This window comes from Streptomyces sp. NPDC048353 (assembly GCF_055587165.1).
Genome location: NZ_JBVJGU010000014.1, coordinates 1 through 57671, shown reverse-complemented (window position 1 = coordinate 57671; position 57671 = coordinate 1). Strand labels below are relative to the sequence as shown.

Here is a 57671-nt window from a genome sequence, read left to right as displayed (position 1 = left end):
GACAATGCGCGCGGGGAGACGTCGGGGCCGCGGCGTCACAAGCCCCCCGCGTCCAGGGGTGCGGCCCTGCCTCGGGTCCGGCGCGGCAGGCCTAGACTCCCCGGTGTGACTGCTCCCGCCCCCGTGATCCGCCCGGCGGTCCCGGCCGACCTGGACGCCGTGGCCGGGATCTACACGCACTACGTCCGCCACACGGTAATCACCTTCGAGGAGATCCCGCCGCCGGTGACCGCCTGGCGCGGGCGGCTGGACGATCTGGCCGAGCGGGGACTGCCGTTCCTGGTCGCCGAACTGTCCGGCGACATCGTGGGCTACGCGTACGCGGCCCCGTGGCGCCCCAAGCCCGCCTACCGGCACACGGTCGAGAACTCGATCTACCTCGCCCCCGGCCGCACCGGCCAAGGCCTGGGCGCGGCCCTCCTGGACGCGTTGCTCGCCGCCGTGGCGGGGACGGATGTACGGCAGATGATCGCCGTCATCGCCGACGCCGGCACCGATGCCTCGATCGCCCTGCACCACCGCTGCGGCTTCACGCGGGCGGGACGGCTGACGGCCGTCGGCTACAAGCACGGCCGCTGGATCGACACCGTACTGCTGCAACGCCCGCTCGGCCCGGCCCCGGCACAGGGCTGAACGGACGGACGACAACGTGCGCCTCGTGGTGTGGTTCGACGACTGAGTGTTGTCCCGTAGGCGATCTCGGCCTCAGGCGCGTCGGGGGTAGTCAGGGTGATCGGCGTAAGGTGACGCGAGGTCGAGCAGGTCGTCGCATGGCCAAGTCTCGCCGTCATACTGGCAGTCGTCGCGGTTGTCCCACGGCAGTTCGGGGTCGCCCGTGGCAGGACTGATCACATGGCGCGAGAGTGCGCGTCGCTTGGCCTCGACCTCCCGCAGGACGCGAGCCGGGTCGTGCAGCGCGACATGCAGGGCGATCGCGGGATGGAAGCCGGAGAGCTCTCCTTGGCAGAAGTCGACTGTGCGCCCGTGAGCGGTCCACTCGCCGCAGCCGTCACCGTCACAGCGTCGGGCCAGGTCAGCCTCCTCGTCCAGCCGTGCGTGGAGGAACATCACAAGGTCATGGCTCATGGGGTCATCCTGGACGATGCGCCAGGCCCAGGCGCCTGATTTCCATGCTGCGGGGCAGAACCCGGCCGGCAGGCCGACAAGGAATGCCTCAGGCGGCAGGCCCCCGGCCTTCGATGAGGGGTGTCAGGCCGTCGAGGAGCGCGGAGAGGCCGAAGTCGAAGAGCGCGTCGAGACGCAGGTCGTAGCCGTCCTCGAAGGCTCCGACGACCTTCGCGAAGGTCGGGAAGCGGCCGGATTCAGCCAGTTCGCGGAGGGCGGGGGCGCGGCTGTCCATCCACTGGTCGTCCGACTGGCCCGTGGCGGCTTCGGCGTGCGCTTCCCTCTCCAGGTGCACCGCCAGGCCCTGGACGTGGCTGTAGATCAGGACGTGGATGTCGAACAGGGTCGTGGGGTCGAGGCCGTGGCCGTCGAGGGCTCCCAGCATCCACTCGCCGTGGACCATCAGCCGGGGGACGAGCAACGGGCGCGAGAGGGAGCCGAGCTGGGCCAGCCACGGGTGCTTCCGGTACAGGCTCCACAGCGTCCGGGCGCCCAGCTCGACGCGGGTACGCCAGTGGTCGGGGACGTCCGCGGGGTAGGACTCCTCGCCGAACGCGGCGTCGGCCATGTGCAGGACGAGGTCGTCCTTGCTCGGGACGTACCGGTAGGTCGACATCGCCGCCACGCCGAGCCGCGCGGCGACGCCGCGCATGGAGAGCGCCGAGAGCCCTTCGGCATCGGCGATCCCGATCGCGGTACGGACGATCCGGTCGAGGCTCAGCTCTTGCTCGGGGGCTTGGGCGGACGACGCGCCTCCGCGACCCGGGGCGGCCGGCGCGGCGAGGGCGGTCTTGGCGACGACCGTGCCGATCCGGGGCCGGGCCTCGACGAGGCCCTCCAGGCGCAGGGTGGTCAGCGCCTTGGTGGCGGTGGCCAGCGCGACGCCCCATTCCGCGGCGATCCGCCGGGTCGAGGGGACCCGGTCCCCGGGGGCGAGTTCCCCGTCCGCGACGCGCCGCCTGATCGCGGCGACGATCTGCAGATAGGGCGGATCACCGGCTGCTCCTGTGGTCTGCGTCACGCGCCTCCGCCTTCCTGTCCTGTACTAGTGCAGAGGCTAGCAGCGCGAAGGCTCGACTCCGGGTGACTGGCCTAGTACAGGCACTGGTTCAAGGCGGTTGAAGCGCCTGCGCGTACGCCGTACGTTCAGTGCGCGTACACCGTAAGAACCTGTGGAGGAGCGTCCTATGCGCACCGTACTCATCTCCGGCGGCGGCATCGCCGGTCCCGTCCTCGCCTACTGGCTCCGCCGTCACGGCTTCGCGCCCACCGTCGTCGAACGGGCTCCGGGCCGGCGCCCCGGGGGTCAGGCCGTCGACATTCGCGGCGTCGCGCTCGACGTCATGGAGCGGATGGGCCTGCTGGACGAGGCGAGCCGCCTACGCACCCGGATGCGCGGCATGTCGATCCTCGACCCCGACGGCCACGAGGTCGACCGCACCACCGAGGCGACCTTCAGCAGCGGCCGGCTCGACAGTGAAGACATCGAGATCCTGCGCGAGGACCTGGTGCGGCTGGTGCACGACCACACCCGCACGGGCATCGAGTACCTCTTCGGCGACAGCATCACCGCGCTCGCGGAGGACGAGACCGGCGTGCACGTCGACTTCGCGCACGGGCCATCCGGCACCTACGACCTCGTGGTCGGGGCCGACGGCCTCCACTCCACCGTACGGCGCCTCGCCTTCGGCCCGGAGGAGCGGTACGCCCACCACCTGGGCAGCTACCTCTCGGTGTTCGGCGCGGACAACTTCCTCGGCCTGGACCACTGGCAGATGTGGCTGCGCGACGGCGACGCCGGCTTCGGCATCATGCCCGTGCGCGACAACACCGAACTCCGGATCGCCTTCGGCTTCGAGTCCGCCCCCCTCGCCCACGACCTCCGCGACACCGCCACCCTCCGGCGGCTCGTCGTCGACAAGCTCGCGTCGATGCGCTGGGAAGGCCCCCGCCTGTCCGAAGCCGCGCGCACGGCGCCCGATTTCTACTGCGACGCCATGGCCCAGATCCGTATGGAGCAGTGGTCCCGTGGTCGCGTCACCCTGCTCGGCGACGCCGGCTACTGCCCTTCCCCGCTCTCGGGCCAGGGCACCAGCCTCGCCCTCGTGGGCGCCCACGTCCTGGCCGACTCCCTCGCCCGGGCCGACGGCGACCACCGATCGGCATACGACCGCTACGAGCGTCGTATGCGCCCCTTCGTCACCCTCAACCAGGCGTTGGCCACCGAGAACCCCGGCGGCCCGGCCTCGGAGGAATCCGTCGCCCGCGCCAAGAACGCGCTCTCCCTGGACGGGTGACCCGTCGGGCCGTGGCGGGACGGGCTCAGCGCGGGGCGGGGTTGCCCTGGTGGGTGAAGGCCGCCCAGAGGTGGATCTCGGGCAGGTCGGGGCGGGAGGCCTCGCGGAGCAGGGGGCCCTCCAGACCGGGCGGAGGGCGGCGGGACGGGTCGAGCATCCACAGCTGGGCGGCGCGGAGCGCGTCGGCGGGGGCGAGGCCCTCGTGGGTGAGGAAGTGGTGGAAGACCGTCATCATCAGCGCGGTCGCACTGTCGTCGACGGCCCAGCGGGAGCCGACCACGTCGGCCGCGCCCCGGGCGACCAGGGCCGTGGAGAGAGTCAGGGCCTCGTCGTGATCGCCGGTGCTCACGTCCGTCTCGCAGGCGCTGAGCACGACCAGCGGGCCGTCCGGGCCGGGCGCCGCGGCGGCGGAGTGGTCGAGGATCCGGGCGACGGTCAGGTCGCCGTCGGCCAGCGACAGTGCCGAGCGCGTGGGACTCGGCCCGGCCACGCCATGACAGGACACGTGCACGACCGCCGCCGCCTGATCGCCGCCCGGCAGCGCGGCCAGCAGGTCCGCGCAGTCGCCCGGCGCGTCCGGAACGCCCTCCGCCGCCACGAACTCGCCGTAGCGCCGCGCATCCGGATAACAGGCCGTCCGCAGCGCCTCCGTCTCGATCTCGGCCCACACCAGGTCGAGCCGCGGGTCGCTGACCAGCACCTGGCGGCCGCTCGGGGGCAGCCGGTCACGGGTGGCGGCCCGGACGAACTGGGCTCCGGACGGGGCGTAGCTGAACACCGCGCCCTGGCAGGCGTAGAGGGGACCCCCCAACGGGATGTGCCTGCGCGCGGCATGCCAGGGAACGACACCCAGCGGACCGCAGGGGACCAGCACGATTCGCGGTCGCCGGCCGTAGGCTCCCAGCGTGTCGAGGACCGGCCCGATGGCGGCTGCCCAGGCCCAGTCGCAGAGCTCGCCGAGCGCCGCCCGCCATTCCGCCTCGGCTGCGTCCCGTGCCGTACGCCCCGCAGGCGTCGTACCCCGATCGGCTATCGCGCGGGTACGGGCGGCGGCCGCGGCGAGGTAGCGCTGCAACTGGTGGCTGCCGGGGGAGAGCAGCAACGGCAAGGGGAGCACGCCCGGTTCGGTGTCCCCGGGCCGCAGGATGAGCGCGTGTCCCGGGACGTGCGGGCGGAAGCCCTCGCCGGGAACCAGATAGACCAGCGCGTCGGCCCCCGAGGCGGCCAGCGCCGCGGACAGGCCGGCGACGTCCGGAGTGCCGAGCAACTCCCGCGCCCCGGCGCCGTCTCCCGCCCCCAGGGCGGCGAGCGCCGTGCGCCGCAGGCTGCTCGGCAGCTCGGCGCCGGGGACCGTCGGCGCCTCCGCGACCGGGTCCGTGGACCGGAGGGCGTCCCGCTCGCTCGCCTCCCCGCCGGCCGCGGGTCGCTCCGTCGCACGCCCGTCGGACGGACCTGCCTCCTTGCCCCCGCCGACGGCGTCGCCACCGCCACGCCCGGCGGACGGGCCCGCCTCCTTTCCCTCGCCGACGGCGTCGCCACCGCCACGCCCGTCCTCCTCACCGACCGGGAAGGGGTGCCGCGGTGTCTGCGCCCGCCACCGTGCGGCGAGATCCCCGTGCCCCCGGTCCGCCAGCAGCCGCGGCACGCCGTGCGCGGCCGCGGCGGTCTGCAGCACCAGGGACCGGCCCAGCTCCAACGCCTCCACGGCCTCGGCGCCGCGGCCGCCCTCGGCACACCGCTGGGCCAGCCACAGCGCGTGGCCCGTCGCCGACCGAGCCGCCGACAGCGCGTGATCGGCGCCGAGTTGCAGCAGGACGTCGGCGGCCGTCAGCTCCAGGGCCTCGCGGCGTGTCTCCCGGCTCGCCTCGGCGTCCTCGCTCCCGCGCGGGCCACCGGTCACCGCGCTCGTCCAGTAGGCCGTGGACAGTGCGGTCAACACCTCGACGTTCAGCGGCGGGGCGTAGCCCGCGGCGGCCATGGCGCGGACCCGGCTCAACTCCTCGATGCACGGGTCGAGCAGCCTGAGGTCGCTGCGGTGCGTGGTCGCACGGAGCATGAGACGGCCGAGGGCGAGCCGTAACCGGGCCTCCTCCCAGTGCGGCATGCGGGCTTCCCCGAGCACCCGACGGGCTTCCACGACGGCTCGGTCGACCACCTCCGGGCGGGGGTCGACCGTGGCCAGCTCGATCATCAAGTGGGCGCGCCCGGCCGGGACGTACGGCACGAACAGCGGAGGCATCGTGTCCGGATCGACCTCGACCGCCTCCCGCAGGTACCGGACCGCCGCCAGCTGGTCGGACCGGTCCCCGGTGCGGGCGGCCCGTCCGGCGTGGACCAGGCCCAGCGTGCCGGTGACGAAGAAGCGGGTGCTCGCGTCGGGTGACGGGTCGGCGTACCGCTCGGTCAGTGTCCCGATCAGTTCCTGCGCCGCACGGGCCACGGCTGCCGGGTCCCGGCTGCGGCCGGCCGTCTGGGCGGCGGTGACGAGGCCGAACAGCGCCACCACGTCTTCGCCTTCGCCGGCAGGGGACACCGCCTGGGCCATGGCCAGAGCGGTGACACCGTCCTGGAGGCTGCCGCCCAGCGTCCCGGCGGTGGCGACGCGGTGGGCCAGGAGGCCGGTGAGGTGCCGGCGGGTGGCCGCAGCCCGCGCTCCTTCCGCCGGAAGGGCGTCGATGGACTGCCGGAGCCAGGCCACGCTCCGCTCCAGGCGGGCGAGTTCGCCGTTCGACACCCACAGGTTGTCGATGGTCGTCGACAGGATCGTCTCCAGACCCAGCTCCCGCCGCCAGGCCGCATGCACCGCAGGGTCGGGGTCGGGAAGCGATACCGCCGCGTCCACCTCGTCGAAGTCCAGCGTCCCGGGCACCCGGAGACGCTCCGCCAGCAACAGGGCCGCGTGGAACTTGGCGACACGGATCCGCTCGGGCGCGTCCACGGGCAGAGGAAGGAACACCTCCCTGACCGCCCGCGCGACACCGTGGACGCGTGCGGCGAGCGACCGGGGGCTCCGCACCTCCGACCGCAGCGCCACGAGCAGCTCGCGCAGCGACGCCCGCTCCGGACGGTCCAGGCCCAGATCCGCCAGCTCCCGGTCGGCGTCCACCGGAGAGATCGGGGGGTCGGCCACCGTGACGCACAGCCACTCCAACAGGCGCCCGAAACCGACCGGGTCACGCCGCGCCCAGTCCAGCACCCCCCGTACGCTGTCGGCGGGAGCCTCCGCATCGGGCCCCTCGGGCAGCTCGGGCCCCTCGGGGCTCGCCGCACCGGACGGCCCCGGAACTTCCGCGGCGGCGCCGCCCTCCGGGGATGCGGAAGGCGCGTCTTCTTCGGGCGGGGCGGGGAGCGACGACAGCAGCGTCGCGACGCGCTCCATGACGGGCAACACCGCCTCCCGCGTCCGCAGGTCGCCGACGACGACGCGGGCGAGCACCTCCATCGCTTCGGTCAACCGCTCCCGTAGGGCCTCGACCAGGTCCGGTGGGGCGGAGCCCTCGCGTACCTCCGGTGGAAGATCCGGGGGGATGAGCAGGGTGGCCAGACACTGCCGGGCCGCAATGGCGAGCCCGTCCTCCAGCGGCCTGGCCCGGTCGGTCCACCGGAGGTGGCCCAGAGCGGCCGCCCGTTCCCGCGCGTCGGCGTCCGGCCGGCCCCTGAGCCGTAGCTGCATCAGCAAGCCGAGCCAGGGCACCACGGTCGCCCGGGCCGGGTCCCGCTCCGGCAACAGCCGCTCGATCGTGACCAGATGCTCGAACACCAGCCGGACGGCGGCCGACCCGGGGTCTTCGCGCGCCTGCTGCAACGTCGCGTGCGCTTGGCGTACGGTCACGGCGGCCCAGGCCCGGAGCCCGTTGACGTCTTCCTTGCCGTGGTTCCCTCGCTCCGCGTCGGCCATGCGTCCTCCCCGCGACCCCGAGCAGTGGCCCGCGACCGCGAGCCGTGGCGGGCTGGACCCCCGGTCGGCCGCCCGTCCCCTGTTCCGCCCGTCCCCTGTTCCGCCCGACTGCGGGACGAAGTCCCGCCGATCCAGGACAGGTTAGTGCGCCAGGGGCCGGGCTACGGGCGGAAGGCGGCGTCAGGTCGCGGTGAGGGCGAGCGCGGCCTGGTCGTCGTCTATGTCGTGGGGGCCCGTGAAGGAGCGGACCGCCCGGGTGAGCGCTTCGATGATGTCCGGTGCCGTGTGCTCGGCGCCGAGGGCGCCGCTCAGGGCATCGGCGAGCCGTTCCTCGCCGAACTGCTGGTTCTCGTCGTTGCGCGCTTCGGTGATGCCGTCGGTGTAGAGCAGCAGGCTCTGTGCCGGCTTGAGGCGCAGGTGCTGGTGGGTCAGGTGCGGATCGGGGGTCACGCCGAGGAGGGAGCCCTGGAGGTCGACCGTCCGTACGGCGCCGTGGCTCTCGATGAGCAGGGGGAGCGTGTGGCCCGCGCGGACGAGGGTGATGTCGAGGCCGCCGCCGTCGGCCGGGGCGAGATGGCCGTAGACGAGGGTGACGAAGCCGGTGCCGTGGCTGTCCGGGCGGTCGAGCAGGGCCTTGTTGACGGCATGGACGACCGCGTCGGGTCCGGGCAGCAGCGGTGCCACGGCGCGGGCGGTGTGCCGGACCAGCGCGGTGGTCGTGGCCGCGAGGGCGCCACGGCCGCACACGTCGCCGAGCATGAACGCCCACCGGCCGTCGGACAGTGGGAAGAGGTCGTAGAAGTCGCCGCCGATCTCGAGCCCTTCACCGGCGGGGTGGTAGTAGACCGCCGCCTCGGCTCCCGGCAGCGTCGGCACCTGCGGCAGCAGGAGACCGGCCTGAAGGTCGCGGGCGAGGGTGACGCGCTGGGTGTACTGGCGGGCGTTGAGGGCCGCCGACGCGGCCCGTCGGGCCAGCTCCTCGGCGAGGGCGACGGTGTGGCCGTCGAACGCGTCCTCGCCGGTGGACAGGAGCGTCACGGTCCCGAAGGCCCGGCCGCGGTCCAGCAGGGGGACGCACACATAGCCGGTGACCCCCAGGTCGTGCCACGGGCCGGGCCCGGTGGGGACACGGCGGGCGACCTCGCTCAGGCCGGAGGCGAGGACCCGGGCGACGGCGTCGTCGTCGGCGTCGTACACGGGGATGTGGGAGGCGAGGAGGGCTTCGTCGGCCTCGCGGGCGGCGGCGGTGGCGATGCGCCGGACCCGGCCCGCGTCCACGACGTCGACCGCGCAGAGCGGAGCCAGGATCGGCACGCAGGTGCCGGCCAGCCGCTGCAGGGTCTGGGCGTGGTCCAGTTCGGAGGTGAGCAGGGTGCTGGCCTTCAGGAGGAAGGCGAGGTCCCGGCGGGCCGCCTTCTCCTTCGCCTCGGCGGCCAGGCGGGCCTGCTCGGCCTGGTGGCGCTCGATCGCCAGCGCGGCGGTACCGGCGAAGACCCGGGCCAGGGCCAGGTCGGAGTCCTGGGGCGCGCGCGGAGTCCGGTGGTACATCGCGAAGGTGCCCAGCAGCGAACCGTTCCGCGCCAGGATCGGCGTGGACCAGCAGGCCGCCACCCCCGCGGCGTCGGCGAGGTCGCGGAAGTCGTCCCAGAACGGGTCCCGCGCGATGTCGCAGACGACGACCGTACGGCGCCGGTGGGCGGCGGTGCCGCAGGAGCCGACGCCCTCGCCGGTCGCGATGCCGTCGATGGCCTCGTTGTAGAAGTCGGGCAGGCTCGGCGCGGCGCCGTGGCGCAGGTGCCGGCCGTCGGGGTCGGCGAGCAGCACCGAGACCAGCACCTCCTCCGGCGCGAGCTCCTCGATGGTGCGGGCCATGCCCTCCAGGACCTGCTCCAGGGAGGTGTCGCGGGCGATCTGCTCCAGCAGGGCGCGGTGTTCGGCGGTGAGCCGCTGCGCCTGCTTGACCTGCGTGGTCTCCACACCGAGGATCCGCACCCCGGTGACATTGCCGCCCGCGTCCAGCCGGGGCTCGTAGGTGAAGTCGAAGAACGCCTCCCGCGCGGCGGGCCCGGTGCCCAGGACCACCCGCGTATCGCGCCCCGTGTGCGGCCGGCCGCTGCGGTAGACCTGATCGAGCAGCGTCAGGAAGCCCTGGTCGGCGAGCTCCGGCATCAGCTGGGCGATCGGCACGCCCGTGCGGACGCGGTCCCCGCCGCCGATGGCGGCGAAGAAGGCGGCATTGGCGGTCTCCACCATGTGGGCGGGGCCCGCGAGGGACGCGAAGACGGCGGTCGACCGGCCGAACAGGTCCCGGAGGTCCTGATCCTTCGCCGCCTCCGCCGCCGGACCACCGCCCGGGGCGGCGCCCCGGGAGGGCTGTGCTTCTGATACGCGGGGCATGCCCGTGCTACCTCTCACTTGCTGCCCGAACCGACACCGGTGCACCCTCGCCCGAAGACGCCCGCGCACCGTCGCCGGCGGCGAGGGCATCCGCCACTGTGGCGCATACGGCGATGGCCTGGTCCAGACCGGTCAGCTTGAAGACTCGCGCCACCGAGCCGGGAACCGCGGCCAGCCGTAGCAGACCCCCGTACCCCGCAAGACGCTGGTAAATCCTCACCAGCACGCCGATGCCGGAAGAGTCACAGAAGTGCAGCGCCGTGCAGTCCAGCACGAGCAGCCTCGGCCGGTCGACGAGCACGTCGTCGGCCGCCTCCTGCAACTGGACGGCGCTGTCGTAGTCCAGCTCGCCGCGCAGGATGAGGACACCACCCCGCGGATCCAGCCCGACGTCCACCGCGAACACCCTCAGCCGCCTCCACCTCGTCACGAATCGGCACCGATCCGATGATAGAGACGGGCCGCCGGACCCACCGAGGCGGTCCGGCCCCTCGCGCCGCGAAGCGCCGGGCGCGAGGGCTGGGTGTGAGGCCGGGGCGTCCGGCAGGCGGCGGCCGCAACGGGAAGCCGCGTCCGGCGAGGGGCCAGCCCCGGCTGCCCGGGCAGGCGGCGGCCGCCACGGGAAGCCGCGTCCGGCGAGGGGCCAGCCCCGGCTGCCCGGCCTACACCGCCGCGTTCCCTCCGCTTCCGCTTCCGCTTCCGATTCCGCTTCCGCTTCCGCTTCCGATTCTGCTCCCGCTCCCGCTTCCGCTACCGCCCCCGCCGCTCGCCCGGCCGGAGCGTCCGTGCTCCAGCGCCCAGCGGTGCAGCCGCTCGCCGTCCCGCGTCAGCCACGTGCCGTCGCCCAGCACGGTGATGTCCTGGCCCACCGGCAGCGGGTAGTCCAGCCGGCCGAGCGGGCGCAGCGTGTCCGCGTCCAGCACCCAGTGCCGGGTCTCCGCGGGCCCGCCCTCCGGGTGGACACGGCCCGGGAGCAGGACGTGGCGTCCGTCGAGGACCTCGGCGGAGGAGAACTCGTCGTTCTCCGGATCGACGGCCAGCTCCGCCAGGTCGAGCAGCGCCGTCTGCTCCCCGGAGTCGAGGTCGTACGTCGCCAGCTCGTCACGGTCGTCGTCGAGGAACAGGTACTCGGCGTACCGCTGGGTCAGCACCCGGGAGCCCGGCAGGAAGCCCGTCAGGGCGCGCATCCACGTGCCGCCGAGGATGCGCAGACCGTCGTCGCCCGCGTCGGCCCACCAGGTCGACCAGCTGTGCCAGGCCGTCCAGCAGGACACCACCACGGCGCCGCCGTCCGGACGCCAGGCCTGCACCGCGCCCGACGCCAGCGAGCGGATCTGTCTCCGGCCGAGCACCTCGCCGGTCGCCGCGTCGAGAAGGACCAGTTCGTCCCAGGTGTAGTTGCGCTCCGGCTCCAGGTCGTACACCAGGGCCGCCTTCGCCCGGTCGGGCTCCAGCGTCGGTACGACCACACTCACGCGCCGTCCGTCGGGGCTGACGGCGGGGGTGGAGTGCGCCCGGTCGGCACCGTGCCAGGGAGCGTGCGCGAATTCCCACCGGACGGCGCCGCCGGGTCCCAGCGCCCGTACCGACGCGACGCCGGCCACGACGAACCCTCCGTCGGGCGCGGGCGTCGCGCGTTCCTCCTCCCGCGTCCGCAGCGAGGCGGTCGCGCCCTCCGTCCTGCCCGCGAGGAAGTCCTCCCGGTCATGCACCTCCACCAGCCCGGCCGCCCGGACCAGGAGCCGACCTCCGGCGACCGCCTCCACCGAGCCCGGCGCGTGCGTCGTGCCGAGCGGCACCACGGCGACGCGTTCTTCCCCCGTCGTGATCATGCCCGCATGCTCGCAAGCCCCCGGTGCTCCCCGCCAGCCTTTTCCGGGGCGGGGCGACCGCCGGGCGCCGCCGATCCCGATGCCGTCGGCCACCGGCGGCCTGAGCACCGCCCGGCCGCGTAGGCGCAACCGAGCCCTGACCTCGAGAGATCGCAGGCCAGCGCATTGCGGAGTGTGAAGGTTTGATGGATGATTCTCCGCCGTGACGATCTTCCTCGCCGTCGTGGTCGGCGTGCTCCTTCTCGTACTCTGCAGGATTTTTCTCGCGCCAGGCCGGGCTGACCGGTGGGTGCGGGAGGAGTTCGTGGCCGCCCACTACGGGCTCGTACCCCGAGACGTGCTCGACGCGCGACGAGCCGGACCGCCGCCGGCGCGGCACCGGCAGGAGGAGATGCAGGCCGTTGCCGACGCCGCGTGGGAAGGGCAGTGGCAGGCGGCCAAGGCGTACGTCGAAGCGGCCGGCGACGACTGGGACGAACGCTGGTCGCGGACCGAGTTGCTGCAGCAGGTGGCCGCGGAGGACGACGGCTGGCTGGACGCGTGGCGGGCGGCCGAGCCCGGCAACTGCGACGCGGCGACCCTCCACGCGAGCCTGATGGTGCACCGCGCCTGGAAGATCCGCGGTTCCGGGTACGCGAACGAGGTCCCGACCGAGCGGATGAACCAGTTCCGCGCCATGCTCCCGGCCGCGATCGAGCAGGCCCGGCAGGCCGCCGAGCTGGACCCCGTAAACCCCGGCCCTTGGGTCGTCATGGTCACCGCGGCCCGCGGAGCGGGGTACAGGCCCCACCGGTTCCGTCCGCTCTGGCAAGGCCTCGTGTCCCGCGCCCCCCACCACTACACGGGCCACTGGCAGGGCTTGCAGTACTGGTGCGCCAAGTGGTTCGGGAGCGACCGGCGGATGATGTCGTTCGCCACGCGGGCGGTCCGCAAGGCCCCGCCCGGAAGTCCGCTCACCGGAATGTATCTGCACGCTCTGCACGAACGGGAGAAGCGCTCCGACCCCACGGCGCTGGGCGGTACATGGGCCTCCCGGAGACGCCTCCGACAGGTCGCCGCATCGCTCTCGGAGGTCGCGGACGACAACGAGCACGTGCCCGCGCTGCGGCATCTGCTGGCGCACTTCATGGTGCGGTCGAGGATGAACGCCGCCGCGGTGGAACAGTTCCGGCTGCTCGGTTCGTGGTGTGGCGCCGAGCCGTGGCTGCAGCACGGCGACCCCGTCTGGGCCTTCGAACTCGCTCGTGGCACGGCGGTGAAGCGTTCCCGGGCCACCCCCGTGGCGAGCCCCCAGCGGATGTAGCGGAGCCCGGGCCGCGCCCGGCCCGGTCCGCTTGGAGCGGACCGGGGGCTTACCGCCCACCGGCGCCTGGCCCGGGACTCCCTTGCACCGGCCCACCGGATGATCCCCGGCAGGCCGGAACGTTCAGCTCCCAGACCAACCTTGTCTATCCGGTAAGCCAACCCTGCACCTGCGGGCAGCCCCTCGGCACCAGCTCCCGCGCTCCCCGCATTCGACAACTGACCTGATCCTGCAAGAGTTTCCAGAGTTTCCGAGACCGCAAACGAGGTCTCAGGCGTTCTGTTGCCCGCTCGTGCCTGAGCGGCGTCCCCCGTACGAGGCAGTCAGGGCGTCGGCAACGGCGGTTGCATCCGCGTCGGCTACGTCTGCCGGGTATTCCGGCAGGAGGTCGTCCCAGACGGGCAGCCACGACCCGTACAGCTGGGTCTGGCCCTCGGGCCGGGCGAAGAACCACACGTGCAGGTGTGCGGACCCGTCCCCGATCCGGTAGACGTGGGCCCGCGAGATGTGGGGCAGTGCCTGCACGTGGCGGACGATGTGAGTGGTGAGCACGCCCAGCTCGCCCGCCAGCTCGTCGGGCAGATCGGCCATGTCGTAGTGGTCGCGTGGGTACAGCATCAGGACCAGTGGCACACCGACGCCCGGTATCCGAGCCAGCCGCCACTTGTCGTCGAACCAGATGCCGTCGTCGCGCGAGCGGCACTCATCGCAGTCCGCCGGGTCTTCGCCGTGCCGTCGCGGCTCGGGCAGAACGGGCGGGCGGAGCGCGGACACGCGTAGTCCGTCAGCCTCGAAGGGGCTGATGTCCCATCCGGTCATGCGCGCCAGCGGAAGTCGGACCTCGTCATCCGCGGCCGCACGTGCGCGTTCGTAGAACTCTTCAGGTCGCAAAGCCATGATCGCCAGAGTAGCTGTGCCCCGCAGACGCGACTAAGCGGTCGCCGCGAAGTGCTCGTTGAGTTCGGGGAAAGCGATACCGTCGCGGACCGCGTCACAGCGACCGGTGTCGTACAGCTCTTCCGCGGCTCGCCGGACCACCGCGTATGCGGCTTGGGCGACACCGGAACCCAGACTGACCCGTGCTGCGCCGAGTGTGCCGAGCTCGTGTACGGAGGCTCCCGGGGCGGCCATCACATTGAGCGGTACGGGGATGGCCGCGGCCAGCTCCGCGATGGTGGCCGGCTCGGTGACACCGGGGACGAAGATGCCGTCCGCGCCGGCGTCCACGTACCTGCGAGCCCGCGTCAGCGTGTCCTGCAGCCGTGTGGCGGGGTCTCCGAGGCCGAACAGGAAGGTGTCGATGCGGGCGTTGAGGAAGAGTGGAACCCCCGCTCGATGCGCCGCCGCACGTGCCGCTGTCAGGCGTGCGGCGAGTTCGGCCGGATCGCGGGTCCCGTCCTCGATGTTCACACCGACCGCTCCGGCGTCGATCACCCGGGTGATCGTCTCGGCGACGGCGGCCGGGCCGTCGCCGTACCCGCCCTCGATGTCCGCGGTCACCGGCACCCCGACGGCCGCCGTGATGCGGGCGATCACGGCCAGGGCCTGATCCCGGGACAGCTCGTCACCGTCTGCCACGCCGAGGGACCATGCCACCCCCGCACTGGTGGTGGCGACCGCGGTCGAGCCCGCGGCCTCGGTGATACGCGCGCTCGCCACATCCCAGACGTTGGCCAGCGCGAGCGGCCGATGACGTGTGTGGAGCGCGCGGAAGAGTTCGGCTTTAGCGCGTCGTGCATTCTGCATGAACTCAGCGAACCACAGCGGAAATAGGGCGGCTGGCAGGAATCCGACATGAACGTCGATAGCCCTTGGCGCCGGACGCCGGGAATGTCCATGCGTAGGTGATGATCTATTTCTCTGGGGGGGGGAAGAGAAAACGCATGGGCCCGCGAAGAGCTTGTCCTTACTCCCTCCATCGATAGGGTCTTCGCATGATGACGCATATCGCTTCGGCGACTCTCTACGTGAGCGACCAGGACGAGGCCCTGGCGTTCTACCGGGACCTTCTCGGATTCGAGCTCGTGACGGATGTCGACATGGGACAAGGCGCCCGGTGGCTCGAGGTCAGGCCGAGCGGGGCCCAGACATCGATCGTCCTGTCGGATGCCGCGGCGTTCGGTAAGTCACCGGGCGAAGGCGCGTATCTGATCTTCGCCGCCGACGATGTGGCGGCCACGGTGCAGCAGCTCCGCGAGCGCGGTGCTCAGGTCTCGGATCCCAAGGTCGAGCCCTGGGGCACCTATGCGCTCGTCGACGCTCCGGACGGCCACAAACTGCACTTCAACCAGCGCGCGGCACGATGACCGACCGACCTCGGCTCACCCCGACGGGAGCGCGGCCGGTGCGGCCCATGGCCGCTCGATGACCCCCGACGCGCCCCACGTATCATCCGCGCATGACGCACCCTGCACTCACTCCCTGGTGGCGCGCTCGGCGCTCGGCGCCCGAGGGGCGTGCCGTCGAGGGGTCCACCGATGCGACTCGCATCCTCGACCTGCACCACGCCTCCGTGCGCGAACTGCTTGCCGATGCCCGGGCCGCGGCCCCGGACGCGAGTGAGGACCGGAGCCGGCTGCTGGCGGCACACGGGTTGATCCGCGACCGGGTGCGGCCGGTGTACGCCATGAACGACGCACAGCCGGTCTCGCGCACGCTGGCGAAGGGCCGGGGTTCGTGCAGCCAACGGCTCGCGGTGCTGGAAGCCGTGGCCCGAGCGGACGGCATATCCACCCGGGTCCGCGGTCTCCTCATCGACGGAGCCTTCTGGTACCCGCGCTTCCCGCGGCTACGAGCGATCGTCCCCGCGACGGTCCTTCTGGCCTGGCCGGAGTTCCGCCTGGGCACGGACTGGGTGGGCGCGTCCGAGCTGTACGCGCCCATCGACGTGCTGCGCGAACGCGGACCGGAGGGGTTCACGAACCGGGGCGGCCAGACATTGTTCGAAGCGCTCTCGGTGACGGCCGTCGACTGGGACGGCGAGCAACCGGCGCCGTGCACCGTGCCGGGCGCAGGCGACACGGGGTGCGGAGCGGGGGACCTGTCGGCGATGGTGCGGCGGGACCTGGGCCGGTTCGACTCCCGCGACGAGCTCTTCGCGACTCATGGACAGACCTTGTGCCCGGTCGCCCGAGTCGCCGGCGACACCGTCCTGAGCAGGCGCTCGGCCGCCTAAGGCCGTGCCGCAGAGAGGTCGGTGGCCGGGGTACCCGCAACCGGTAGCCAGGGGCCGCCCGCACCACGCTTCCGGCGGGTCCGCCCCCAGCTGAGGGGGGGGAGATCAGCCAGATCGCGGTTGCCGGCCAGGCCCGAGGACACGCCGGCGGCCCCGGCGGGGGCAGTCCCTCGGGGATTGCCGACGTCGGAGCGGTGCGCCGTGGCAGAGTGACGGCATGTGCGGCCGTTATGTCTCCACCCGCGGACCCGAGGACCTGACCCGGCTCTTCGACGTCGCCGAATGGCGGCCCGAGGAGACCCTGGAGCCGAGTTGGAACGTGGCCCCGACGGATCCCGTCTACGCCGTCCTCGGCCGCCCACCGCGCGAGGGCGAAGGCGCGGCGGTACGGCGGGAGCTGCGGGTGATGCGCTGGGGGCTGGTGCCGTCGTGGGCGAAGGATCCGAAGGTCGGCTCCCGCATGATCAACGCCCGGGTCGAGACCGTGCACGAGAAGCCCGCGTACCGCCGCGCCTTCGCCAAGCGCCGCTGCCTGCTGCCGGCCGACGGCTTCTACGAATGGGACCCGGTGCGGGACGCCGAGACCGGCAGGACGCGGAAACAGCCGTACTTCATCCACCCCGCCGACGGGGAGGTGATGGCCCTGGCCGGCCTGTACGAGTACTGGCGCGACCCGGAGGTCCAGGACAAGGACGACCCGGACGCCTGGCTGACGACGTGCACCATCATCACGACCGAAGCCACCGACGCGGCCGGCCGCGTCCACCCCCGGATGCCCCTCGCCCTCACCCCCGACCACTACGACACCTGGCTCGACCCCCATCACCAGGACACCGACGACCTCCGCGCGCTCCTCGGTCAGCCGGCGGACGGACGGCTCGACGCCCGGGCCGTGTCCACGGCCGTCAGCAACGTACGCAACAACGGGCCGCGGCTGCTGGACGCCGCCACCTGACGGCGCACCGGGCGGAGCGACCGGTCGGCACCGCCCGTGGAGCTGTTTGCGGTGGCCGAATGCGGACAGACGCGGTGAGCGCCCGAAAGCGCACGTCAGCCGACCTGCCGAGCCGCTCACCGTACGCGTTCCGGCCCGCATGAAAGGTGATCATGACCGCACATACCTTCGCCGCCGCGCCCGCTCTCGCCTCGGCCGGATCCAACGGCGTGCTCTTCGCCGTCCTCATCGGAGCGGTCGTCGTGATCCTGCTCCTCGCCGCGTTCTGGTGGGGCAGCCGTCGTGCCGCTCGGCGACGCCGCCCCGTCGGAGACCCCACCCAGTCGCAGGCCGGGGCGGGCCGCGACTCGTGGACGACACCCGAGGCGGACGACGACCTCGGCGACTCCCGCCGCTGACGCCGGTCAAGCGGCAGCGGAAGGAATCCGCCCGGCGGGGTGGGGTGCAGGCGCACCCCACCCCGCCGACGTATGCCGCCCCCTCGCCTCCCCAGAAGGCTGAACGCGCCGCGCGCGCCTGAACGTGCGCGCGCCCCCGCCCGATGCGCAGCGCCCTCCTCACGCCCCCCGCCTCGGCGATACGGACGCCTCCCGCGCCTCGTGCACCTCCAGGCCCTCGGAGCCGGGAGCGAGGGACCCGTCAAGGACGAGATCGTCGTAGTCGCCGCCGGCTTCGGTGCGGTAGGGGAGGGGTTCCTCCGTGAAGAGGCTGCCCAGACGGGCGGTCAGGGCCGACACCGCGGCCTGCGCGTCCTCGCGCGAGGCGCGGTCCGCGGAGGGGATCAGCAAAGGGGGCAGGGCGGCCATGCCGGTGTAGAAGTACGTGCCGTGCAGCAGCGGCCAGAGGATCTGCCGCAAGGACCCGTGGATGCCCCGGGGCGCCATGGACGAACCGCGCGCCCCGGCGGTCACGACCGTCAGCGCCCGCTTCCCGGCCAGCGCGCCGGCCCCGTAGCGCGCGCCCGTGCCGTAGCCGAGCCCCTTGACCAGAACCCGGTCGAACCAGCCCTTCAGGATCGCAGGAGGCCCGTACCACCACAGCGGGAACTGCACCACCACCGCGTCGGCACGCAGCAGCTTCTCCTGCTCGGCACGGACGTCCGGCGCGATCCGGCCCGAGCGGTACGCCTCGTACGAGGCGTCCGCGACCAGCAGCCGGCCGCGGCGGTCCGGATAGTCCGCCGCGGTGACGACCGGGTCCCAGCCCATGGCGTACAGGTCCGACTCGCTGACCGTGTGCCCCAGCCGGCGGGCCTCCCGGATCCCCTCCGCACGCAGGTGACCGTTGAGGGACTCGGGTTCCGGGTGCGCTGAAAGCCAGAAGATCTCCATGGCGGGCGCCCTACCCCGACGTACGCCCCTGACGCCTGCGCCGGTGGCCGAAGCCCGGCACCCGACGCGGTGGCTCCCCAGGTGTGGTGGGAAGACACGGGATCCGTGCCGTGTACGGCGCGAATCTCATGGTTTCCGCCAGCAGCCGCCACCGGACCGACCTCGATACGTTCACGCCATCCGTGTGTGCCGAGTGGGGGTTGACGTGAGAGCTGTGGCATCCGTACTGGTGGCGGCCGTCCTGTGGGGCACCGTGGGGCCGGCGCAGATCTGGGCCGGCACCGGCGCGCATCCGGTGTCGCTCGGCGCCGCCCGGATGCTGCTGGGCGGGACCGTGCTCGCGGTCCTGACGGTCCGTCCGGCCGGGCTGCGCACCTTACGGCTCCCGGGCGCGGCCCGGTGGCTCGCGGTGAGCGTGCTGGTCACCGCCGCCTTCCAAGTGTGCTTCCTGCAAGCGGTCGAACGCTCCGGAGCAGCCCTGGCGACGGCGGTCGCCTTCGGAACCGTACCCGTCGTCAGCGGCGTGTGCGGGCGCCTGTTGTCGGGCGAGCGCCCGTCGAGGCGCTGGGCGGCGGGCACGGCCTGCGCCGTCGCCGGTATCGCCCTGCTGCTGCTCCCGGGCGGCGGGGGGCGTGCGGACGTCCTCGGCATCGTCCACGGGGTCGTCGCCGGGGCGAGCTTCGGCGTCTACATCGCCGCGACCAAGGAGCTGGGCGCACGCGGCGCCGACCTGAACGCGGCGGCCCCGGTCAGCGTCCTGTGCGCGGGCGTTCTCGTCTCCCCGTACCTCCTGCTCGCCCCGGAAGGGCTCGCCACCCCGCGCGGCCTCGCACTCGTGGGCTGGCTCGGCCTGGGGACGACCGCGCTCGGCTATCTGCTCTTCACCCGCGGGGTCGGCCGGCTCAGCGCCGCCACGGTCGGGACGCTGAGCCTGACGGAACCGCTGGTCGCCACGGTGCTGGGGGTGACCCTGCTCGGCGAGCGGCCGGGGCCGCTCGCCTCCGCGGGCGCCGCGCTGCTGCTCGGGGGGCTGGTCGCCGTCTCCGTACCGGGGCGCCGCCGCCGGCCGACGGAGACCTCCCGTCCCGAGCCGGTCCGGAGCTGACCCCGGGCGGAAGACCCCGCCCGAGCCGACCCCGCCCCGAGCCGACCCCGGGCGGAGGCCGATGCCGTCCGGTCAGCGGGAACCGACGCCGTCCGGTCAGCGGCCCGTTCGATGGCCGCCCGTCGCCGCCGCCTTCGCCGCCGGGTTCACCGCCGACGTGGCCCTCGCCGGGCCCGTCGCCGTCACCGGTCCTGGTACGTGCTCATGTTCTCGCGCACCCTGGGGGAGAAGAACATCGGACCGATCCCGTCCGCCCGGGCCATGCCTTCGAGGGTCAGCCGGAGCGTGCCGCCGTAGTCCCGGAGCCAGTTGTGCCCCAGCAGCGTGTCGAGCTGCGGGCCGAAATCGGCTTCGAAGCGGGTGCCGAACCGTCGCTCGTAGTGCGCCACGTCCAGCCCCGTCGATTCGAGCAGGTGCTGCAGCACGTACATCCGGCGCCGCTCGTCCCCGTCCATACGGAACGCCCACTGCGCCCGCCGGAACCGCTCGCTCGGGGTCGCGATGTAGTCGTCGATGATGCGGCGCACCTCGGGTACGGCGACGGCGTAGTCGGTCGTGTAGTGCAGATCGGTGGTGAAGGAGCGGGCGCCGACGCCGAGCCCGACCATGCCGGCCTGCTGGTTGTACTCGCTGATGCTGCTGCCGTCGGTGTCCTCGACGGCGGCGGTGCCGATCCGCCGGAAGACCCGCATCGAGGTCTGCTCGTAACCGGCCGACAGGAGGTAGTCGCGGCCGTAGCGGTACAGGCGCAGCCGCTGGTCGTCCCATTCCGCGGGGGTGGCCGCGTGCCGAGTGCTCAGGCCGGTCAGCGGGCGCACGTACAGCGGGTAGAGGTAAACCTCCTCCGGTTCCCAGGCAAGAGCGGCGTCGAGCGAGACCTTGAAGGTGCGTTCGGTCTGGCCGTCGATGCCGTAGATGAGGTCGATGTTGAGGATGGGGAACTCCGCGTCCCGCAGCCGGGCGAGGGCGGCTTCCGCCTCCTCCCGCTTCTGCGGGCGGACGGCCGCGCGGGCCTCCTCGTCGATGAAACTCTGCACACCGATGCTCAGCCGGGTGGCGCCCCGCTCGGCGAGCACGGCGAGACGGTCGGCGGTCGCGGTGGCCGGCGAGGTCTCCACCGACCAGGACGCCGCCTGCAGGTCGGCGCCCATGACGTGCTCGGAGATGTCGCAGAGCCGGGTCAGCTCATCGGCCGTCAGGTACGTCGGCGTGCCCCCGCCGAAGGCCGCGAGCGTGAAACGTAACGGCCGCCCCTGGGCGTCCAGGGCCTGCCGGGTGACCTGCGCCTGTCTCTCCAGCGTGTCCAGGAACGCCTGGGTGACGTCCTCGGGGGCGCCGGTACGGGTGAAGAGGTTGCAGAAGCCGCACCGCATCTCGCAGAACGGTATGTGGACGTAGAGGGAGAGGGCGTCCAGGCGCTCACCCGACCACAGCTCGCTCAGCAGCGGCCCGTTGTCGAGCAGGCGGTACGCCTTCTGATGGGGGTACGCGTACACGTACTGCTGATAGGGCGTTTCCGGCTCGGTGGCGGGCCGAGCGGACCGGATCGACGATGACGGAAGCATGACTGACTTGGTCATGACGCGAAGTGACTCACTCTCGGACGACAACGTCACGTTGGGTGACAGATCGGGACCCTAGGGCGACCGGCCGGTCGATATCTGTAGTGTGATCGCCAAAAAATCCGTTTCACCGGATGGAGCTTCGTATGCACTTTTTGCGGCCTCGGGGCTTTATCCGTAATTACCAGGCTATGTGCGGCAGTTGACGGGTGGGAAAACGTCCGACGCCTCTGGCGGAAGGGCAGGTCTTGGGGTTCTCTGTCCGGCATGAAGCGACTTCTCATCGCCGCGGGCGGTGGCGGTGACGCCATCACGGCAGCCATGGTGCACGCGGCGCTGCACGGCCCCGACACCCCGGCCCTGGTGCTCACTTACGCCTGGGAGAGGCTGGTCGTCGACCCCGTCCCCGGCCCCCGCGGCGCCGCCGACTTCACCGGCGCCCCGACCCCCGCGCCCGGTCTGACCCTCATCACCCCGCAGACCGCGCCGAACGCCCCGGCGGGCTCCCTGCTCCCGCGCCTCGCCGCCCACCTGCGACCCGCGCTGGGACTGCTCGACCCCTACGACGGCACGCTCGGCCTCACCCGGCAGATCGAGGCGGCGGCCCGCTGGTGCGCAGCCGACCGGATCGAACTCGTGGACGTGGGCGGGGACATCGTGGCGCGAGGCGACGAACCGACCCTGCGCAGCCCCCTCGGCGACGCCCTGGCCCTCGCGGCCTGCGCCGCCACGGGCATCCCGACGAGCGTGTACGTCGCCGGGCCCGGCCTGGACAACGAAGTACCCCTGTCCGACCTGACGCCCCGGCTCGGCGAACCCGCCTTCGCCCTCACGCCCGAGGACACCGACGGCGTACTGGACGTCTTCGACTGGCACCCGTCCGAGGCCGGCGCCATGCTCGTCGCGGCGGCCCGAGGCGTACGCGGCATCTGCGGTACGCGCGACGCGCCGCGGCCCGTCGTACTCGACGACACCGCGCGCCAGGTCCACCGCCTCACCTGCGAGGAGGCGCTCCGGCTCAGCCCGTTGGCCGGGGCGCTCGACCTCTGCCCCAGCCTGGAGGCCGCCGAGAAGGCCTCGACGGCGATCTGCGGATTTTCCGAGATCGCCCGCGAACGCCACCGCGCCGCGACCGCCCCAGCGTCCTCGCCGCCCCCGCGGGGGCGCCGCTCGACGGACGCGGCGACCCTCCTCGCCCGCTTCACCACCTGGGAACGATCCCGGCTCGCCGAAGGCCTCGACTACGTCACCACCCGCCGGATCACCGAAGACCTCGCCCTCACCCACCCGGAGGCCCGCACCCTCTACCGGGCCCTGGGGGAGGGGACGCCCCCGCGGCGCGTCGCCCCCCTGTGGCGCCTGGCGAAAGCGTGAGCGGCGGCTCGCGCACGACACCACGGGCCGCGCGAGCCGCCGCGCGGGCGTGAGACGGCCGCTCCGGGGCAGGAGGGTGTCATGAAGATACTGATCATTCTGGTGCTCATCGGTGTGGCCGCGGCTTGGTACATGCACTCACAGAAGCGGCGTTGAGGGCTGTCCCGTCATCGCTCTTCGAGTCGGGATGAGCAGGTGCAGATGCGGTGCGTGCGCTCGCCGCTATCCGGCCGTCGCGAGGTTGTGCAGGCGGGCAATGCCGAGCATGGCATGGTGGACTCCGTCGCCTTTGAGCCGGCAGTCGCGGAGGATCTTTGAGGTCTTCATGCGAGCCAAGACGTGCTCGACACAGGCCCGGACCTGCTTGTGGGAGCGGTTGTGCTCCTCCTTCCAGGCCGCGAGTTCGGTCTGGCCGCGCTCGCGGCGGTGAGGGACCACGAGTCCCGTGCCCGGATAGCCGCCGTCGGCCATCGTGAGTGCCCTGCCGACGGCGGCTTTGGCGCCGGACTCCTCCCACGCCTTGCAGTCGTGGCTGGCTGATGGTCAGGTTCGTCCGCCAGTAGGTGGCGACCAGCAGTGCCCTGTCCTCGAGCGGAAGGCTCCGTGGCCGGCTCTGCGGTTCGCGTCAGCCCCTTCGCGTCGCAGCATGGTCACCAGCTTCCGGCACAGCCTCGGGCTGAGCCCCGTGAACGGGCCTATCCAAGACGACTGTGACGCCGTGATCACACCAGTCACGCCAAGATCGTCACACCGAGGTCAAGCAGAGGTCCCCAGCCCAGCTCTCACAGCGGACCCGACCCGTGGGAAATGTGAGCTCCAGGGCGACGCGCCCGGTGTTCGGTGCGTGTTCCTCCCGCACCTCCAGAACATCCTCCCCGACGTGCCCCGCGAACGGCGTCTCCTCACGGATCGCCCCCACGGTGACGCGTCCCGAGTCGCCCATGTCGTAGCCGGCATGCGGCTTCGACGCTTCAACGATCAGACACCAATCCGATCCGGTCGTGAGGTGAATGGCGGCACCCCGGTCATCGATCAGCCACACATCCAGCGGGCCCGCGGGGACGTCACTGCCGTACAGATGCCACGATCCGACAACCTTCGCGAGCCGACTACCCACCAAGCTCTGCGCGCTCGCCCCAGCACCGTGAAGCAGGCACTCGTTCGACTTATCAGGCTCCATCGGCCGACAGTACCGCCGACCGATCTCCCAGGTCACAACGTTACACGGGACAAGCCTTGGCCGTTCGGGGCGAGTCCCGCCGCGCGAGCCCTGCGACGAACTCGACCGTTTCACGCGTGATCACAGCGTTCGAGCCGTCCTGGATAGCCCCGTTCACTGGTGTAGCTCCGCGCCAGTCCACCGGGTGGTGCGTGCCCTGCGGCGGGAAGGCGCCGACATCGTCCGGCGGGGCCGCCCTGGGGGATTCCGCTGGAGGACCGGGTGCTTCTGGGCTGCATACTGGCGCAGGCGCACCAACCTGACACTGCGGCAGCTTGCCCCGCTCTTCGGTGTCTCGAGGTCCGCAGCTGGCCGCATCGTCATGCACCTCGGGCCTCTTCTCGCGTTCCGGCCCCGGAAGCGGTTGCACAAGGACACTGTGCTCATCGTGGACGGCACCGTGGTTCCCACCGGCGACCACGCTGTGGCGGAGCAGTCCAAGAACTACCGGTACTCGATGAATCACCAGGTCGTCGTCGACTCAGAGGCCCAATTGGTGGTCGTGGTCGGCCGGCCACTGCCGGGCAAGCGCAATGACTGCAAGGCATGGGAGCTATTCGGGGCGAAGACCGCCGTCGGAACCGCCGTAGTGATCGCCGCAGGATTCGGCGGGCAGGAGCCGGACCAGGCCTACCCAGTTTCGTTAGTGCTGTTGCGGGTCAGGCCGGCTCGAAACCGCTCTGAATGACCCCGTATTCCGCAGGTGTCTCCCAGCAGGTGTAATGACGGCCGGGGTGATCCGACACGCCAGTCCCCAGCCCTTGCGCCAACCAGGCTGCACCTGTCTTACCTGTCCGCGAGGGGTCATCGACGGCCTGGTAGCAGGCCGTGGCGCCGCGCAGTTCGACGATCACGTACCTCACGCGGTTGCCCGCGCCGACCACGCCGCCATCGCCGTGCTGCCCTTGCGTCCCGCTCGGAGGCTGCTCGCAAAGCCCACAGTTCAAGTCGTCCCTCGAGGAGTACACGACGTGATCGTACGTACCCGATCTCGTGCCGATCCGACCGCCCGCCCCGGCGGCCCAGGCGAGAATCGAGGCCCAAAACCACCGACGAAGGTGAGACGACCGTGAGGCACGCACTGAACCTATGGCGTCAGGAACTCGGGGAAGTGCCCGACTCGGTCTGGCAGGAGACCGAACTGCGCGTGCTGATCCTTGCCGACAACGGACTCACGGCCCTCCCGCCGGAGATCGGACGACTGCACCGGCTGACGACCCTGGATCTGGGCCACAACGCGCTCACGTCGATTCCCGACGAGCTGGGCAGGCTGACGAACCTCGGCGACTGCCTCTACTTGCACGACAACCAGCTGTCATCGATCCCGGACGCCGTGGGAAAGCTGACCAAACTCCGCTACCTCAACATCGGCGAGAACCTGCTCACGACCCTCCCCGAGGCCATCGGGGCGATGACCGGCCTCATCGAGTTCAGGGCACAGCACAACCGGCTGACCACGTTGCCCGACTCCATCGGCCGGCTCCGCAACCTGCGTGAACTCTGGCTGCGAGGCAACACAATCGAGCACGTGCCATCGTCGACCGCTGAACTGCACGAACTCCGTCACCTCGACCTGCGTGAGAACTCCGTAGCGGAGCTGCCACCGTCACTGGCCGGCCTGCCGAGGCTGCGGCACATCGACCTGCGGAGCAACCGTCTCAGCCACGTGCCGGACTGGCTCGCCCTGCTTCCCTCGCTGGAGAAGCTCGATCTGCGATGGAACGACATCGATCCCTCCCTGCCGCTACTGGCCGAACTCGAGCGACGAGGGTGCGTCGTCCTGACGTGAGGGAGACGGCAGGCGACTCGCACACCGGCATCACGACGGCCCGCACCTGCGAAGTCCCAGGGCCGGAGCAACTGCCGGATCTCACCTGCGGCCTCCGAACTCCCACTCGTGGACCTCGACGCCGGCGTACTCGGCCGGGTCCAGGACCGAGCGCGCCGTTTCAGCATCGGAGGCCTGGACCAACGCGGCCGTTCCCAGCCAGGCACCCCCGGCATCGGACAGCAGCGGCCCGTACGCGATCAGCTCCTCCTCCCGCCCGGCCGGCACATCGAGGCGGACGGGCGTGCCCGCGCCCAGACCGAGCACGAGATAGCGGTTGCCACTGCGGCGGCCGCTGTGGAAGTCCCACATGCTGCGCCCCAGGAGGTTGCGCCATCGACGCAGGAGCACGTCCCGGTACACACCGGCCTGGTACCCGGGCTCGTCGAAGGCGAACGCCCGTGCCGCGGCCGGGCCGGGCAGATCGACGATGTGGACGCTTCCGCTGGGCGTGTCACCGTCGGCGGCGAACGTCGGCCCGCGGGCGATCATCGCCTCCTCGTACCCGTCCATGTAGGACCAGTGCTGCTCCAGCAGCTCCATCCGCAGAGGACGTGATCCGGGGCGGTCGCGGTGAAAGCAGAAGAACTCCATGATCGCGAACTCTCCCTCAGAACCCGCGGCACATCAACGCCGAGGCGCTGTCGGCGGATCCCCGGCGCGGTCCCGGTGCCGTAACCGCGTAAGAGGTCGTTTCAGATGGTGAGGGTAGGAGCTACTGCGGTCGCCTATGCGGCTTTCCACCCGGCCGTGTTGGAGTAGGACTCGTAGCTGTAGCGGGTGCTGCGGTCCCATTCCTCACCGGTGAGGTGCTTGTATGCCTTGTCGGGTACATAGAGCAGGGCCTCGGCCCAGATGAGGTCGTTGGCGTACGGTATGAACCGCTCTGGGTCTCGAAGTACGCGCTCGAACTCCTCACGGCCGGCTGCGACGACTGCAGCCCGGGTGTAGAGGAACTGATCGCTCGACAGGCCCTCGCCGTATTCCTTGCGGTCCAGCTTGTACAGGGCCCAGGAGAGCTGCTCGGCGAAGCCGACCACGTTCGCCACTGGGCCGTTCGTCAGGCGGGCTGTCAGTGCAGCGGCGAGTTCGTCGCCCTCAGGGTCGGGTACAGAGGTACTGCACGCTTCGATGAGCTGCCAGAAGGCGTCTTCGTTCATGTCGGAGAGCATGGCGGAAGGGTGTGACAAGTCGGGGTGTCAGGTGCTTGCCCTGACCAGTCGGCGGTAGCCGATGAGGGTTGCGGCTATGCCGACGAAGGCGAGGAAGTGTTCGGCCTTGCGTTCGTAGCGGCGGTGGAGCCTCCGGCAGCCGGCCAGCCAGGACATGGTTCGCTCGACCACCCACCGATGCCGGCCCAGCCGCTTCGAGGACTCGATGCCCTTGCGGGCGATGCGGTGGCGGATGCCACGCTCGCGGAGCCATCGGCGCAGGTGGTCGTAGTCGTAGCCCTTGTCCGCATGCAGTTTCGCCGGCCGTCGGCGCCGGGGCCCGCGGCGGGAGCGGATGGGCGGGATGCCTCGCACGAGCGGCTCAAGGCCTTGGCTGTCGTGCATGTTCGCGCCGGAGATGCCCAGGGACAGCGGGAGTCCGTTCCGGTCGGTGATCAGGTGGATCTTCGATCCGAGTTTGCCGCGGTCGGTCGGATTCGGTCCGGTCAGTGGCCCCCTTTTGTGGCCCGCAGGCTGACGGAATCGATCGCGCACCGCGACCAGTCCAGCTCGCCCCGCGCTCCGAGTTCATCGAGGATCACGCGGAAGAGCCGGGCCCAGACCCGTTCCCGGCTCCACTGGGCGAACCGGCGGTAGACCGTGGGCCAGGCCGGCCCGAACACCGGGGGGAGCTGCCGCCAAGTGCAGCCAGACGTGGCCACGAAGATGATCGCCGCCAGGGCCTCGCGATCTCCGGCCCGGCGGCCACCACCCTGCGGACGTGTCACCACTGTCGGCGGCACCACCCGCCGGAACAGCACCCACAACTCCTCCGGCACCATCCGTTCGACCAGATCCGTCATGCACGGAACAACGAACGATCACGCCATAAGAAACGACGTCTAAGTGCCCGGTCGACCGCAGAGCACCATGTGATCACGGGCTTGACCTCAAGCAGGCTTGAGGTGTGAGGCTGATCCACATGATCACGGAATCCACATCCCACGCGGCAGACATCGAAGCGATGAACCGGCTCGTCGCCACGGTCGAGCACTCCCAGCGGAACAAGGATCCCGAGGAGTTCCTCGGCCTCTTCCACCCGGACGCGATCTGGACGACGGCCCACGGCAAGGTCCTCATCGGCCTCGAAGCGATCTCGGAGTTCACCCGCAAGGTTCTTCCGGCGGCGAGCTGGGACGGCCAGGTCACCTACGAGGTGGTCCATGTGCTCTTCATCCGCCCCGACGTCGCGGCGGTCAAGGTCCGTCAGCGCTACCTGGCACCCGGGGAGGAGAGCGAGGGCGCCCCGCTGTACGTCATCTCGAAGCAGGCCGACGGACGCTGGCTGCTGACCGCCTGCCAGAACACGGGGGTCGTCGGCGGCTAGCCTGCCTGTCGAACGTGTTCGGATCCAGGCCTTCGGTGAGCGGGTGGCCTGGGCGTACGGCGACGACGAGCCGGTCCCTGCCGATGAGGCGGTGGCGGATATCGGGGGCCTGCCCGGCAGATCGAGGCCCTTGCGTATCCCGGATGGGACGAACGACGTGTGACGCCGTGCCCCAGGGCCATGCGAAATTCCTTTGGCGGGCCGCCGGCCGGGTGCTATCAACACAGGGTGACTGTGTTTGTGTGCTCGGCCTGCGGGCTTGCCATCACTGGGCCGCTGACCGAGCTGCCCGAGGTGCCCGCCCGTCCAGGGGACCAGGGCTACCCCAAAGCCGACGGATCACGTCGTGCCACCGCGACCATGCCTCTCGGCTTCTTCTCCCGGGAACCCGAGCCGTGGGGTGCACCGCTCGTGCCCTGTGCCGAGCCCCGCCCTGTCTTCGCCGGCGGCCCCTGTCTCGGAGACCCGGACGAGGTCGACGGGTACTTGGTGTCCGCCGGCCCTCGCAACACGGTGGTCCTGCACCCCGACGACGCTCGTGGCCTGCGGGAAGACACTGATAATCTCAGGCACTGCAGCGGCTGCTGTGGTCTGCACGGCCAGGCAGGCATGAACCGTCGGTGCCCCTGTGGCGCGCACGTTGGCACACTCATCAACGACTGCAACACCGCGTACGAGCTCCACCTGGAACCCAGCCAGGTGCGCTCCATCGCGGATCGAAGACGGCGTGGAACAGCTCTGGGAGAAGTACCCGGCCACCCCTGACGGCGCACCCGCGCCGCTAGCCGGGCCCGGGATGGCGGCGGGCCGTCTCGGGCGTCGCTTCCAGGGGTGGCCGGTGAGCCTACGGGCGGTGGGCGGCCCGTCGGGGTGAGGGTGTCGCGTTGCGCCGCCGGATGAGGAGGAAAGCGCCACCGGTCAAGGCCGCGACAGCGGCGGCCGCGACGGCGATCAGGCCGGTGGAGCCGGTGTCCGGGAGTACGGATCCGTCGCCCTTCGTCGTACCGGGCGTGGTGCCGTCGGCCGCCGCGACCGCCGCCGCTGGCGGGGTGCCGCCGGACGCTGCCGTCCCGATCTTCGCCGAGGGGGACGCGGTAGGCGAGCCGGTGGAGGCGGAGCCCGGCGAGAGCGCCGTGGCACGTGGGGGAGACGCGGCACCATCGGTGGCCTGGGGGAGCGGGCCGGAGGCGGAACCGGGGGCCGTACTGGTGATGGCGATGTCGTCGACGAAGAGGACCGCCTCGGATGCTCCGGCCCGAAGCCGCGGCCCCTTTTCGGGGCGCCAGCCGGGCCGGTAGGCCCCGATCCTGAAGTGCGGCGGCTGCCCGCGGTGGTAGTTGTTGGCGCCCTGGTGCGAGCCCACGTTCACGCCGTCCCGTGCGACGGTGATCGCGCCAGGCGTGTTCGGGGAGGACCACGTGATGGTGAAGGTCCACTGGTTCCAGTGGCCCAGGCGTGCCGCGCCGAGCGGGATGATCCTCTCCTGTATCCGACCGCCGCTCATCCAGTGGACCTTGAGCCGCCAGTCACCGCCGTGGATCGCGAGTGCCACGACTGGCTTGATCCGTGCGGAGTCGTCCTGCGTGCTGAACCACTGGGCGACGAGGGTGTCGAAGTCCTGCTTCTGCCAGTCGCCGGGGAGGTAGTTGGCGAAGCTGAAGCGATGCGTGCCCGCGTCGAGCCCCTTGATGACCAGTTCGGATTTGAACGAGCGCCCGTCGTTGGGAATGTTGACGCGCGCGGCCTTCCCCGATCTACCCCCGGGCGCGGGCCCCACGACGATGCGCCCGGCGCCTTTGAGCGCCATGAACGGCAGTTTCTGGGAGGAGGATTCGAAGGTGTACGAGACGGAGTCGGCGGCGGTGGCCGGGGTGGCGGCCGTCACGCCGAGGACCAGGAGGGCGCTGGTGCATGAGATCAGGAGGCGGGCGCTGCGGCCGGTGGGGGACAGCGGCTTGGCGAAGTGCATGGGCGATGTTCCTCGTGCAGGGGGCGAAGTCTTCAGCAGGTGGCCGAAGAGAGGGCGGCGGAGCAGCGAAGCCCGGACGTCAACCGGCGGAGATCGCAGGAGCAAGGACGGTCGGGACGCGGTCGAGGACGTCGAGGGCGCACTGAGCAGCCTTTACGGGCCGGGCGGGCGCTTCGGCTGTGCGCAAGAACGAGGCTGGCCGCGGCCCAGCCGGGGTGTTGCGAGGGCAGTGGACGCGATGGCGGTACCTCGCTCCTGACGCACGGACCGACCGGGGAACCGCGGCAGGGGTCAGCCGGGTTCGCCTTTGCTGATGGTGAGGTTCGTGGGGAAGGGCGGGAGCAGGCGTTGCCGGGTGCTGACCTGGCGGATCGTGTGCGGATCGTCGTACGACTGCGGTGTGGCGGGGAAGAAGGTGAGTCGGGGGCCGCTGGTGTGGAGGTTGCGGCCGGTGGGGGCGGGGCCCTTCAGGGCGGGGAGCCGGTACGCGGTGGCCTTGAGCAGTGCCTGCTGTATGAAGTCGGCGGTCAGCTGGGCGACCTGGTCGCGTGCCACGTCGGGCCGGGTGACCTGGGAGGCGCGGCAGGTACCCACGCTGCCGTCGCTCTTGGTCGGGTCGAGGTTGGTGTTGAGCATGGCGTGGCCGGTGCCGGCGAGCACGACGTCGGCGGCCACGGGGGTGGTGCGGGATGCGGCCAGGGCCTTCGTCTCCTCCAGCCCGGCGTCGGGCCAGGCGTCCTCGTCGCAGGCGCCGCGGATGTTGAGCACCGGGACCTTGTGGCGGGACCCGTCGCCGTTGGTGGCGGGCTCGATCGCGACGGCGGCGAAGAGACCGGGGCGCTCGGCGGTGTGCTCCAGTGCGTAGCCGCCACCGCGGCTGTGGCCCACCACGCCGATGCGGGAGGTGTCGATCCGGCCCTGGGCCCCGCTGATGGCCAGGCCGCGGTTCCGGCCCTTGTCGAGGTCGGAGAGCAGCTTCAGGTGGGCGTCGAACAGGTCGTTGTATGCCTTTACGGGATGGGCCTCACCGGCCCACCACGCCTCCGCGCCCTTCACGTCCATGGCGACGGCGACGAAGCCCTTCCGGGCGAGGGCTTGGACGAGGTAGGACACGCCCGCGTCGTGGCGCAGGTAGTCCGAGCCGACGCCGAGCTCCTTCGGCTTGCCGGGTTCCGCGCAGACCAGCGGCCAGGTCGTCTTCACCGGCCGGGCCGCGACGCCGTCGTTCTTGGCTTCCGGCTCCACGCAGGTGGGGTGGTTGCCGTGGACGACGACCACGACCGGGCGGGGGCCCGTGCCGGCCGGTAGGCCCAGGACACCGTGCGCCTGGGACGGCCCCACCCCTGCGGCCTCGTACGTGTTGCGGACGGCGCCGGGAGGAAGGTGATACCGGACGAGCTGCGGCTGGGCCGGTGTCGTCGGCTTGGGCTTCGGCGCGACAGGCCGCGTCGCCTCCGGTGTGGCCGCGTTCGGTCTCTCTGATCTTGCCGGCTGGGCCTTCGGCGTAGGGGCCGCCGCGGACGATGCGCGCGGTGTGGGGGCAGCGGCAGGCTGGGCCAGACAGCCCGTGGCGCCCGCGAGGGTCAGGGGTACGGCCATGGCCGCGATAGCGCTCGAAACGGCCTTCTTTCTTGTCATGCCGAGCAGGATGCGCAACCTGACGACACCGTTTTCCGTTCTTGGCGGGGATTGCTAAGTGGGCCACAATTCCGCCCTGACCGTGCTAGAGCCTGCCGGCGGCCCTGGCCGTGGTCGGTGATGACGACCGGTTCGCGGGTGGCGTTGACCTCGCGGGCGATGGCGCCCAGACGGGCGCGGGGGACTTCCTGCGAATACGGCGCCCGGTGGCCGTTCATCGAGGGGTGAGCGCAGACCGCCCGAGTAGGGCGCCTGCCGGGCATCCGCCCCGGACAGGCGCCCTTCTCCGCGTCTAGAAGAAGCCCAGCCTCTTAGGCGAGTACGACACCAGCAGATTCTTCGTCTGCTGGTAGTGGTCCAGCATCATCCGGTGCGTCTCGCGGCCGATCCCGGACTGCTTGTATCCGCCGAACGCCGCGTGCGCCGGGTAGGCGTGGTAGCAGTTCGTCCAGACACGGCCCGCCTGGATCGCGCGGCCCGCGCGGTACGCGGTGGAGCCGTCCCGTGTCCATACGCCCGCGCCGAGGCCGTACGGCGTGTCGTTCGCCGTCGCCATCGCGTCGTCGAAGTCGGTGAACGAGGTCACCGCCACCACCGGCCCGAAGATCTCCTCCTGGAAGACGCGCATCCGGTTGTCGCCCTCGAAGATGGTCGGCTGGACGTAGTACCCGCCCGACATCTCTCCGTCGTACTCGATCCGCTGACCTCCCGTCAGGATCTTGGCGCCTTCCTGCTGGCCGATGTCCAGGTACGACAGGATCTTCCGGAGCTGGTCGTCCGACGCCTGCGCGCCGATCATCGTGTCCGTGTCCAGCGGATGGCCCGGTACGATCCGCTCGGTGCGGGCGACCGCCGCCTCCAGGAACTCGCCGTAGTGCCCGCGCTGGATCAGCGCACGCGACGGGCAGGTGCACACCTCGCCCTGGTTCAGGGCGAACATCGTGAACCCTTCCAGCGCCTTGTCGCGGAAGTCGTCATCCGCCGCCCACACGTCGTCGAAGAAGATGTTCGGCGACTTGCCGCCCAGCTCCAGCGTGACCGGCTTGAGGTTCTCGGAGGCGTACTGCATGATCAGCCGCCCCGTCGTCGTCTCACCCGTGAACGCGATCTTCGCCACACGCGGGCTGGACGCCAGCGGCTTGCCCGCCTCCACCCCGAACCCGTTGACGATGTTGACCACGCCGGGGGGCAGCAGTTCCGCGATCAGCCCCATCAGGACGTGGATCGAGGCCGGGGTCTGCTCGGCCGGCTTGAGCACCACCGCGTTGCCTGCCGCGAGCGCCGGTGCCAGCTTCCACGTCGCCATGAGAATCGGGAAGTTCCAGGGGATGATCTGCGCCACGACGCCCAACGGCTCGTGGAAGTGGTAGGCGACGGTGTCCTCGTCGATCTGGCTCAGCGTCCCCTCCTGGCCTCGCAGCACTCCCGCGAAGTAGCGGAAGTGGTCGATGGCCAGGGGGATGTCGGCGGCCAGCGTCTCGCGCACCGGCTTGCCGTTCTCCCAGCTCTCCGCGACCGCCAGCTCCTCCAGGTGCGACTCCATCCGGTCGGCGATCCTCAGCAGGACGCCCGCCCTCTCGCCGGTGGCCGTCCGGCCCCAGGCGGGCGCCGCCGCGTGGGCCGCGTCCAGCGCCCGCTCGATGTCCTCGGCGGTGCCGCGGGCGATCTCGGTGAAGGGACGGCCGTCGACCGGGCTCGGGTTCTCGAAGTACCGGCCGCGCGCGGGCGGCACGTACTCGCCGCCGATCCAGTGGTCGTAGCGGGACGCGAACGAGACGATCGCGCCCTCGGTACCGGGCGCTGCGTAGCGGGTCATCCACGGGCCTTTCTCGAAGAGCGCCGCCCGCCGTCCGGGCGGCGCTCACGCAGAGGCTAGGAACCGCGACGTTGCGACCCCGTTGCACGGGCCGCCGCCCCCGCCCCCAGCTCGGCGTCGAGCGCCCGCACCCGCGCCTGCACCGGCGGACGCCGAGCCGCCGGCACCGCGGCGGCCAGCGCCCGCCACACCGCCAGATCGTCCTCGCCCCACGGGCTGTACGCCCAGTCCGCCAAGAGCGCCGCGTCGCCCCGCGTGAGGAGCGCGGCCCGCAGCTGGTCGGCGAGCAGCCGCCGCTGCCGGACCACCCAGGGCGCGGACGAGCCGGGCAGCAGCGGACCCGCGTACGCGCCGAGCGCCGCCGTCACCGAGCCCGAGGCGAGCCGACGGGCCACGGTGTCGAAGTCCGCGTCCAGCGAAGGGGCCAGACGGTACGGCCGCGAGCACAGCACCCCGGACCCCAACACGGCCCGCAGCCGGGAGAGTTCGGCCCGCAGCGTGACGGGCGTGACCGTCTCGTCCTCGTACAGCGCCGCCAGCAGTTCGTCCCCGCCCAGGCCCTGCGGATGGTGCGCCAGCACCACCAGGATCTCGCTGTGACGACGGCTCAGCCGCACCTCGCGGCCGTCGAGGACCAGCAGCGCCTCGTCGCGGCCGAGCGCCGACAAGCGGCCACGCTCCCCGGCGGGCGCCGGGGCGAGCAGCGCCAGCTGCGACTCGGCCGCCCGCGCGACCGCCTGGACGAACGCCAGACTGTGCGGGTGCGCCAGCCGGTCCCCGCCCGTGATGTCCACCGCCCCCAAGAGCCGTCCGGTGCGCGGATCGTGGACCGGCGCGGCCGCGCACGTCCACGCCTGCACCGGCCGCCGGAAGTGTTCGGCGGCGAAGACCTGCACCGGCCGGTCGAGGGCGATCGCGGTCCCCGGAGCGTTCGTCCCCGCCGAGGACTCCGCCCAGCGCGCCCCCGCCACGAAGTTCATCCGCCCGGCCCGGCGCAGTGTCCCCGGGTGCCCCTCCACCCACAGCAGCCGCCCCTGCGCGTCGCAGACCGCCACGAGGTGCTCGCCGTCCGTCGCGTACCCGCCCATCAACTCCCTGATCACCGGCATCGCACCGGCCAGCGGATGCCCGTTCCGGTATGCCTCCAGGTCGTCGTCGCCCAGCTCCACACAGGCCGCGCCGTCCGGACTCACCCGCGCTCGCGCCGACCGTCGCCATGACTCGGCCACCACGGGACGCACGGCCCGCCGCACCCGACCCTCCGCGGTGAACGCCTCATGGGCACCGCGCAGCGCTCCCGACCGTTCCACGGGATCCGTGCCCGGCTTCAGAGCCACCCAGGGGTCGCTCAACTCGGCCTCCCCATCGAGGACATCGGTGATACCCGGCCCCGTACCGGTGTCATCCTCGCCGCTGCTTCGGGCGACCACAAGCGGCCCTCACCGGCCGGCCGGCACTCTCACGCCCCTCCCGGTTCGGATCGGTCGGCTCCCGAGCAGGCAGGGCCGGGGAAGCGAAGCGATCGGCGTACCGCGCATGCGGGAACCGGACGGTGCTTGAGTGAGTGTCAGGTCCATCATGCCTGTTCGGAGGCTGTTTCGGTAGGACGCAGGGCACGTCCGCCCGGCCTTGTGGCGGCCGGTACGACGCGCCAGACTCGTCGTCATCCACTCTCCGGCCAACGTGTCGGCAACTCTTCCCGGTTGTCGGTCCGTTCGCCGTGCTGTCTCGCCGCGTGACATGCGCCGGCCGGGAGTGGGAGGACGAGGGGGATCGATGGATCAGGACATGGTCGTGCTGGCGAGGGTCAGGCTGCTCAGTGTCAACCGGCGGGTGATGCGGGGCGCCGAGGGGCTGTGGATCTACCGCCTTCTGACACAGGTCGAGCCGGAGGCGTACGGCTCGAAACTGGCGTACGTCCTCGTGGAGGCGAGCGCGTCGCCTCTGGTACGGGAGTTGCCTGAGCGACGGTTGGCCCTGTTGGACGAGGCTGTGGAGGTGGCGACGGCACTCGCGACGTCGAACCCGTACCGGGCGAAGATGCTGGCGAGGGCGCTGGCCGCCAGGCAGCGCGAACGGGAGGGCCGCCCGGCGGAGCGGCTCATGTCCGACGGGCGGGAGCGTCGGGCGGTCCTTCAGGAGGAGCCGCAAGAACACGCGTGACCCTTAAGGGTCGGGCGTTGACTCCCGGGCCGGGACGGTGAAGAAGGAAGGGGCCCGGGCCCGCTTGGCCACCGCGAAGCGGGCTCGGGCACCTTCGCGGGCCCCTTCGGGTCGGGGCCCCTCCGGGCTCGGGCACTTCGCTCCCTGCACGTCCCGCCTTGGCGCCTCCGTCGTCGGCAACCGCGGGGCGCGGTCAGGGCGTTCCGCTCGGCTCGTCCCATGTCCGGTGGTAGTCGGCCCAGTCGGGCCGCGGTCCCGGCAGCCCGGTGTGGGCCGCGCGCAGGCCGTCGAGCGTCAGGGCCAGCATCCGGCGTCGCGCGTGGTCGTCCTCCTCGGTACGGCGGGGGTACCGGCTGAACATCTCGATGACGTGCGCGATGTCGAGGGTCGTGACGTCCTCGCGTACCGTCCCGTCCCCCTGCCCCCGGAGGAGCAGGCGCTCCGCCAGCCCCTTCGCCTCCTCGTTGGAGGCGGCGATGTCCTCGGGCAGGCTGAACGTCCCCGCAAGGGCGGCGAACGCCCCCGCCCGGGCGTCGACCGCCGCGGCCATGTAGTGCGACAGCGCCTCCCAACCGGTGCCCTCCCGCTCCAGGGCGGCACGGAGTTCCCCGATCGTCTCGGCGATGCCGATCGCGCACAGCCGATGGAGAAGCTGCTCCTTGCTGCCGTAGCGGCGGTAGAGCGTCCCGATCCCCACCCCGGCCCGTACCGCGATGGCGGACACGGGGGCCTCGGCACCCTGCTCCGCGAAGACGGCGCGGGCCGCGTACAGCACGCGGACGTCGTTGCGTTCGGCCTCGGCCTGCCGGCCGAAGCGGCTGCCCGCCCGCATCCCTCCGGCGTCTGGATTCTTCATGCCGTCCAACCTATTGCCTATCGGAGCCAAGCACTCCGATACTCCTATCGGAGTGAATCGCTCCGATAGGAGGTTCCGATGGAGAACACGTCCCTGCTGGCCCTGTCAGCCCCCCTCTTCGTGCTGCTCGTCGTCATCGAGATGGTCTACTACCGGCTCCACCCCGACGAGAACGCCAGCGGCTACGGCGTTCGCGACACCGCCGCCAGCTTCGCCGTGGGCGCGGGCGCCGCCGTCGTGGACATCCTCTACAAGACGATCGCCGTCGCCGTCTTCGTCGGCCTGTACGAACTCACCCCCCTGCGGATCGAGGTCACCTGGGCGACGTTCCCGTTGATCCTGCTGGCCCAGGACTTCTGTTACTACTGGATGCACCGGAAACACCACACGGTGCGCGTGCTGTGGGCCAGCCATGTGGTGCACCACTCCAGCCGCAAGTACAACTTCTCCACGTCGGTCCGCCAGCCCTGGACCGGCCTCACCTCGCAGATCTTCTACATCCCGCTGGCCCTGGCCGGCGTGCCTCCCTGGGCGATCCTCCTGTGCGGCGCGATCAACATGCTGACGCAGTTCTGGCTGCACACCGACCGCATCGGCCGGCTGCCCCGCCTCATCGAGAAGGTGATCAACACCCCCTCCAGCCACCGGGTGCACCACGCCTCGCAAGGCGGCTATCTGGACCGGAACTTCGGCGGCATCCTGATGATCTGGGACCGGATGTTCGGGACCTGGGCCGAGGAGACGGACCGTCCCCTCTACGGCCTCACCAAGAACATCGACACCCACAACCCCCTCCGCATCGTCTCCCACGAGTACGTCGCCATCGGCCGCGACCTGGCCCGCGCCACGCGGTGGCAGGACCGGGTGCGTCATCTGCTGGGCCGCCCCGGATGGCAGCCCGTACAGGATGCGCTGGTACAGGAGGCCGAGGCTCAGCGTTCCCATCCCGGCCGGAAGGCCGCAGAATCACCGGTGATCGGTTCGGGCGACTGCTGCCCCGGCGCGGCAATTGGCGTCCTGTGCACCTGCGCGGCCGCCGGTACGGAGATCGCACGCTGAGAACACGGGAGACGAACGCCATGGGAGGCGACCTCTTGGACGGACAGGACGACCCGGCCGCGCGGACTAGGGAACTGCGGGAAACCATCGTCGTCGCGGCCGCTCCCGAGGAGGTGTTCGCGGCGGTCAGCGATGTACGGCGCATGCCGGACTGGAGCCCGGAGTGCATCGGGGTCCGCATCATCGCGGGCCGTAACGGCCCCCGCCCCACGTTCATCGGCTTCAACCGCAACGGCTGCCGCTATTGGTTCACCGTCTGCCGTGTGACCCGCTGCGAGACGCCGGAGGAATTCGCCTTCCGCGTGTCGATCGCCGGACTCCCCATCGCCTCCTGGGGATTCCGGCTCAGCCCGGCCGAGAACGCTGTCGAGGGCGCCCCCGCCACGTACGTCACCCAGTACTGGCACGACCTGCGCCGCGGGCGCCGGGGGAGGATCACCGACCTCCTCGGCCGCGTGGCCGCCGGCACGTCTCCGGCAGCCCGGTTGCGTACGAACCGCTCCGGCATGGCCGCGACGCTGGACCGCTTGAAGCGGGCGGTGGAATCGGATGCGGAGCGGAACCGTACGTCCTCCCGGGCCACTCCCTCGTCGGCCTCCGGCGCCGACTGACGCGACTGACGCGACTGGCGCCGAATGTCGCCGACTGACGCCAACGGGCACCGACTGACGCCAGCTGGCCCGACTGACACCGACGCGAGCCGCACAACGTCCGGCGTCCGCGGCAAGCCGACCCTGCTGTTCCCCGACACGGGTGCCGGCAGACCGGCGGAGGCGCGAGTGTGGGATTGCGCACTACCCCGGATCCGGATAATTCTTCCTCTTTTGGGGTGGTTTTCTGGTGACGGCTTTGTGTGTGCGGTGTGTGAGTGTTGCCGTGCGGCATCTGTTCACGGGTGAGAAGGCTCGCTTGGCTTGATGCGTCACAGACGGTGGGGAATGGTGGACCGTGGATCTGTTTTCCAGGTGGAAGGTGGTGGGTCCCGCATAGCGGGCCCCCGCGTATGACTGTTTCCCCGAGTGTTTCCGGCCGGTCGCGTGGTGTCGTCTCGAGTACGAGTACGTCCTGGCTGCGCGCGCCGTACCCGGCGCTGGTGGTCTGCCAGGACGGCGGTGTGATCGAGGCCAACGAAGCCGCTACCGGGTTGTTCCCCGGCATGGTCAGCGGTGCGTGGCTCGCCGATGTCGCGCCGTCCTGGCTCGCCGACGCCCATCGGCGTCTCGCCGGGCCGCCGCGGCCCCGCAGCAGGCCGTCTGGCCGGCCGCAGCACTCCCGCACCGGCCTCGACCGGGATGTCGCTCTCGGCCGAGATGTCGACGGCGACGGGAATGCCGATGTCGACCACGGCGTCCGCCGTGATGAGGACCCTGATCTCAGACGCGGCCTCGGCCAGGGAGAGCGCTCCGACAAGCGGACGGGCCCCGCGCCGGTCCACGGGCGTCACGAAGGGCGGCTTCTGCGCGCTCATGCCACCCTGTCGGACCACGGGGACGTCGCCTGGTGGCTGGTCGACGACACCGACCGGCAGGTGCTGGAGCAGGCGCTCGAAGGCGAGCGGCGGCGCACGCTGTTCCTCGCGGAGGCCTCGTCGAAGCTGCTCGCGTCCTTGAACACCGAGCGCTGTCTGGAGATGACCGCGCTGCTCGCTGCCGAGCACCTCGCGGACGCGGCGGTGGTGGTCGCCCCGCCGACCGGCCGGCGCCTCCCTGTCGTCTACGCGGCGGGGGGCCGTACGGAACGCCGCAACGCGGCCGTGGACCCGGCGGACCTCCCTGGGCTGGCCGAGGCCCTGCAAGGCTTCCCGCCGGTGCCGTCCAGGTGGATCGATCCAGCGGCTCTGCCGTCCTGGGCGCTGCCCGACCACTTCGACGGCGCCCCCGGTTCGGTCGCCGTCACCCCGCTGCCCGGCCATGGCGTCCCCGCCGGCGCGCTGATCCTGCTGCGCCGCAGTGACCGGGCGGCTTTCGACACCTCCGAGGAGCTCTTCGCCCGGCTGTTCGCCGCCCGCGCCGGTGCCGCCCTGTCGGCCGCCCGGCTCTACGGCGAACAGGCCCGCATCACCCAGACCCTGATGGCCGAACTTCTGCCGCCCGCCCTGCGGCAGGTCCACGGTGTGGAGTTCGCGGGCGGCTACCGCGCGTCGAAGGACACCGAGCGCGTCGGCGGCGACTTCTACGACGTCCACCCCGGCCCCGAGGCCGGCCGGGAGCCCCTCGCGGTCCTCGGGGACGTCTGCGGAAAGGGACTGGACGCGGCCGTCCTGACGGGCAAGATCCGCAACACCCTGCACGCGATGGTTCCCCTGGCCACCGACCACCAGTACGTCCTGGGCCTGCTCAACGACGCCTTGCTGACGTCCCACCACACCCGGTTCGCCACTCTGGTCCTGGCCTCCGTCAAACGCGTGGGCCCCCAGGTCCGGCTGCGTCTGACCAGCGCGGGGCACCCCAGGCCCCTGCTGCTGCGCACCACCGGCGAAGTGGAGGAGGCCGACACGGCCGGCACCCTGGTGGGCGCGCTGCCGACCGTCACCTCCCGCTCGGCGACCGTCTACCTGGCGCCGGGGGAGACCTGCCTGCTCTACACCGACGGCATCACCGAGGCCCGTGGCGGCCCGCTGGGGTCGGCCATGTTCGGTGAGAGCCGCCTGCGGGCCGCGTTCGGCGAGTGCGTCGGTCTGCCGGCCGAGGCCGTCGTCGAACGCATCCGGATGCTCGCCTCCCAGTGGGTGGGCGACGGCCCGCACGACGACATGGCGGTGGTGGCGATCACCGCCCCGCACACCACCCATCTGACGGCGGTGAACGGACACACTCGGGGCAGGTACACCGCATGACTTCTCGCATCCCGGGCCCGCCCGCCGCGCCCGCCGACCCCCCTCCCGCGGTGCCGGACGCTCCGACCGCGGTCGCCCGCGGCCTTGCCGTCGCCCCCGCCACGCCCAGCCCGGCCCCCGCCGCCGCTCCGGCTGCCGTGGCGACGGGCGCTGCGGTTGCCGCCTCCGGCGCTCCGGCCTCCGCCGGCCCCGGGGCCGGACCGGTCTGCGGGGAGGCGGATGCCGAGACGCTGCGGGAGCGGCTGTGGTCGGCGGTCCAGGCCCGCGGCGAACACGCCGCCGTCGCCGTGTGCTTCGAGGCCCTGGACGGCGGCATGACGGCGGAGGACGTCCTGCTGGACGTGATCGGGCCGGTGCAGGCCCGCGTCGGCCAGGAGTGGGCGGCGGGCCGCATCAGCGTCGCCCAGGAACACGCGGCGACCGCCATCCACGACCGGGTCATCGCCGCCGTCGCCCACCGGACCCCGCACGCCCCCTCCCGTACGCCGCGAAACTCCTCCGGTACGGCGCCGACGCGGGTGACCGTGGCCTGTGTGGAGGGGGAGTGGCACGCCCTGCCCGCCCGGATCCTGGCCGAGGTGCTGCGCGGGCGGGGCTTCACCGTCGATTTCCTCGGCGCCCAGGTCCCCACTCCGCACCTCATCGCCCACCTGCACCAGACCGGCCCCGACGTGGTCGCCCTGTCGTCCTCGATCCCCACCCGCCTGCCCGCCGCGCACGCCGCGATCACCGCCGTCCAGGCGATCGGCCTGCCGGTCCTGGCCGGCGGTGCGGCCTTCGGCCCCCAGGGCCGCTACGCCCGGCTGCTCGGCGCGGACGGCTGGGCACCCGACGCCCGCGCGGCGGCCGAGATACTGGCCGCCCGGCTGGAGCGCCCCGCCCCGGCCCTCCCGGCCGGTGTCCCGGACGCCGCAGGCCGACTGCCCCACCTGGAGGACCAGGAGTACACCCTGGTCGTGCGCTCCAGACCGCAGCTGGTGAAGAACGTCCTGACCGCCCTGGAGGACCGGCTTCCGGAGATGCGGTCCTACACCGACCAGCAGCGGGACCGTACGGCCGAGGACATCGCCCACATCGTCGACTTCCTCGCCGCCTCCCTCTACACCGACGATCCCGACCTGTTCGCCGGCTTCGTCACCTGGACCGCCGGCATCCTGCAGGCCAGACACGTCCCCGCCACCGTCCTGACGCCCGCTCTGGACCTGCTGGCGGCCGAACTCGGCGACTTCCCCCGCGCCCTGACGCACCTCGGGGCCGCACACGCCGCCCTGACCGCCTTCCCCTCCCGCACCACCGCCCCCGTCCCCGGCCCCGGAAACCACGCATGACATCCCACCCCCACGTCCCGTTCCGTCTCGACGCCGCCACCGCCGGCGACGGGACCCTGCATCTGACCCTCGCCGGCGACCTCGACTGGGACACCGCCGAGGACCTCCTGCGGGCCGCTCGCGCCCACCTCGCCCCCGAGCGCCGGCCGGCCGATGTCCACCTGGACTGCTCCGGGCTGACCCTGTGCGACTCCACGGGCCTGTCCACCCTGCTGACCCTGCACCGCGAGACCGCGACGGCGGGGGTACGCCTCCACCTCGAGGGCCGGCCCGAGTTCTTCGACCGGCTGCTCCACCTGACCGGCACCTACCAGCACTTCACCGGCGCCGCGTCCCCGGCCGAGGCCCGCCCGCAGACCGACGAGGACACCGGCGCCCCGCCCCTGCCCCGCCCCCGATAGCCCGTGCGGGGGCGGCCCCGGGTCCCGGTAGAGCACCCCCGTGGTCTCGGCCCGGGCTCGCGGGATGCCGCCCAGGGCTCCGTCCGGACTCGGGCTAGGATCCGGTCCATGGCGCTGACGGCGAAGGACGTGGACCGTTTCGAGGCCGCCAGGCCCCGTCTGGAGGCGGTCGCCTACCGTCTCCTCGGCTCGGTGAGCGAGGCCGAGGACGCCGTACAGGAGACGTTCCTGCGCTGGCAGGCCACCGATCCCCACCGGATCGAGGTCCCTGAGGCCTGGCTGACGAAGGTCCTGACCAACCTGTGCCTCAACCAGCTCGCCTCGGCCCGCGTACGGCGCGAGTCCTACGTGGGCCAGTGGCTGCCCGAGCCGCTGCTGGAGGGCGACCCCATGCTCGGGCCCGCCGACACCGCGGAGCAGCGCGAGTCGGTCTCCTTCGCGGTGCTGACGCTGATGGAGCGGCTGGCGCCACGGGAGCGCGCGGCCTATGTGCTGCGGGAGGCCTTCGGATACTCCCACCGGGAGATCGCCGGGATCCTCGAGGTCGGCGAGTCGGCCGCCCAGCAGCTCTTCCACCGCGCCCGAAAGCATCTCGCGGAGGGCAGGGCGCGTGCGGAGATCGACCGGGCCGCCGCCCGGCGCGTCGTCGAGGAGTTCCTGGCGGCCGCCACCAGCGGCCGGACCGAACCGCTGGTACGGCTGCTGACCGCCGACGCCCGGGCGATCGGCGACGGCGGCGGGAAGATCCCGGCCCGCGCCAAGGCGTTCGAAGGCGCCCAGGCGGTCGCGACGTTCCTGCGCGGCCTGTTCAGCCCCGGGCCCGCCAAGCGCGCCCTGGCCGGCGGATCGCCCGGTGTCTATCTCACGACCGCCAACGGCGGCCCCGCCGTCGTGGCGGTCGTCGACGGCCGGGTCGTCGGCATCATGTGCCCGGAGGTCACGGCCGAGGGCATCGCGGCGTTCCGCAACCAGGTCAACCCCGACAAGCTGCGGCGCGCGAGCGCGAGGTGGGCGGCCGCCGACCACGGCGCACCCCTCTTCCACGCCTTCTGACCGCAACCACCCCCGGCTCCCACCCCGCCCCGGGTGGCGGTGTGTCCTGCTTCACACCGCCCGTCCTGTCAGGGATCGGGGCGCTGCCCGGTTCAAGAGGTGCAACCGCGCATCTCCCGCAGCGGACCGTGCAGACAGGAGCAGGACATGCAGCACCGCATCATCGTTCTCGGCGCCGGGTACACCGGCGCGGTCGCGGCCGGCCGTATCGCCCGCCGACTGCACCGCGACGACGTCGCCATCACGCTCGTCAACCCCGAACCCGACTTCGTCGAACGGGTCCGGATGCACCAGCTCGCCACCGGACAGGACCTGCCGTCCCGGCCCTTCAGCGGCATGTTCGCGGGGACCGGCGTCGAGGTGACGCTCGCCCGGGTCACCGGTGTCGACGTCGACCGCAAGACCGTCACCCTCGCCCCCACCGCGACTCCCGCACCCACTGGCACCGGCACCGGCGCCGGCACGGAGGCCCCGGCCGCGATCGGCGCCGACGGCGGTGTGCGGCAGCTCCCGTACGACACCCTCGTGTACGCCCTCGGCAGCGGCTGGGACGACGGAGGCGTACCCGGTGCCGCGGAGCACGCCTTCGAGATCGCGTCCCGGCCCGGAGCGCTGCGGCTGCGCGAGCGGCTCGCGTCCCTGCGGGCCGGCCAGTCTGTGGTCGTGGTCGGCGGCGGCCTGACCGGTCTGGAGGCGGCGAGCGAGATCGCCGAGGCCCGACCGGACCTCGACGTGACCCTCGCCGCCCGCGGCGGCCTGGGGGAGTGGCTGAGCGGCAAGGGCCGCGGGCACCTGCGGAAGGTCTTCGACGGGCTCGGCATCACGGTGCACGAGCACACCGCCGTCACGCGCGTCGACGCCGACCACCTCACCACCGCCGACGGCACGGTCATCCCGGCCGCGGTCACGGTGTGGACCACCGGCTTCGCCACCCACCCCCTCGCCCGGGCCACTGCCCTGGAGGTCACCGACGCGGGCCGGATCATGGTCGACCCCACCATGCGCTCGCTCTCGCACCCCGACGTGTACGCGATCGGCGACGCGGCCCTGGCGATGGGTCCGGGCGGCAAGCCACTGCGCATGTCCTGCGCCTCGGGCACCCCCATGGCGTGGCTGGCCGCCGACGCCCTCGCCGCCCGCCTCACCGGCGGGAAACTCCCCAGCATGCCGGTCCGCTACTTCAACCAGTGCCTCTCCCTGGGCCGCAGGCAGGGACTGATCCAGTACGTCACCGCCGACGACCGCGCCGTCAGCGCGGCCCTGACCGGCCGGACGGCCGCCCTCTACAAGGAACTCGTCTGCAAGGGCGCCGCCTGGGCCGTCGCGCACCCGACCCTCGGCCTGCCCACCCGCCGCCGCCGCACCACGGCGACCACGGCCCGGGCGAACTCCCCTCTGCCCGCCTCGACCTGACACCTCCGGCACCACGGGCGCCCGCACCCCCTGTCACAGGGCGGGCGCCCCGTCCCGAGCCGCCCCGTCCCGAGCCGGCCCCGCCCCCGGACGGTGCCGTACGGCCTGAGTCGTACGCCCCCGCCGGGGCCGGGCTGTCGGCCATCGACCGTCGGCCGCAAAAAAGATTCGTCGCATCCGGTCACACTTCCGCCGTCTGCTCCGTCAGTGAGGTGAAGACACCGGACAGGCCGATGCGAAGGAGCCCCACCATGACGACCACCCCGATCTCCCGGATGCCCGATCCCGCCGCGTTCGTTCCGGAGGTGAGCGAGGTCAGCGCGGCCCTGTTCCGGGCCACGGGCAACCGGTCGGTGCCGCGCACGACGATGAGCCTGGTGCACCTGCGGGCCGGGCAGATCGTCGGCAACACCTATCTGACCATCCTGAACACCAGCTTCCTCCGTAAGGCGGGAGAGACCGAGGAGCGCATCACCGCGGTCGCCTCCTGGCAAGACGCCCCGTACTTCACCGATGCCGAGCGTGCGGCCCTCGCTCTGGTGGAGGCGACGCTCCAGCCGGCGCCGCACGGCCGGGAGCGGGTCACCGACGAGCTGTACGCCGAGGTGGCCCGGCACTACGACGACAAGGCGCTGACAACCCTGACCATCGCGATCGGCCAGATCTCGTTCTTCATCGCCCTGGCCGTGATCGGCAAGCCGGCACCGGTCGGATCCCTCGCCGACGAACAGTGGTCCTGACCCCGCCCCTGTCCTCGGCCCCTCATTCGGCGGCGCGGCGGTCAGCAGAATATGACCGATCGGCAACAAACTGACCGGATGGGCAACTTTCTGACCGACTCGATCATCTCGTTGCTCGACATGGTCAGACGCAGGTAAGAGGGCCGAGCATGAATGCGGTACCGGTGGACGGGGCGTCCCCTAGAGGGTCGGAGAACGAGCGGCTTCCGGGCGGCGATGACGCCGCGCGGGTCGACGGCGCGGACGGGGTCGGTGGTGGCGGGAGCGCCCGTCCCGCCACGCCGGGGGAGACCACCCGTGAAGCGGTAACGAACCCGGAAGGGGACGCGGCCGCGCCGGACGCGGGCCCGGAAGCACCCACGGCCACGCCGGACCGGGAAGCGGCCACGCCTGACCCGGCCCCGTCCGAGGCGGACACGGAACCGGCCACGCCGGACCCGGACCCGGAAGCAGAAGAGGTCACGGCGTCGCGGGACGAGCCGGTACGGGCTCCGGGCCCCGCGCTGGATCCCCGGTCGGCGGCCGCCGGCGCCGCCACCCGCCCTTCCTGGGCCGCCCCGGACCCCGAACCTGTCTCCGCGCCCGAACCGGCACCGAAACCCCAACCCGCACCGACACCTGAACCCCCGGCGGTACAGGCACCGGACCCCGCACGCGCACCCGCCCGGGAACCCGCGGACGCCCCTCCGTCTCCGCCCGCACCGCCTCCGGCCTCCGCCCCCACCCTCACTCTCACCCTGACTCCCTCCTCACCCGCCGGCGCCCGCGACCGCGCTCCGAGTCCGGTGCCGGCGCCGGAAGCCGCGTCCCCGTCACCTGCATCGCTCGTGTCACCCGCGTACGACCCGCCGACGGAGCACACCGACGAGCTTCCCGCGTCCCCAACCGCGAAGCGGACCTCCCTGCGGTGGCTCAAGATCTCCACGTCGCTCGTCCTGCTGGCGGCCGTGGCCTTCGTGGCCGTGCAGGCACTGCGGCCGCTGCCCGCGCCGGCGGTCGGCGGCGCCAAGGCCTCGTACGCCCTGCCGGGCCGGTTCGAGATCCCGTGGCCCGACCACGGACAGGGCGCGGTCCACCTTCCCGGCACCGGCCAGGTCGCCGTGTTCGGACCGCAGGAGTCGGTACCGACCGCCAGCGTCGCGAAGATCATGACGGCGTACGTCATCCTCCAGGGGCATCCCCTGAAGAAGGGCGAGGAAGGGCCGCGGATCGCGGTGGACGCCCAGGCGGTCGCGGAGGGGACGTCCAGGAACGAGTCCAGGATCCAGGGCCTGACGCAAGGAGCGACCTTCAGCCAGCAGGACATGCTGAAGATGCTGATGATCCCGTCGGGCAACAACATCGCCCGGCTGCTGGCCCGCTGGGACGGCGGCGGCGCCTCCACGGCGCCCTTCGTGGCGAAGATGAACGCCGCGGCCAAGGACCTGGGGATGCACGACACCGTCTACACCGATCCCAGCGGCCTGGACTCCCGGACCGTGAGCACGGCCGTCGACCAGCTGAAGCTGGCGGAGGCGGCCATGAAGTCCGACGTGTTCCGGGCGATCGTCGCCCTGCCCGACGCCACGATCGAGGGGCTGCCCGAGCCGCTGTACAACAACAACGCCAGCCTGCTGCTCGCCGGGTTGAGCATCAAGGGCATCAAGACCGGTTCCAGCACGCCGGCGGGCGGCACGCTGGTGTGGGCGGCCTACAAGACGGTCGGCGAGAAGACGCCGCTGATCCTCGGCTCGCTGATGGGCCAGCGGGCCGAGGGGCCCGATCCCGACGCCCTGCGGAGCCTAGACCTGGTGAAGACCAACGCCCAGAAGGTCGTCGCGGCCGTCCGCGCGGGCCTCACCGACGGGAAGATCGTCTCCCGGGGACAGACGGTCGGGTGGGTGCGGGACGCGCTGGGCCGTCGTACGCCCCTGGTGGCCGTACGCGACATCGAGGTCGTCGGCGTACCCGGGCAGAGGCTGGACGCCGTGCTCCGCGTGAACGGCGCAGGGCTGCCCAGCTCGGCGGCACCCGGCACCGAGGTCGCCACGCTGACGGTGGGCAGCGGCCCGCAGGCCCTCCGGGTCCCGGTGGCGGTACGGGAAGGGCTGACCGAGCCCACGCTCCTCGACAGGCTCACCCGCCTCCCCTGACCCGCGCGCTCCCCGACGCCGGGGGACCGGAGCCGCAGTGGAGGGGCGTCGGGGAGGCATGGACGGCCGGGTGGCATGCGGCTTCACCGCCCGAGTACGTGGAAGGGGCATTGCGGGCGCACATCGGGGGCACCAGTCGACTCGGACCCTCGGCGTGCCCCCACGTCGACGCCCACCCGGCCCCGACCTCGACATCCGAAGAAACAGAGACCATGACCCCGCCCCCCACCAGCCCCGCACCCGCGCCCGCGCCCCAGGCCCCGCTCCGCAAGGTCCTCACCACCCGGCTGCTGTACTTCTTCATCCTCGGCGACGTGCTCGGCGCCGGGGTGTACGTGCTGATCGGCCAAGTCGCGGCCGCCTCGGGCGGCGCCGTCTGGGTGCCCCTCACCGTGGCCCTGCTGCTCGCGCTCCTCACGGCCGCCTCGTACGCGGAGCTGGCGACGAAGTACCCCCGCGCTGGCGGCGCCTCCCACTACGCCACGCGCGCCTTCGGCCCGGCGGTCGGGTTCTTCACCGGCTACTGCATGCTGGCCGCCGGCATCGTCTCGGTCGCGGCGCTGGCGCGCGGCTTCGCCGGGGACTATCTGCGGGCTTTCGTCTCCCTGCCGCTCGTGCTGGTCGCCGTCGCGTTCCTCGCCCTGCTGGCGCTGCTCAACGCGCGCGGCATCCGGGAGTCGACCCGGGCCAACACCCTCGCCACGCTGGTCGAGGCGAGCGGTCTCCTGATCATCGTCGGACTGGGCGTGTGGATCACCGTCCGAGGAGACGGGGACGTCGGCCGGCTGACGCAGCTCGGCACGACGGCGGAGGGGCCCCTGGCAGCCGTGCTGAGCGGAGCCGTCCTCGCCTACTACTCCTTCGTCGGGTTCGAGACCTCCGTGAACGTGGCCGAGGAGACACGCGACCCCGGCCGGTCCTATCCCCGCGCCCTGTTCGGCGCGCTGCTGACCGCGGGCGCCCTGTACGCGGCCGTCGGGGCCGCCGCCTCCGCGGCCGTACCGACCGGGACGCTCGCCGCGTCCGACGGTCCGCTCCTCGAGATCGTCCGGGCCGCCGGACACGTGCCGGTACAGGTGTTCGCCCTGATCGCGCTGGTGGCGGTCGCCAACGGCGCCCTCCTCACGGGGATCATGACCTCGCGCCTCGCCTACGGGATGAGCCGGGAAGGGCTCCTGCCCGGCTTCCTCGCCCGCGTCCTTCCCGGCCGGCGCACGCCCTGGGCCGCGATCGCCGTCACCACGGCGCTGTCCGCGCTACTGGCGACGAGCGGGGGGATCGACGTCCTGGCCGGCACGCTGGTACTGCTCCTGCTGGTCGTGTTCTTCGTCGTGAACCTGGCCGTCCTCGTGCTGCGCCGCGACGACGCGGCGGGCACCGGTCACTTCCGTACCCCCACGGTCGTCCCGGTCCTCGGCGCCCTGTCCTGCGTCGCGCTGGCGACCCAGGTGGAGGCACCGGTGTGGTGGCGGGGCCTGGTGGTACTGGCCGTCGGCGCCCTCCTCGGCGCCTTGACCCTGCTCCGCCGCCGCCGCCACACGCCGACCCCCGCCGAACCGCCCACCACCCGCGTCTGACCCCCGCTCCACCCGACCGCCCCGCCCGGCGTCTCCGCCTCGGACGGCGACCCTGACGGGGCGGGGTGCACGGTGCTCGAAGGGCGGGCGACGACAGAAAGGCAGGCTAGACGCGTCGCAGGGTGTAGAGCTGCCAGGGGTCGGGGTCGCCTAGGTATACGTACAGCTTCGGGTGCGCGCGGGTTCCGTAGACGCTCCAGCCGTCCATGCCGACGGGGCACGTGTCGACGGTGACGTCGACCTGCTGGGAGTACGGGCCGTCGACAGGGTCAAAGGCCCACGTGCCCGTGCCGGTGCATTCACCGACCTGGGGCTCGGAAGGGCCGAGGGCGTCGTCGAAGGCGAAGGTCTCGACGCGGGTCGCGGACGCCGTGCCGTTCGGGGTGAGGATGAGGGTGCCGTCCTTGCCGTCGGAGTACGTGCCGGCGATCTGCTGCGCGTTCAACAGTGGAGGCTCGTAACCGAGCCCGGCGTACAGGGCGGCCCCGGCAAGCGAGCAGGCCGTCACGGCGGTGAGCGTCCCATACAGCGCGACCCGCCCGAACATCGCGCCGCCGGAGAGCGGCGAACGGTCCGGCAGCAGCAGCCTGCGGGCGACCAGGGCAGGGGCGGCGAGCGCGATGGTCGCCGCGAGCCACCCGCCGAGGCCGGCCTGGACGCCGGCCTCGGCGAGGATCGCCACGGCCGGGACCGGCAGGGCGGTCGAGGCGGACGTCGCCGCGGGGACCCACCACCACCCCTCGCGTCCAGAGAATCTACGGCCGAGCCAGGCGGCCACGGTCAGGAGCGGCATCACCACGCTGACCGTCACCAGCGCACCGATCACGGCTCCCGCCGCCGCGAGGAACGGCGTGGCGATCACCAGCACGACGAGCCCCAACCCGTGGGAGGGCAGAGCCGGGCGCTCTTGGGTCTGCTCCCACACCTGGTTCGCGACCGTTCCGACCACGGCCTCGACGAGAAGCACCGAGACCGAGGCCGCGATCACGGCACCGAACCTGTCCCTGACGCGCGCCTGGCCCCGGACGTGATCCGGCAGCGGCTTCTGAACTTCTGAACGCATTCAAATCCCCCTCCCGGTTCACATCATGCACCACAGCGGCGCCCACTCACCGCGCACCCCCGGGCCGCCCGATGCCCACCCTGCTGCGCCCGCGCATGGCACCCAGCTCCCGCCGCCGCGTGCGGCTCTCAGCTGCCCTCGGACTCGAAAGTGCGCAGCAGATCGGCGGCGACGCTCACGGCGATGGTGGAGGGATCCTTGCCGGTGATGTCGGCCAGGCCGATCGGGGTCTTGATCCGATCGATGGTCGCCTCGTCGTGACCGCCCTCGGTGGCGAGGCGTTTGCGGAACCGGGCCCACTTGGCCGCCGAGCCGATCAGGCCGATGGAGCCGAGGTGGGGGAGACGGAGGGCGGCGTCGCACAGTGCGGCGTCCTCGGCATGGTCATGCGTCATGATCAGGACGTGGGTGCCGTGCGGCAGTTCCTCCAGTACCTCCTCGGGCAGCAGCGGCGTGTGATGGACGTGGACCTGCGCCACCGCGTCCGCCAGTCCGGCGAGCCGCTCCTCGGTGAGCAGGTCGGGGCGGCTGTCGATCAGATGCAGGTCCAGGTCCTGACGTGCCAGGATGCGCGCCAGCTCCAGCCCGACGTGCCCGACGCCGAAGACCGCCACCGCCCGGACCGTCGGCAGCGGTTCGAGCAGCACCGAGACCGTTCCGCCGCAGCACTGCACGCCATGCCGGTTGACCGCCTTGTCGTTGAGGGCGAAATCCATCAGCTCCGGCTCCGGCTTGCCCGCGGCGATCATCTCCCGGGCCCGGTCGATCGCCACCGCCTCCACATTGCCGCCACCGATGGAGCCCCATGTCGTCGTCCGGCTCGCCACGAGCTTCGCGCCGGCGTCGCGCGGGGCGTGGCCCCGCACGGTCACGACGGTCACGAGCACGCCGGGCTCCCGGCGTGCCCGCAACCGCGCGACCGCGGCGACCCAGGTCATGTCAGGCACCGCTCAGCGCTTCGGCGTCGGGACGGACCGCGCCGTCGGCCGGACCGGAACGGAGGGACGGGCCCACGGCGTGACCGTTCTCGACGTGCCGGGCCCCGGCCTGACCGTCGGCGGAAGCCTCCCCGGCCGGGGTGCCCTCGCGAGCCTCGCCCTGACGAGCCGCCTGGACCGCCCAGTACACCGCTTCCGGCGTCGCGGGCGAGGCCAACTCCACACTGATCCCGCCCGGCCCGAACGCGGCGGCGGCCTGCCGCAGCGCTTCCCGTACCGAGAACGCCAGCATCAGCGGAGGTTCCCCCACCGCCTTGGACCCGTACACCGCACCCTCTTCGGTGGCGTTCTCCAGGAGCCGGACGTGGAAATCCTCGGGCATATCCGAGAAGCTCGGCAGCTTGTACGTGCTCGCGGCCTGGGTGAGCAGGCGGCCGCGGTGGGGGCCGTCACCGGCGTCCCAGCGCATGTCCTCGAGGGTCAGCCAGCCCGCGCCCTGCACGAACCCACCCTCGACCTGGCCGATGTCGATCATCGGGGAGAGGCTGTCGCCGACGTCGTGCACGATGTCCACCCGCCGGATCCGGTACGCGCCGGTGAAGCCGTCCACCTCCACCTCGGCCGCGGCGGCGCCGTGGGAGAAGTACTTGAACGGCGAGCCATGGAACGTCTTCGCGTCCCAGTGCAGCCCCTCCGTCCGGTAGAAACCGGCCGCCGACAGCTGCACACGCTGGAGGTACGCGGTGCGCACCAGGTCGTCCCAGGCCACTTCCCGGTCGCTGCCCAGGGCGCGCGCGACGCCCTCCACGATCCGTACGTCCGAGGCACTGGAACCCAACCGGGTGGCGGCCACCACCCGCAGCCGCTCGCGCAGCTGCTCACAGGCGTTCTTCACCGCCGCACCGTTGAGGTCCGCCCCGGCGCTGGCCGCGGTAGCGGAGGTGTTGGGCACCTTGTCGGTACGCGTCGGAGCCAGCCGTACCTTGTGCAGCGGGATGCCCAGCGTGGTCGCCGCCACCTGCAGCATCTTGGTGTGCAGGCCCTGACCCATCTCGGTGCCGCCGTGATTGATCAGGACCGAACCGTCCTTGTAGATCAGCACCAGCGCACCGCCCTGGTTGAAGGCGGTGAGGTTGAACGAGATCCCGAACTTCAGGCCGGTGACGGCGAGCGCCCGCTTGGTGTGCGGATGCGCGGCGTTGAAGGCGGCGATCTCACGCCCGCGGTCGGCGATGCCGGCGTCGTCCTTGACCTGCTCCCAGACGGCGGAGATGCGTTCCGGCTGAACCACCGGCTGTCCGTACGGCGTCGACTGGCCCGCCCGGTAGAAGTTGCGCTCCCGCAGCTCCATCGGGTCCAGCCCGAGCAGCGGCGCGCACCGGCCCATGATGTCCTCGATCACCAGCATGCCCTGCGGCCCGCCGAAGCCGCGGAAGGCGGTGTTGGAGACCTTGTTGGTCCGGGCGATGCGGCCGGCGACGCGGGCGTGGGGAATCCAGTACGTGTTGTCGATGTGGCACAGCGCGCGGGCCACCACCGGCTCGGACAGGTCGAGGCTCCAGCCGCCGTCCGCGGTCAGGGTGGCGTCCAGGGCCTGGATGCGTCCGTCGGCGTCGAAGCCGATCCGCCACCGGGCGTGGAACCCGTGCCGCTTGCCGGACATGGTCAGATCCTGCGTCCGGTTGAGCCGTACCCGGACCGGCCGGCCCGTCAGCCTGGCACCGAGCGCGGCGACGGCCGCGAAGCCGTGCGGCTGCATCTCCTTGCCGCCGAAGCCTCCGCCCATCCGCAGGCACTGCACGGTCACCTCGTGGCTGTGCAGACCGAGGACGTGCGCCACGATCTCCTGGGTCTCGGAAGGATGCTGAGTACTGCTCTGGACGAACACCTGCTCGGCCTCGTCGACATAGGCGAGCGCCGCGTGCGTCTCCAGGTAGAAGTGCTCCTGGTCGGAGAACTGGAACTCGCCGCCGAAGACGTGCGCGGAGTCGGCGAAGCCGGCGTCGACGTCACCGGTCACCATCACGGGCCGGGCGCCGTGGAAGCTCTCCGCCGCCATCGCGTCCTGCAAGGTGATCACGGACGGCAGCTCGTCAAGGTCCACCTCGACGGCCTCCGCGCCGAGCCGGGCCGCCTCCAGCGTCTCGCCGAGGACCCAGGCGACGGCGTGACCGTGGAACATCACCGTGTCGGGGAAGAGCGGCTCGTCGTGCTTCATCCCGGCGTCGTTGACGCCGGGCACGTCGGCCCCGGTCAGCACCCGGACCACTCCCGGGACGGCGAGCGCCGGCTCCGTGCGCAGGTCGGTGATGCGGCCGTGGGCCTTCATGACCTGGACCGGGTAGGCGTGCAGCACGTCCTTGGTGCGATGGACCAGGTCGTCGGTGTAGAGCGCGCTGCCGGTGACGTGCTGGACGGCACTCTCGTGCGGCATCGACAGACCGACGGCGGGCTTCTCGGGACGCTCGGACAGATGACTCATGACGACACCGCCTCGGTGGTTCGCGTGTACAGCTTGCGCAGGCTCTGGCCGAGCATCGCGGAGCGGTACGCGGCGCTGGCGCGGTGGTCGGACATCGGCGTGCCCTCGGACCGGAGCACCGGCACCGCGGCCTCGACGGTCTCCGCCGTCCACGGCCTGCCCTCCAAGGCGGCCTCGGTGGCGACGGCACGGATCGGGGTCGCGGCCACGCCGCCCAGGCCGATGCGTGCCTTGCGGACGATCCCGTCCTCGATGCCGAGCGCGAACGCGACCGCCACACTGGAGATGTCGTCGAAGCGCCGTTTGGCGATCTTGTGGAAGGCCGCGACCGGGGACAGCGGCAGCGGGACGCGCACCGAGCGGATCAGCTCGCCCGGCCGGCGCACGCTCTGCCGGTATCCGGTGAAGTACTCCGCCAGCGGGACCTCGCGCTCTCCGTCGGCGTCGGCGAGCACCACCGACGCCTCCAGCGCGAGCAGCACCGGCGGACTGTCACCGATGGGGGACCCCGTCCCCAGATTGCCGCCGAGAGTCGCGCCGTTGCGGATGAGCCGGGACGCGAACTGCGGGAACAGATCCGCGAGAAGCGGGACGGCGCCGTCGAGACGGCGCTCGATCTCGGTTAGGGTGAGCGCGGCCCCGATCTCGATGTGGTCGGAGGCGACACGCAATTCCCGCAGCTCGGGCAGTCGGTCGAGGGCCACCACACAATCGGCCCGCCGGGCACGGATGTTCACCTCCACGCCCCAGTCGGTGGACCCGGCGACCAGCACCGCGTCGGGCCGCTCGCGCAGCACCTCCAACGTCTCGGCGAGGGTGTTCCTGCGCAGGAACGTCCGGCCGTCCCGGGTGTACTCGGTGGCGACCGGCGCGGGCGGCGACTGCTCGCGGCGCCGGGCCAGCGGGTCCTCGTCCGTGGGTGTGCCGACGGCGAACGCGGCGTCGCGGATCGGCCGGTAGCCGGTGCAGCGGCACAGATTGCCGCTCAGCGCGTGCAGATCGAAGCCGTTCGGGCCGTGCTCGGCGTCGCTGCCGCCGACCGGGTCCGTGTGCGCGCAGCGGTCGGGGCGGTAGTACTCGGCGGCCATGCTGCAGACGAACCCCGGTGTGCAGTAACCGCATTGGGATCCGCCGCGGACCGCCATCTCCTCCTGCACCGGGTGCAGGGTGGGCGGTGTGCCGGGGCTGTCGACGGAGGCGAGGCCCTCGGCGGTGATGACCTCCTGGCCGTCGAGTGCCGCGGCCGGGACCAGACAGGCGTTCACCGCCACCCAGTCGGTGGGCTTGTTCACGCCGGGGCGGGCCACCAGGATCGAGCAGGCGCCGCACTCACCCTCCGCGCAGCCCTCCTTGGTTCCGGTGAGGCCCCGCTCGCGCAGGACGTCCAGCACGGTGGAGTGGGGAGCGGCCGGTGACAGGGGTGTCTCTTTCCCGTTGACCGTGATCCGCGCGGCTACCACGACGGGCCTGCGTTCCGGACAGTGATCGGACGGTTCATCATGTTCGCCAAGACGGGCAGCTTTCTGTGTTTCCGGACGCGCCACAAGACAGGGGCGGTCGGGCGCAGGACGGCACGCGACAGCGGCGTACCAGGAGATCAGAAGAGGGGGGCGGAGGATCCGCGATGTGCCGTCGACGGACACATCAGGACGGCGTCGTCAGCAGCCGTGCGCGATGCGACCCGGAATCCAGACCGTGCTGTGGGCGAGGCGACTCAGGTCGGAGCTGGTGTACATCCGCTGGTCGCCTCCTCTCGGTCGTCATGGGTCTGCGCTGACCGCAAGGTAATGACTGGCGCCGTCGAGGTCAAGGGGTCGGCGCGTCGCCTCCGGGTGAAAGCGGATGCCCGCGGCGCCTGGAAGACGGCTATCGCGACGCGGCTGGCAGGGCTGCCGCCAGGCGATGACCGTGAGGGGTGGGGGGCGGGAACAGCCGGGACGCGGCCCGGGCTATGGGCGGCTGGGCTGTGGACGGCCGAGCTACGGCTGGGTCGGTCGGCAGTAGAGCTGTACGAGTTCGGCGTGCGCGGGGAAACGTGAGACCAGTTCGTGGGGCCGGCCGAGGGTCATGTCGGCGTAGTCGAACCCGGGTGCGACGGCTTCACTGATCAGTGCGTGGTCTCCCGCGGCGAGGTGGGAGGCCTTCCACACCCCTCCGGGAACGGCCAGGGTGAGCACCTGCCCCCGGCCGGTGTCCTGCCCGAGAACGGCGCTGCTGTAGTGCCCGTCGGGGTGGAGCAGGTGATAGGTGATCGCTTCGCCGTGGTGGTGGAAGTGCAGGATGTCGGAGCGGTTCAGGTGCCAGTACCCGACGGGCGACCAGTGGGTGAGCAGGTAGTGGATGGAGGTCAGCGTGTAGCGCTCACCAGCGGGTGTCCGGACGCGCGGCCGGTGGTCCGCCTGAAAGGTCCGCCGGAAATACCCGCCTTCCACGTGCGCTTCCAGGCCGAGGGCGTCGATCCAGTGCTGCGCCGTGATCAAGGCAACCTCCTGTGTGGACCGCCGACGAGGGTGGGGCTGTTTCGAGTGGGCCTCTGTGGACCAGATCGTAAGGGGCTGATTTGGCTGGTCGTCGCTGCCCTCGGCGAGGGCGGGTCGGCGGCGACGGGCATGGGGACGGCGAGACGGGGCACGTGAGAGCGGCCCCGCCCTGCGGGGCCCGGGCGGGACGAAGCGCGTCGAGACAGAGCGCCCGGTCCGGGTAGACGCCAGCAATTCGACATTCAGGAGCTGTTCGTACGTGACTGAGAACGCGTGGAATTACCGTCCGTCCTTCAACTACGCCGTCGGCACGGACCTCGTCGGCTACAAGGTGGAGGCGGTCGACGGAAGCATCGGAAAGGTCGACAAGCACTCCGAGGAAGTGGACGACGCTTACATCGTGGTCGACACCGGTGTGTGGATCTTCGGTAAGGAGGTTCTCCTGCCCGCGAACACGATCTCGCGCGTCGACACGGAGGGCAAGGAGATCACACTGGACCTCTCCAAGGAGCAGATCAAGAACGCCCCTGAGTTTCACCGTGACAAGCACCTCGACGAGGTCGAGTACCGCGATCAGGTGGCTTCGTACTACGAGCAGACGGGCGGCGGCGACCGGAAGTAGCCGCAGGCCGGGGATGCTGTGCGCCCGGGATGCTGCAGTGGTGCGGGATTCGCGCGGTGTCCGCCGGAGACGTGGTCGGTCGAGATAGGGCTTGCATCGATATGGCTCGCATTGGCTTGCATCTGCGACCATGATTTCTAAGAAAGGCATCCACCTTGCCCCGCAGGGGCTCGGCTGACCGGAAGGCGTGCGCGACGTGACTGGGCCACGTGACCCCTGGGCGGAGCTGACCGGCGGAAATGCCGGCGAGGAGTACGCCCGGAGGTTCGCGCGGCTCGCCGAATCGGGCCATGACATCCACGGCGAGGCCGCTTTCTGCGCGGCGCTGCTGAAGCCTGTGGCCCGGGTCCTGGATGCCGGCTGCGGCACCGGCCGCATCGCGATCCGGCTCGCCGAACTGGGCCACCACTGCACCGGCGTGGATGTCGACGCCTCCATGCTCGCCGTCGCCCGCCGCGACGCTCCCGACCAGGAGTGGATCCTCGGCGATCTGGCCCATCTGGATGCCCTCGGCGTGCGTCCGGACTTCGACCTGGCCCTGGCCGCGGGAAACGTCATCCCCCTGCTGGCCCCGGGCACCGGGTCAGCCGTCCTGCGGCAGTTGGCCGCTGTGGTGCGTCCGGGTGGGTTGGTGGTGACGGGGATGGGCCTGGATGCGGCGCATCTGCCGCTGCCGGAGCCGACGGTGACTTTGGATGAGTACGACCGCTGGTGCACCGGGGCTGGGCTGGTCTTGCGTGGGCGTTACGCCACGTGGGGCGGCGATCCTTACGAGCCGGGCTGCGGCTATGCCGTCAGCGTGCACTCCCGCTCTGTGCTTTAGGGCTCCGTTCCCTTGCGCTGGGGGGCTGGCGGGGGAGGGGGTAGGTCCCCAGGTGCGGGCGGTGTACGTCGGGGGCTCAGGTGCTCGCTGGTGCGGGTGAGCGAGGCGTAGGGCCGGGCGGGCGTTCGCCGCGGCTCTCTTCATTCGCCGTCTGGGAAGTCTGTACGGCGGCCACGACCAGCCGACCCGGGAAGAGGCAACGCCAGACCCCGGCCACCTCAGCCGCCCCGCTGTGCCCCGCCCCGCCCTGCCGCCCTGCCGCCCTGTCGTGCCTCTGTGGTGGGGGGGCTGTTGTGGTGAATTGGGGCGACACGCCATGGGTAATCACGGATTGTGGCTATAT

Annotated in this window: 48 protein-coding genes and 2 pseudogenes; 25 read left to right on the top strand and 25 right to left on the bottom strand. The window is 71.9% G+C overall.

From position 1 onward, the window contains the following. The first annotated feature begins 105 nt into the window (after positions 1–105). Positions 106–633: a GNAT family N-acetyltransferase gene (locus ACZ6RC_RS32585; protein ID WP_469590260.1), complete on the top strand. Its 528-nt coding sequence runs from the start codon at positions 106–108 to the stop codon at positions 631–633. Between the two features lie 72 nt (positions 634–705). On the opposite strand, the gene ACZ6RC_RS32580 is transcribed toward ACZ6RC_RS32585, so the two are convergent. After that, positions 706–1086 carry a DUF6221 family protein gene (locus tag ACZ6RC_RS32580; protein ID WP_469590257.1) on the bottom strand — a complete coding sequence of 127 codons (381 nt, stop codon included), beginning with the start codon at positions 1084–1086 and terminating at the stop codon, positions 706–708. Positions 1087–1174: 88 nt separating this feature from the next. Further along, complete coding sequence (locus ACZ6RC_RS32575) at positions 1175–2146, bottom strand: TetR/AcrR family transcriptional regulator C-terminal domain-containing protein (RefSeq protein ID WP_469590255.1); 972 nt, start codon at positions 2144–2146, stop codon at positions 1175–1177. A gap of 166 nt (positions 2147–2312) precedes the next feature. Between ACZ6RC_RS32575 and ACZ6RC_RS32570 the strand changes: the two genes are divergently transcribed. Next, entirely contained in the window at positions 2313–3422 is a 1110-nt protein-coding gene (locus tag ACZ6RC_RS32570; RefSeq protein WP_469590252.1) for an FAD-dependent monooxygenase, read from the top strand. A gap of 25 nt (positions 3423–3447) precedes the next feature. On the opposite strand, the gene ACZ6RC_RS32565 is transcribed toward ACZ6RC_RS32570, so the two are convergent. The 4 genes from ACZ6RC_RS32565 to ACZ6RC_RS32550 form a co-directional block, all read right to left on the bottom strand. Next, positions 3448–7320 carry a CHAT domain-containing protein gene (locus ACZ6RC_RS32565; RefSeq protein ID WP_469590249.1) on the bottom strand — a complete coding sequence of 1291 codons (3873 nt, stop codon included), beginning with the start codon at positions 7318–7320 and terminating at the stop codon, positions 3448–3450. A gap of 180 nt (positions 7321–7500) precedes the next feature. Further along, positions 7501–9717 (bottom strand): SpoIIE family protein phosphatase, encoded by a 2217-nt coding sequence (locus ACZ6RC_RS32560; RefSeq protein ID WP_469590245.1) that lies wholly within the window; start codon positions 9715–9717, stop codon positions 7501–7503. Positions 9718–9724: 7 nt separating this feature from the next. After that, entirely contained in the window at positions 9725–10114 is a 390-nt protein-coding gene (locus ACZ6RC_RS32555; protein ID WP_469590242.1) for an STAS domain-containing protein, read from the bottom strand. Between the two features lie 265 nt (positions 10115–10379). Continuing rightward, positions 10380–11549: a hypothetical protein gene (locus tag ACZ6RC_RS32550; RefSeq protein ID WP_469590240.1), complete on the bottom strand. Its 1170-nt coding sequence runs from the start codon at positions 11547–11549 to the stop codon at positions 10380–10382. 202 nt (positions 11550–11751) lie between these two features. Here ACZ6RC_RS32550 and ACZ6RC_RS32545 point away from each other — a divergent pair, with 202 nt between their 5' ends. Beyond that, complete coding sequence (locus tag ACZ6RC_RS32545) at positions 11752–12852, top strand: hypothetical protein (RefSeq protein ID WP_469590238.1); 1101 nt, start codon at positions 11752–11754, stop codon at positions 12850–12852. A gap of 270 nt (positions 12853–13122) precedes the next feature. Here ACZ6RC_RS32545 and ACZ6RC_RS32540 read toward each other — a convergent pair whose 3' ends face one another. Together ACZ6RC_RS32540 and ACZ6RC_RS32535 are read right to left on the bottom strand one after the other, a co-directional pair. Beyond that, the gene (locus tag ACZ6RC_RS32540) at positions 13123–13671 is read right to left on the bottom strand and encodes a hypothetical protein (protein ID WP_469590235.1); all 549 of its coding nucleotides are present in this window, start codon (positions 13669–13671) and stop codon (positions 13123–13125) included. A gap of 111 nt (positions 13672–13782) precedes the next feature. Beyond that, positions 13783–14598, bottom strand: coding sequence for an isocitrate lyase/PEP mutase family protein (locus ACZ6RC_RS32535; RefSeq protein ID WP_469590232.1), 816 nt, complete (start codon positions 14596–14598; stop codon positions 13783–13785). 188 nt (positions 14599–14786) lie between these two features. On the opposite strand from ACZ6RC_RS32535, the gene ACZ6RC_RS32530 reads away from it, so the two are divergent. The 4 genes from ACZ6RC_RS32530 (at position 14787) to ACZ6RC_RS32515 (ending at position 17380) form a co-directional block, all read left to right on the top strand. Beyond that, complete coding sequence (locus tag ACZ6RC_RS32530; RefSeq protein ID WP_469590229.1) at positions 14787–15158, top strand: VOC family protein; 372 nt, start codon at positions 14787–14789, stop codon at positions 15156–15158. A 92-nt stretch (positions 15159–15250) separates the two neighbouring features. After that, positions 15251–16027, top strand: coding sequence for a transglutaminase domain-containing protein (locus ACZ6RC_RS32525; protein WP_469590224.1), 777 nt, complete (start codon positions 15251–15253; stop codon positions 16025–16027). Positions 16028–16244: 217 nt separating this feature from the next. After that, positions 16245–16982: an SOS response-associated peptidase gene (locus ACZ6RC_RS32520; RefSeq protein WP_469590221.1), complete on the top strand. Its 738-nt coding sequence runs from the start codon at positions 16245–16247 to the stop codon at positions 16980–16982. A 152-nt stretch (positions 16983–17134) separates the two neighbouring features. Further along, the gene (locus tag ACZ6RC_RS32515) at positions 17135–17380 is read left to right on the top strand and encodes a DUF6479 family protein (RefSeq protein ID WP_391132789.1); all 246 of its coding nucleotides are present in this window, start codon (positions 17135–17137) and stop codon (positions 17378–17380) included. A gap of 159 nt (positions 17381–17539) precedes the next feature. Here the strand turns inward: ACZ6RC_RS32515 and ACZ6RC_RS32510 are convergent, their stop codons facing one another. Beyond that, complete coding sequence (locus tag ACZ6RC_RS32510) at positions 17540–18313, bottom strand: NAD(P)H-dependent oxidoreductase (protein WP_469590217.1); 774 nt, start codon at positions 18311–18313, stop codon at positions 17540–17542. A 205-nt stretch (positions 18314–18518) separates the two neighbouring features. Here ACZ6RC_RS32510 and ACZ6RC_RS32505 point away from each other — a divergent pair, with 205 nt between their 5' ends. After that, on the top strand, positions 18519–19418 hold the full coding sequence (locus tag ACZ6RC_RS32505) for a DMT family transporter (protein ID WP_453620055.1): 900 nt from the start codon (positions 18519–18521) through the stop codon (positions 19416–19418). Between the two features lie 182 nt (positions 19419–19600). Here ACZ6RC_RS32505 and ACZ6RC_RS32500 read toward each other — a convergent pair whose 3' ends face one another. After that, positions 19601–20983 carry an STM4012 family radical SAM protein gene (locus ACZ6RC_RS32500; RefSeq protein WP_469590318.1) on the bottom strand — a complete coding sequence of 461 codons (1383 nt, stop codon included), beginning with the start codon at positions 20981–20983 and terminating at the stop codon, positions 19601–19603. 264 nt (positions 20984–21247) lie between these two features. Here ACZ6RC_RS32500 and ACZ6RC_RS32495 point away from each other — a divergent pair, with 264 nt between their 5' ends. Beyond that, on the top strand, positions 21248–22354 hold the full coding sequence (locus ACZ6RC_RS32495; RefSeq protein WP_469590214.1) for a DUF1152 domain-containing protein: 1107 nt from the start codon (positions 21248–21250) through the stop codon (positions 22352–22354). Between the two features lie 222 nt (positions 22355–22576). Here the strand turns inward: ACZ6RC_RS32495 and ACZ6RC_RS32490 are convergent. Both ACZ6RC_RS32490 and ACZ6RC_RS32485 read right to left on the bottom strand, forming a co-directional pair. Further along, a pseudogene (locus ACZ6RC_RS32490) lies at positions 22577–23089 on the bottom strand (transposase family protein). A gap of 10 nt (positions 23090–23099) precedes the next feature. Beyond that, a complete protein-coding gene (locus tag ACZ6RC_RS32485) occupies positions 23100–23534 on the bottom strand; it encodes a hypothetical protein (protein ID WP_469590212.1) in 435 nt (144 codons plus the stop codon). A 56-nt stretch (positions 23535–23590) separates the two neighbouring features. Here ACZ6RC_RS32485 and ACZ6RC_RS32480 point away from each other — a divergent pair. Then, positions 23591–24258: pseudogene (locus ACZ6RC_RS32480) on the top strand (transposase family protein); the annotation flags it as partial. A gap of 384 nt (positions 24259–24642) precedes the next feature. Then, positions 24643–25362, top strand: a complete 720-nt coding sequence (locus ACZ6RC_RS32475; protein WP_469590207.1) for a leucine-rich repeat domain-containing protein — start codon at positions 24643–24645, stop codon at positions 25360–25362. 81 nt (positions 25363–25443) lie between these two features. Here ACZ6RC_RS32475 and ACZ6RC_RS32470 read toward each other — a convergent pair whose 3' ends face one another. The 3 genes from ACZ6RC_RS32470 to ACZ6RC_RS32460 form a co-directional block, all read right to left on the bottom strand. Then, the gene (locus ACZ6RC_RS32470; RefSeq protein ID WP_469590204.1) at positions 25444–25995 is read right to left on the bottom strand and encodes a YciI family protein; all 552 of its coding nucleotides are present in this window, start codon (positions 25993–25995) and stop codon (positions 25444–25446) included. Between the two features lie 134 nt (positions 25996–26129). Then, complete coding sequence (locus ACZ6RC_RS32465) at positions 26130–26573, bottom strand: DUF4240 domain-containing protein (RefSeq protein WP_469590201.1); 444 nt, start codon at positions 26571–26573, stop codon at positions 26130–26132. Between the two features lie 27 nt (positions 26574–26600). Next, positions 26601–27394 (bottom strand): IS5 family transposase gene (locus tag ACZ6RC_RS32460; RefSeq protein WP_469590315.1). Its coding sequence is split into 2 segments (ribosomal slippage): positions 26601–27061 and positions 27061–27394, totalling 795 coding nucleotides; the frame shifts between segments, so codons are not numbered across the junction. 140 nt (positions 27395–27534) lie between these two features. Here ACZ6RC_RS32460 and ACZ6RC_RS32455 point away from each other — a divergent pair. After that, the gene (locus ACZ6RC_RS32455) at positions 27535–27939 is read left to right on the top strand and encodes an SgcJ/EcaC family oxidoreductase (RefSeq protein ID WP_469590199.1); all 405 of its coding nucleotides are present in this window, start codon (positions 27535–27537) and stop codon (positions 27937–27939) included. Between the two features lie 844 nt (positions 27940–28783). Here ACZ6RC_RS32455 and ACZ6RC_RS32450 read toward each other — a convergent pair. From ACZ6RC_RS32450 to ACZ6RC_RS32435, 4 genes are all read right to left on the bottom strand, one after another. Continuing rightward, positions 28784–29908: a heparin lyase I family protein gene (locus tag ACZ6RC_RS32450; RefSeq protein ID WP_469590195.1), complete on the bottom strand. Its 1125-nt coding sequence runs from the start codon at positions 29906–29908 to the stop codon at positions 28784–28786. Positions 29909–30199: 291 nt separating this feature from the next. Then, on the bottom strand, positions 30200–31249 hold the full coding sequence (locus tag ACZ6RC_RS32445) for a dienelactone hydrolase family protein (RefSeq protein WP_469590192.1): 1050 nt from the start codon (positions 31247–31249) through the stop codon (positions 30200–30202). 589 nt (positions 31250–31838) lie between these two features. Further along, positions 31839–33362, bottom strand: a complete 1524-nt coding sequence (gene exaC / locus ACZ6RC_RS32440) for an acetaldehyde dehydrogenase ExaC (protein ID WP_469590187.1) — start codon at positions 33360–33362, stop codon at positions 31839–31841. Between the two features lie 56 nt (positions 33363–33418). Further along, positions 33419–34714, bottom strand: a complete 1296-nt coding sequence (locus tag ACZ6RC_RS32435; RefSeq protein ID WP_469590184.1) for a GAF domain-containing protein — start codon at positions 34712–34714, stop codon at positions 33419–33421. 424 nt (positions 34715–35138) lie between these two features. Between ACZ6RC_RS32435 and ACZ6RC_RS32430 the strand changes: the two genes are divergently transcribed. Then, positions 35139–35525, top strand: coding sequence for a hypothetical protein (locus tag ACZ6RC_RS32430; RefSeq protein ID WP_469590181.1), 387 nt, complete (start codon positions 35139–35141; stop codon positions 35523–35525). A gap of 193 nt (positions 35526–35718) precedes the next feature. Here ACZ6RC_RS32430 and ACZ6RC_RS32425 read toward each other — a convergent pair whose 3' ends face one another. Next, a complete protein-coding gene (locus ACZ6RC_RS32425) occupies positions 35719–36381 on the bottom strand; it encodes a TetR/AcrR family transcriptional regulator (protein WP_469590177.1) in 663 nt (220 codons plus the stop codon). Between the two features lie 78 nt (positions 36382–36459). Between ACZ6RC_RS32425 and ACZ6RC_RS32420 the strand changes: the two genes are divergently transcribed. From ACZ6RC_RS32420 to ACZ6RC_RS32375, 10 genes are all read left to right on the top strand, one after another. Then, positions 36460–37440, top strand: coding sequence for a sterol desaturase family protein (locus ACZ6RC_RS32420; protein WP_469590174.1), 981 nt, complete (start codon positions 36460–36462; stop codon positions 37438–37440). A gap of 20 nt (positions 37441–37460) precedes the next feature. Further along, a complete protein-coding gene (locus ACZ6RC_RS32415) occupies positions 37461–38051 on the top strand; it encodes an SRPBCC family protein (RefSeq protein WP_469590171.1) in 591 nt (196 codons plus the stop codon). Positions 38052–38443: 392 nt separating this feature from the next. Further along, on the top strand, positions 38444–40276 hold the full coding sequence (locus tag ACZ6RC_RS32410; RefSeq protein ID WP_469590167.1) for a PP2C family protein-serine/threonine phosphatase: 1833 nt from the start codon (positions 38444–38446) through the stop codon (positions 40274–40276). Then, the gene (locus ACZ6RC_RS32405; RefSeq protein ID WP_469590164.1) at positions 40273–41604 is read left to right on the top strand and encodes a cobalamin B12-binding domain-containing protein; all 1332 of its coding nucleotides are present in this window, start codon (positions 40273–40275) and stop codon (positions 41602–41604) included. The genes ACZ6RC_RS32410 and ACZ6RC_RS32405 overlap by 4 nt, the downstream gene beginning before the upstream one ends. Then, the gene (locus ACZ6RC_RS32400; RefSeq protein WP_469590160.1) at positions 41601–42005 is read left to right on the top strand and encodes an STAS domain-containing protein; all 405 of its coding nucleotides are present in this window, start codon (positions 41601–41603) and stop codon (positions 42003–42005) included. The genes ACZ6RC_RS32405 and ACZ6RC_RS32400 overlap by 4 nt, the downstream gene beginning before the upstream one ends. Before the next feature lie 108 nt (positions 42006–42113). Then, complete coding sequence (gene sigJ, locus ACZ6RC_RS32395) at positions 42114–43058, top strand: RNA polymerase sigma factor SigJ (RefSeq protein ID WP_469590157.1); 945 nt, start codon at positions 42114–42116, stop codon at positions 43056–43058. 147 nt (positions 43059–43205) lie between these two features. Further along, on the top strand, positions 43206–44471 hold the full coding sequence (locus tag ACZ6RC_RS32390; protein ID WP_469590154.1) for an NAD(P)/FAD-dependent oxidoreductase: 1266 nt from the start codon (positions 43206–43208) through the stop codon (positions 44469–44471). 251 nt (positions 44472–44722) lie between these two features. Further along, positions 44723–45211: a carboxymuconolactone decarboxylase family protein gene (locus ACZ6RC_RS32385; protein WP_469590149.1), complete on the top strand. Its 489-nt coding sequence runs from the start codon at positions 44723–44725 to the stop codon at positions 45209–45211. Between the two features lie 827 nt (positions 45212–46038). Further along, positions 46039–47343 (top strand): D-alanyl-D-alanine carboxypeptidase family protein, encoded by a 1305-nt coding sequence (locus tag ACZ6RC_RS32380; RefSeq protein WP_469590146.1) that lies wholly within the window; start codon positions 46039–46041, stop codon positions 47341–47343. A gap of 212 nt (positions 47344–47555) precedes the next feature. Further along, positions 47556–48920: an APC family permease gene (locus ACZ6RC_RS32375; protein WP_469590143.1), complete on the top strand. Its 1365-nt coding sequence runs from the start codon at positions 47556–47558 to the stop codon at positions 48918–48920. Between the two features lie 106 nt (positions 48921–49026). Here the strand turns inward: ACZ6RC_RS32375 and ACZ6RC_RS32370 are convergent, their stop codons facing one another. The 5 genes from ACZ6RC_RS32370 to ACZ6RC_RS32350 all read right to left on the bottom strand — a co-directional run bounded on the left by ACZ6RC_RS32370 (position 49027) and on the right by ACZ6RC_RS32350 (position 55883). Further along, a complete protein-coding gene (locus ACZ6RC_RS32370; protein WP_469590140.1) occupies positions 49027–49983 on the bottom strand; it encodes a hypothetical protein in 957 nt (318 codons plus the stop codon). 128 nt (positions 49984–50111) lie between these two features. Then, positions 50112–50921, bottom strand: coding sequence for a xanthine dehydrogenase accessory protein XdhC (gene xdhC, locus ACZ6RC_RS32365; protein WP_469590137.1), 810 nt, complete (start codon positions 50919–50921; stop codon positions 50112–50114). 1 nt (position 50922) lies between these two features. Then, positions 50923–53403, bottom strand: coding sequence for a xanthine dehydrogenase molybdopterin binding subunit (gene xdhB, locus ACZ6RC_RS32360; RefSeq protein ID WP_469590135.1), 2481 nt, complete (start codon positions 53401–53403; stop codon positions 50923–50925). Next, positions 53400–54863, bottom strand: a complete 1464-nt coding sequence (locus ACZ6RC_RS32355; protein WP_469590132.1) for a xanthine dehydrogenase small subunit — start codon at positions 54861–54863, stop codon at positions 53400–53402. The genes xdhB and ACZ6RC_RS32355 overlap by 4 nt, the downstream gene beginning before the upstream one ends. Positions 54864–55382: 519 nt before the next feature. Beyond that, on the bottom strand, positions 55383–55883 hold the full coding sequence (locus tag ACZ6RC_RS32350; protein WP_469590128.1) for a cupin domain-containing protein: 501 nt from the start codon (positions 55881–55883) through the stop codon (positions 55383–55385). Positions 55884–56142: 259 nt separating this feature from the next. Between ACZ6RC_RS32350 and ACZ6RC_RS32345 the strand changes: the two genes are divergently transcribed. Both ACZ6RC_RS32345 and ACZ6RC_RS32340 read left to right on the top strand, forming a co-directional pair. Continuing rightward, positions 56143–56505, top strand: a complete 363-nt coding sequence (locus tag ACZ6RC_RS32345; RefSeq protein ID WP_469590123.1) for a PRC-barrel domain-containing protein — start codon at positions 56143–56145, stop codon at positions 56503–56505. Positions 56506–56701: 196 nt separating this feature from the next. Then, positions 56702–57328: a class I SAM-dependent methyltransferase gene (locus ACZ6RC_RS32340; protein ID WP_469590314.1), complete on the top strand. Its 627-nt coding sequence runs from the start codon at positions 56702–56704 to the stop codon at positions 57326–57328. Positions 57329–57671 lie beyond the last annotated feature (343 nt).

Coding starts and splice junctions, on each gene's coding strand:
- ACZ6RC_RS32580 (WP_469590257.1), bottom strand. CDS start 1,086: ATGAGCCATGACCTTGTGATGTTCCTCCACGCACGGCTGGACGAGGAG.
- ACZ6RC_RS32570 (WP_469590252.1), top strand. CDS start 2,313: ATGCGCACCGTACTCATCTCCGGCGGCGGCATCGCCGGTCCCGTCCTC.
- ACZ6RC_RS32565 (WP_469590249.1), bottom strand. CDS start 7,320: ATGGCCGACGCGGAGCGAGGGAACCACGGCAAGGAAGACGTCAACGGG.
- ACZ6RC_RS32560 (WP_469590245.1), bottom strand. CDS start 9,717: ATGCCCCGCGTATCAGAAGCACAGCCCTCCCGGGGCGCCGCCCCGGGC.
- ACZ6RC_RS32550 (WP_469590240.1), bottom strand. CDS start 11,549: ATGATCACGACGGGGGAAGAACGCGTCGCCGTGGTGCCGCTCGGCACG.
- ACZ6RC_RS32540 (WP_469590235.1), bottom strand. CDS start 13,671: ATGACCGGATGGGACATCAGCCCCTTCGAGGCTGACGGACTACGCGTG.
- ACZ6RC_RS32535 (WP_469590232.1), bottom strand. CDS start 14,598: ATGCAGAATGCACGACGCGCTAAAGCCGAACTCTTCCGCGCGCTCCAC.
- ACZ6RC_RS32530 (WP_469590229.1), top strand. CDS start 14,787: ATGATGACGCATATCGCTTCGGCGACTCTCTACGTGAGCGACCAGGAC.
- ACZ6RC_RS32525 (WP_469590224.1), top strand. CDS start 15,251: ATGACGCACCCTGCACTCACTCCCTGGTGGCGCGCTCGGCGCTCGGCG.
- ACZ6RC_RS32520 (WP_469590221.1), top strand. CDS start 16,245: ATGTGCGGCCGTTATGTCTCCACCCGCGGACCCGAGGACCTGACCCGG.
- ACZ6RC_RS32515 (WP_391132789.1), top strand. CDS start 17,135: ATGACCGCACATACCTTCGCCGCCGCGCCCGCTCTCGCCTCGGCCGGA.
- ACZ6RC_RS32510 (WP_469590217.1), bottom strand. CDS start 18,313: ATGGAGATCTTCTGGCTTTCAGCGCACCCGGAACCCGAGTCCCTCAAC.
- ACZ6RC_RS32500 (WP_469590318.1), bottom strand. CDS start 20,983: ATGCTTCCGTCATCGTCGATCCGGTCCGCTCGGCCCGCCACCGAGCCG.
- ACZ6RC_RS32495 (WP_469590214.1), top strand. CDS start 21,248: ATGAAGCGACTTCTCATCGCCGCGGGCGGTGGCGGTGACGCCATCACG.
- ACZ6RC_RS32485 (WP_469590212.1), bottom strand. CDS start 23,534: ATGGAGCCTGATAAGTCGAACGAGTGCCTGCTTCACGGTGCTGGGGCG.
- ACZ6RC_RS32470 (WP_469590204.1), bottom strand. CDS start 25,995: ATGGAGTTCTTCTGCTTTCACCGCGACCGCCCCGGATCACGTCCTCTG.
- ACZ6RC_RS32465 (WP_469590201.1), bottom strand. CDS start 26,573: ATGCTCTCCGACATGAACGAAGACGCCTTCTGGCAGCTCATCGAAGCG.
- ACZ6RC_RS32455 (WP_469590199.1), top strand. CDS start 27,535: ATGATCACGGAATCCACATCCCACGCGGCAGACATCGAAGCGATGAAC.
- ACZ6RC_RS32450 (WP_469590195.1), bottom strand. CDS start 29,908: ATGCACTTCGCCAAGCCGCTGTCCCCCACCGGCCGCAGCGCCCGCCTC.
- exaC (WP_469590187.1), bottom strand. CDS start 33,362: ATGACCCGCTACGCAGCGCCCGGTACCGAGGGCGCGATCGTCTCGTTC.
- ACZ6RC_RS32430 (WP_469590181.1), top strand. CDS start 35,139: ATGGATCAGGACATGGTCGTGCTGGCGAGGGTCAGGCTGCTCAGTGTC.
- ACZ6RC_RS32425 (WP_469590177.1), bottom strand. CDS start 36,381: ATGAAGAATCCAGACGCCGGAGGGATGCGGGCGGGCAGCCGCTTCGGC.
- ACZ6RC_RS32420 (WP_469590174.1), top strand. CDS start 36,460: ATGGAGAACACGTCCCTGCTGGCCCTGTCAGCCCCCCTCTTCGTGCTG.
- ACZ6RC_RS32415 (WP_469590171.1), top strand. CDS start 37,461: ATGGGAGGCGACCTCTTGGACGGACAGGACGACCCGGCCGCGCGGACT.
- ACZ6RC_RS32410 (WP_469590167.1), top strand. CDS start 38,444: ATGACTGTTTCCCCGAGTGTTTCCGGCCGGTCGCGTGGTGTCGTCTCG.
- ACZ6RC_RS32405 (WP_469590164.1), top strand. CDS start 40,273: ATGACTTCTCGCATCCCGGGCCCGCCCGCCGCGCCCGCCGACCCCCCT.
- ACZ6RC_RS32400 (WP_469590160.1), top strand. CDS start 41,601: ATGACATCCCACCCCCACGTCCCGTTCCGTCTCGACGCCGCCACCGCC.
- sigJ (WP_469590157.1), top strand. CDS start 42,114: ATGGCGCTGACGGCGAAGGACGTGGACCGTTTCGAGGCCGCCAGGCCC.
- ACZ6RC_RS32390 (WP_469590154.1), top strand. CDS start 43,206: ATGCAGCACCGCATCATCGTTCTCGGCGCCGGGTACACCGGCGCGGTC.
- ACZ6RC_RS32385 (WP_469590149.1), top strand. CDS start 44,723: ATGACGACCACCCCGATCTCCCGGATGCCCGATCCCGCCGCGTTCGTT.
- ACZ6RC_RS32375 (WP_469590143.1), top strand. CDS start 47,556: ATGACCCCGCCCCCCACCAGCCCCGCACCCGCGCCCGCGCCCCAGGCC.
- ACZ6RC_RS32370 (WP_469590140.1), bottom strand. CDS start 49,983: ATGCGTTCAGAAGTTCAGAAGCCGCTGCCGGATCACGTCCGGGGCCAG.
- xdhC (WP_469590137.1), bottom strand. CDS start 50,921: ATGACCTGGGTCGCCGCGGTCGCGCGGTTGCGGGCACGCCGGGAGCCC.
- xdhB (WP_469590135.1), bottom strand. CDS start 53,403: ATGAGTCATCTGTCCGAGCGTCCCGAGAAGCCCGCCGTCGGTCTGTCG.